The following is a 41,071-nucleotide window of genomic DNA, read 5'->3' on the forward strand; positions in this document are numbered from 1 at the left end:
CTCGGGCGCTGGTGCCACCACTTAAGGCTGCCTTGATCCTGTTACCAAGGTTTTCGACGCCTTCCTGGAAAGGCTCGACAAAAACGTAAGCTGCTGCAATGATTGCGATAACGATGACACCGATAATCAGCATGTACTCTGTCGCTCCTTGACCGCTTTCCTCTGCCCATAGTCGACGCAATACGTTCATCTTCTTACCTCCATAAATTTGGTTTTAAAAAAAATATGCCTATAAGCCACCACAAAATAAAAACCTAAAAAGATATTCAGAGGCACTCACTCTGAATATTCGGCTTGAGCGACTCTTGATATCCAGCAGTGTTTACGGAGCACCTCCAGAAGTATTGTGCGGCTTTCCGCCTCTATGCCACACCCAGCTAGCAAAATCTTTGATTTGCCTACCTGTAAATCTTACTGCATCAAGAGCCTTTTGACCGCCCCAAGTTATCCATTTGTAGCCATCTTTTATGCTCCCCCAAAATTTGACTATCCATTTTGCAATTTTGCCCTTTAGACCAAAATAATTTAACAATTGAACAGAAATTTTATCCGACCAGGAAAATATATAGGCAGCTACTTTTTTTCCTAATTTTTCTTTTCCCAATTTTGCAAATAATTTTCCAAAAATTTTGGTTACAATAAACTCAGCAACACCTTTGACGGAAAATTTCTTAAGAACTCCAATGATCTGGATAAACTTGTTGACCAGGTAGGTCTTTTTTAAATACGCAGCTATGGACGCAAACAATGCCACCAATTTTGACGAGATAATAGCTAGCGCCGCGAGCAACTTCGCCCCCCCCAGAAGACCGAAAAGAATAGCTCCAGCAACAACAGCCATAGCAATTATCCCCAATGTCCACCACGAGATAAAATCCCCTAGCTGCTCTTTTGTCCACTCCCAGAAACGTTTTATCCCCTCATCCCAAACAAAGCGCAGGGCGTCTCCAATTTTCCGGCCGCTCCAGTAAACACCGTCACGTACTTTGCCCGCTCCCCACTTCACGGTATCCAAGCCCCATTCGCCTATTCGCTGAATCCCACTGGAAACGCGCTCCCAGGTTGAGCTGAACCAAGAGGGTTGCGCAGATGGCTGCTCTGGCCTCACGGGGTCGGATTCCATCCGTTCCCCGGAGTCGAGTCTGGCCCCAGGCTCAATCGGGGCTCCAGGCTCCACCATCGCTCCGGGAACAACCTTCTGCCCTGGAGGGACGCGTCCTCCTGGAGCAACTCGTTCACCGGGAGCAACCCGTTGCCCCGGAGCCACTCGCTCACCAGGATCAACTCTGGCTCCAGGGGGTGCCTGGGCAACGACAAGATGATCAATACCGTAAGAGATTATCGGATCAAAATGAATTGTCGAAGAAGAAAACGCAGGCCCGGCAATAGAGAGAGCCAAGAAACACGCGGTCAAGACGGAAAAGTATAAACGGCCGACCATGGCCCCCCCTTTTTTGGTTTCTCTTCGTCAATTAAAAATTATTTTCTTCAATCTGTCAGCGGGTTAATCACGATGATGTTTAATCCTCGAAAGGAGAATTATGTCAAGCCATCTTTTGTCATCTTTAGAGTATTCAACGTTTGCTTTGGATATTTATATTCGGCACAATTGAGCAAAATCAAAGTGCTACGTGACCATCCTAGCTATCAAGAGATTACCAAGCGTCCAAAAAGCCATCGCCGCGTTCAATTATTGAACATCGACAAATGGAACCAACTTTCACGATTAATAAGAAAAACATTCTATAATAGACCGTTAGGGCCAAATCAACTCATCTTGTTGTCAAGGATGGCTTGTCAAAACAATATTTTTATGTCAACTTTTTGTCGTCTTTTGTTTTAACAGTTGATTCCAAAATATCGAATGTCCGTTTTTTTTTTTGAGGGATAACCAATTTGCCTTCCACCTCGGAACCCACGGTGAATAGCTCTCATCTCAGGATGCTTCGGCTACAAAGCTATCCGCCTCTGGCGCATGCGGGCTTCATTCTTTGGCTAATGACTTTTCCATTAGGTTTGTTGGTCGAAGAATCCAGCCCATTCTCCGTACTTTACTTTCTTTTACCACACTCTTTGACGCTACTTCTTCTAGCTCGATGTGTTCACAAGGCTTGGTTTCCGAAATTCGCGGATTTGAGCATTTTCCTAACCATCAGCCTTACATTGCTCTTCCCTTACTTTCGAGAATGGACCCAACCTCTACTTATTGTGACTGGATTTTGTGGAGCCGCGTTACTGATTCGCCTGGGCCTTCTCCACTCTCGAGCGGAGAATCCTATATTTTCCGCTGCCTTGGGCCAATCCATGGGGATAGCGGCGCTCTTTCTGATTCCTATACTGCAATTACCTCTGCCCGCGAAATTCATTCTTGTCGCCCTTCCGCTCATCCTGTTTTTGAATAATCGGCGTGAATTATTGTCTATGCCTGCAAAAGCTACAGGTACCGACACCTTACTCTTCCGCGCACTTCCCATCATCTTTCTCTTCTTCATGACCAGCGGCCTAACGCATGGGCTCCTCCTGCCGTTTTATATTCATGCCAGCCTGCTTCCTGGATCGGAGCTGGCTTTTTATGTCATCGGTCTGTTGATCGGTTATCGTTTGACGTTGGCTCGGATTCACTTGCCGCTCACATTGGCGATAGTTCTGACCGTTTTCGCATTCGGCATCTGGCAGTCGCCTGATCGCTTGGCCGTGGACATCAGCATGTATGCCATGAACATGTCCAAAGGATTCGCGGATATTTACCTGCTTGCCCTGATGTTGGGACAGCGTAATGTGGCTCAATCGTTTGCCTTGGGTACCGGTATCATGCTTTTGGGGGTGAGCGCGGGAATTTTTCTCGCGCACGCCTTGGAGGATGAAGCATGGGCATTCGTATTGGTAGGGAATGTTCTGGTATGCGCAACGCTTTTGGCCTTCTTCCTTCAGGGCTCACGACGCAACGTACTTGCTCCGACGGCTCACCGATCAAATGAAATCCGTAACGGCCTTCTCGAAGATAAAATCGACCTGGAGGAATCATCAACGAAAACTCATGACTCCTCCAGTGCGCAATCAACTCCTCTTCCCACTTCCGGCCCTCTGGCGAGTGAAGCCGAAATCCCCTCAATTCCCACCACCTCCCTCCCGCCGCTCCCTTTTTTGAACACCCTGTCTCGCCAGGAACGCTGTGTTTTGGAATTGGTTCTTTCCGGAGCAAATTACAAGCAAGCAGCTAAACGATTGGAAATCACGGAATCCTCCGTCAAGACATATATGACGAGAATCTATTCCAAAGCCAATGTTCGCAACAAAGCGGAACTGCTCCGCAAATACCTTTGACCACCTCCCCGTATAACCGCTGGAATCCATGAAAGCCGAATTCCGGCAACGCTTAAGGCATCGCCTGAGCCTTGCCCAATCCTCCATGAAAGCGTAAAGTGCCACAAACCATTACGTTATAAGCGGGCCTTTCCTCTTTTGCTTTTCAGTTCGGAGTTTGGCCTTAACCAGTTAGAGGGAGTTCATTTATGGGGCGTCATCACTTATCGAGAGGCATCAAAAAAATTTCCTGCCTCCGGTCGTCGTCTTGTCCTTCCTCCCCTTCCTTCTCCTCACGCTCGCTTGTTCCCACCCGACTCTGTTTTTTACCTGAAAACAAATTCAACTCCGGGCAAGCCACGGTGGAATACCTTTTAGCCATCGGAGTCGTCGCCGTGGCCATGGCCGCGGTCTTGTCCAGCGGAGTGCTCTTTGAGGCTTTGGCCGATCTCTTCAGTCAACTCTCGGGGAAGATCGCGCTACCATCCCCCTAAGTAAGTTGTTCAACGCATCTCCCACGAACGCTTTTCAAACGAGTACACGTTTCATGAGCAACCTCTCCTATACCGGCATGACCCACCAGGGCCAAGTGCGCGGTGACAATCAGGATTCCATTTATCTCCCGCAGGGCGGGTGCTCGCTCCCCTGTCTTTTTCTCGTCGCGGACGGAATGGGAGGTGCAAATGGCGGAAAAACAGCCAGCGAACTGGCCGTAAGCATCGTCTCGGAGGAGTTTCACCAAAACCAGAGGAAACATGGACCGGAGCTTGCATTGCGCAATGCCGTCAAAAAAGCCAACAGCACCATTTACTACAAAGCCCAAGCCGAACAAGACCTTCGCGGGATGGGAACGACCCTGATCGGGCTGGCCGTTCTTTCGGACAATCGAGCATTGATCATCAATGTGGGCGACAGTAGGTGTTATTTACTTCGGGAAGGCGAGCTACACCAGCTCAGCGAGGACCATTCCGTGGTGCAGGAGATGGTCCGCGAAGGCAAGCTGACAGATGAACAGGCAAGAAGCAATGGGATGCGCAACATGCTTTCCAGGGCGGTTGGAGCGGCCGCGGAGGTCAAGGAGGATCTATTCGCCGTGACGGCTCTGGAGATCAATGATACCTTCCTGCTTTGCTCCGACGGGCTGCACGGCCCGGTTCCCGAAGAACGCATTCGAGAAACCCTTCAACAATCCTTGGATATTTCCGGCAAGGCCCAACAGCTGCTGCGACTGGCCAACGACAATGGTGGACCGGACAACATCTCGGTGATCCTGGTGCGGGTCAACCAAAGTGAATATCTTCCCGAACCGGATGAAGTCACGTTTCGCAAGAACGTGCCCATGACAAAAAAACAGACTGGGGCAACATCTTCACTCTCCGGCTTTCTAGGAAGGTTTTTCAACAAATAGGCAAGCACCTCGCTCCCTTTTCCGCGCTTCGGTCCCGTTCGTCCATCAAGATGGACATCCTCAACACCAGAGGAGGCGTTCATGATCACTTTGCAAAAATACAATAATTATTATCTGACCAGGAAAATCGCCACCGGCGGAATGGCCGAAATTTTTCGAGCCTGGAAGCTGGGAGAGGCCGGCTTTGAGAAACAGGTGGTGGTCAAGCGCATGCTGACGCACCTGACCTCGAACGAGGACTTTCTCGCCATGTTTCTCAGCGAGGCCAAGCTGGTCAGCCGCCTGAACCACGCCAACATCACCCAGGTCTACGACCTGGGTAAGAATCAAGATACGCCGGATGGCACGCCGACCTACTTCATCGCCATGGAGTTCGTCTTCGGTCGAAACCTGGCCCAGGTCAGCAAGCGCTGTCGAGAAAGAAACCAGTCGCTCTCCTGGGACTGCATCGCCTCGATTTGTCTCGGAGCGGCCCAAGCCCTGGAGTATGCCCACGAATTGTGCGACGAGCACGGCGCTCCTCTACGCATCGTGCATCGGGATATCAGCCCGCAAAACATATTGATCTCCTACAGCGGAGAGGTGAAGCTCCTGGATTTCGGCATTGCCAAGGCCCTGGTGGAACGCCAGCAAACCCAGACCGGGATGCTTAAAGGGAAGCTCTCCTACATGTCCCCTGAGCAGGCCCTGGGAGAGCCCGTGGACCAGCGCAGCGACATTTACTCCCTGGGCATCGTGCTTTGGGAGTTGCTGACCGGTCACCGTTTGTTCACCGGGGACAGCGAAGTGGGCATTCTGCAGAAAGTCATCAAGCCCGAAGTGGCGGACCCATTGACGTTCAATCCGGATATTCCGCCTGCCTTGGCTGAAATCTGTATGTATTGCCTGCGTTCCGACCCAGAACAACGCTGCTCCAATGCCCTGGAAATGGCCAAGGCGCTCAACGCCTACCTGCATGCATCCTCCGAAGCCGCGCACCTGGCAGTTCGCTCGACAATGCATGAGCTGTTTTCCCGGGAAATGCTTTCGGAAAAAGAGCAGATTCAAGAAGAACTCCTGGCCGTCCGCCATGCTCTCGCCAAGCCGGAAGGCGACGAGTCGGACGCCACGGTGATCATTCATTCCGACGGCACTCTGGGCATCGGCACGGAAGACGAAGCCACCATACTAACTGACAGCTCCGATCCCGCATTCTCCCCTCAAAAGGCCTCGATGACCCTCAGCGGAAAAGTCATGCGCCTGGCCAACTCCATGCGCTCCGCGACCAGAAGCGCGGCGGGACTGACCTTGGCCGCCGCAACCTTACTGATTGTGCTGATCGGCGTGGTGGCCCTTTGGCCGGAACGGACGGATCACGGGGTGCAACACGCGACGGAGGGACAGGCTGCTCCGGCAACTCCCATTCCCGCACCGCCCACAGCCACCTCCGGCGAGGTTGCGTCACTTTCGACTTCCGGCCTACCAGAACCATCGCTCACGCCAGCACGCCATGCCTCGCCAGAAGCAGGCCCAACTCCAGAGAGTGCAGCCACGTCGACAAGCCCGAGTATTTCTCCGGCTTCCTCGCATACCACGCCACCAGAAGCTGAACACACCACACGGACTCAAGCGCCCCCTGAAGCCACAACGACGGGAAAAACCAGCGCAGAGAGTGTCGCCCTTCCGGCTCCCCCGGAACCGTCGCAAACGGAGCAACCGAGGCAATCGAAACCCAAAAACACATCTCCCCCCAGGGACCCTTCTGCCTACAATCATTTGGCGGATCCCAGTCTGCAAACTGCTCCGCGTCAATTTGACCAAGAGCGTTTCGATCGATTGCAGGCGGAGTTTCAACAAGGCCAGTTCGCGGCTTTGGATGAAAGGCAGACTTCAGGGGCGCTCCCTGGCAAGCGGATAACGCGTAGCGATGCTCCTCCTCGGGCTAAATCGGGTCAAGCGGATGTGGTTATCCGGATATGGCGGCAATTCGGCGCGAGTCTGGAAGTGAGCCTCCTGCTCAATGATCAGCCGGCTTCGGACGCAAAGACCTTTACCATTGGCCGAAACCCGGTGGACATCCCGATTCGCCTGCAATCCGGCACGAATGTCGTTCGCTTGACCCATGCTGGATCAAGCATCATTGACGGGATTCAGGTTCAGGTCGGCGACGGCAAAGCGTTAAGTCTTTCAGTGGGAAGCAGGGACCAGGATCACGTGATCGTGGAGTACTGAGAGGCGGGCTTTGATGGCCCGTTGGAATGATGGAGAATACTGAAGGGGTATTGGAAATTGAATTCTGATCTGATGAGACATTCGGAGGCGGGGAAAGCCGGTGGTTGGCCGATGGTTGCTCGGGTTGGGATCAGTCCAGCACGGCCCGCAAATCAACACGGTTTGCCGTGACATTCGTGGGCTCCAGGCGAAAACCCGGAAATCGCCGATAAGCCAGCTCTTCAGCGACGTCCGTGGAGCTTCCGGCATACTTAAGCCCCAACTCTGCGGTCCCCATGGTGTAGCTCCGCTGATCCAGGCCATGCACTCCGGCCAGTTCCGTTTCAAAAAAGTGCCGGACCGCGGTCAAGTGCCGATAAGACACCAAGTTGGTGATCACCACGGTCAGCGTTTTCGCGGTTTGGCCGTTTCCCTGACCGGCTACGGCGGCGAGAATATCCTGAACAAGGGCCTCCGTGGCCTGTCCGGCCGCGCCGCGCACCGCCCGGACGCCTCCCTGGGCTTCGTCGATGTGCGCGGCTGCCGTCTGAGCGCTTCGGGACGAAATGATCCGCCCGTCATCAGAGTGCAACGCTCGCAACTGCACCATGCCCTGCACGGACTGCATCCGGCTGCCTTGAATTCCTCCCCCGCCCTGCTTGGAAAATGCCTTACCCGTGATCACCACCTGAGCGCCGTACTGCAATCCGGCACTGGCCGCCGCGTAATTGTCCCCTTCCAGGATGCGTAAAGCTTGGTCCCGGGCAATATTAGCCTTCACGGTTCGTGGGTCCACGACGGTAAACCCGGCATTGACCAGCTTTTCCACAATAATCGATTCAGTCTGCCCCAGGTCCTCAAAGGCCGTGGTCTGGAATAGCCCCGCGATTTTCTCCTCCACCATGACCATGACCTTCACGGGCCCCGCACCTCCAAACGACTGTTCATTGCCGACCGCAAGGGCGACCAGGATTATGAACAGCAGAATCCAAAGGCATCGAAAAGGTTGTGTTCTCATAATCTATTCAGTGAGTTCAAGACAAGACTAATTGAATCGCGCTTCGCGCTTCACCAGATACTCTTTTTCCCACATGATGATATTCGTCCGCGCGTCCGTCATGCGGAACTGAAACTGAAAATACCGCATGCCCTGCTCCGCCCCTCGGGCCGCCACTTCCGTGGTGGAGTAGATCAGGCCGGTCAGAAAGTAATCCACGTCCGCCACTCGCTGCGAGACATTTCCGGATTCCGTCATGGTGGTTTCTTGTTGGCTTTGGTCCGTGACCCGAATCGGCTGGCCGACCTGCGTCGGCGCAGTGGTTCGGGTCCGGGTTGTGGTGGAGGAAATCTGAACCCGACCGGACTGCCGCATCCGCTCCTCAACAGTGTAAAGGTGGCTGACATCATCCCGGAACAAAATCCGGCCCATGGAATTTTCCATCAGCCTGACGCGCATGGTTTGTTGAAAAATTTCTGGATCAATGGCCAAATCGGTTTTATTCTCAATCGGACGAATGGCCACCACGGGAATATTCCCGCGAGTATAGAGAAATTCCTGGAGCACGAGATCCCTGGCCATGGTATCCGCGGTCGCCCGGAGATCCTCCACCTGGATTTGATCCAGGATGGCTCCGGGAAGGCTCTCCGTGGGCGCTCTCCGGGATGTTGCAGTAGAAGGCGGGGTGGACACCGCGCATCCCGTGACGAAACAAAGCACCACGACGGCAGTCATGGAAAAAAACACCTTTCTAATCATCTCCGTCTCCGATTTCATTGCGGCATGTTTCCAAGTAGCAAGCCGGCCAAAGCGTTGGCGGTCGCCACACTGATCTGGTCCACGGTCAATTCCTGGGATGTAACGATCCGGCTCGAAAGCACCTCCAACAATCTCGCTTCCACCCGCTGCTTGTTGCCGACTTGATGGACACTGCCCATGACAATGTAGTCCACCGTGTCCATAAGTCCTGTTTCATACCCCATGGGCGTTTCCGTCAATCCGGACTGCGACAGTTCGAGCTCACTGATCAAGGCGTCGAGCTCCTCGCGTTCAACCACCGTCACCCGCCCCGTATTGACCAAGGCGGAGGCGACCATGTCGCTCACGGCCCGTCCAAGGTCCGGGCGGTTCGGGCTGGTTGAAAAAATCCGAACAGCCATGACCACTTGGTTCATAGCGTCCAATTCTTGGTCTTCCCAGAACCCATCCGGATATTGCTGATCCAAGGCCTTGACCGTATCGCTGGAAACCTGCCCGGAATAAGGAATTTCAGCATAGTGGACGTCTCGTTGCGGGACCTCCTGGACTTTGGCGCACCCCAGCACTCCGAAAATGCAAAAAGTCGTTAATAGACACCGGACATACAACCTCATGGTCGCCTCCTCAAGGCCATCAGGATATTTACGCCCGTGATGGGCCTCGTCAATTGGGAACCACGGCGGGGAACCAGGGCATTTCAAATACGGTTCCGAACGTGCCCCGAATGTTGCCATCCCGAGTGCGTAAATTGCGCAAAAGCATGGTGTGCTTCACCGGCCTGGGGTTGATGCTCGAGCCTTGGACCATGGTCACCTGCCAGGCGGGGAAATGCGTGGTAATCCACTCCGTCTGGTCCACCACCATGTTGTTTTCGTCCAAAAAATCCACCCTGACATCGGCCCAAATGTCGTCGTTAGGAAACCGATTCTGGAAATTGGCCCGGACCACAATATGGCCTCCGGGTGTACGTTGCTGGGTGGAATTGACGTACAACAACGCATTACGCACGTTCCGGTCCAGAATAACGATACGCTGGGAATGCTGCATCGGTTCACTGCCGGGCTTGTGAGCAAGTGGCGCGTACGGTCCTTTACAGCCCGCAAGCAGGACAAAGCCAACAGCGATGAAAGCAAAAACAAATTGGCGCATGGAATCTCTCCGACTCAACGACAACGAGGTTAGTTCGTCGTTTCCAAGGAAAACTTCGGGGAAACGCTGAAATAGCTCTCGGCCAATTCCGGCAACATCCGACGAATCTGGACAAAAGCCGGATTATCCTCGGGGATGCCGTCCCGAATGCAGTAGTAGTATCCCTGAGCTATCGGTCGGATCGCCATTTGCGGTTCACGACGGTCCATGAAGAACTGAGCTTGATTCAAAAAGCGATGTTCACGGGCTTCAAAAGAGGCCTGAACCACCTCGGCCACCTGGGCCACGATCTCCCGGCGCATCTGCTCCTTGACTTCGGTTTCCGAAGGCAGCCGCATCGGCTTGTACTCGATGCCCGCCTCCTTGAGTTCATCCTGAAACTCCGTTTCAAACCCGAGGTTGGCGTCAAAATCCTTGACAAAGGATATCGCACCCTTGTCCGTATCAAAAATCCGAACACTGACCTTGGCAAATCCTCGGGTTTCCGCCGTGCCTCTTGTGTAACTCATCATCTGCATACGGTCCCGGGAAATCATCATCGGTGGAACATGCGGCCATGTCTGTGTGTTTGTCCCGTAAGTATTCACCATCTGCTGGTATTCCGGATTCGGACCCATCTCTTCGCCCACCTTGACGTTTGCCGTGGCGTTACGCTTGTCGATGTTGGTGTCCACGCGGAACAGGGAAACCCCGCCCGTTACCATTAAATCCACGCCCAACAATTGTCCTGCCGTAAAATTGTCTGAACGTTGCTCTTGCAGCACGAAATCTATTCTATCCCGCTCCAGGATGTTGATTCCATAAGGAAGGACGGAATACAGGTAGCTGATCAGGGAGTCGGAAAATTGCCTCCCCGCGTCCGGATCATTGGATGGAGGATCAAACGTGGACACGGCAATATAGCTCTGAATACTCCTGCTGACCTGGTCCTGGGTTTCCTGCAACCGTCGAAAAATCCGAATATCGTTCTCGTCCAATTTGCTGGCCAACAGAGCCAGGATATAGGCGTGATGATAGTCGCCGTTATCCAGAATGACCACCGAGGAGCGCTGGTAATAGTATTGAGCCCCGGCGGAACGGACTCGCTGCAATTCCGCGGCGAATTCATCGAGATTCAAGGAGTTGAGCATCAAAAATGCGCCGTACCATCTGTTCTCCAGTTCCATTTGGGTCAGGCGGCGGCGCACTTGTTCGACGATGCTGGTGCGAAGCGGATAATTCGCGAAAGCCAAGGCAATGGGCGAGGTTTGACGCATCTCCTCGAACGAGGCCATGGCCTGATCGATCTGGTTGTTGTTCACGGCGTTGATCACGACGTTGTTGAGTTCCTGGAGTCTGACGATCCTTCCGGCAATGTCTCGCAGTTCCTCATCCCCGGCATCAATGGCGACGGCCTTTTGGGTCGTCTCGAACGCCCTGGGAAATTCAAAGGCCGCGACCTGTTGGAGAGCGAGATCACGTAATTCAACCTTCTCGGCTTCCAGAGCGTCAATATTTCTCCGATACTGAGAAATTTTTCCTTCAAGCTCTCGTTGATCGTTGTCCCAAGAGCGAGCTTGCTCCAGTTCGGCGATAGCCTGTTTCACCGCACCCAACTTGTCCGGTTGAGCCGCTCGCACCAGGGAATCGGCTTTGGCCAAGCTCATCCTGACGAGATGATCCCGCGTCTCCTTGATCTTGGCTTCCAGATCCCTTCGAGCGGCTCCGTCACGCACTTCCGTCAGTGCCAACTCATAATAACGCAATGCTTGAACATAATCCTGTCCAGCATAGTACTCATCGCCTTTTTGCAAGTGAGGGGACGTAACACAACCCACCGCGAAAATTACAAGCAGGGAAACCAAGATCAAAGGCAGCCGCTTCATTGTAAGCCTCCGTAATTTCGTAAGTTCCTCATGCAATTTCGAAACATGATCGTTTCGAGAGACGCCGTGACAGGATTCCATTTATTCGCACTTTTTCTGATTAAATCTTTTGAATGAGAACTAGCATCGCACAAATGACAAGGTCAAGAAAAATAGAAAGCTGGAAATCCTCGAAAATGCATGGTTCTGCGGTGGGTTGATATTATGAGATCGTGTAGAAGGGAGACTCGCGTCCCCCGTCCTCTCTCTTGCACCTCCAAGTGAGTACGCCCTGCCGGGCGCACCAAAAAAAAAGCTTACGATTTTCATCGTAAGCCTTTGATTTTCTTGGTGGGCAATGCAGGATTCGAACCTGCGGCCTTTGGCTCCGGAGGCCAACGCTCTATCCAACTGAGCTAATTGCCCGAAAGAGGGAATACTTACCTTTACGGTTGGACGATTGTCAAGGAAATCGAATTTGGCCGCGATTGGTTTTTTTCTGGGGATCGCCTACACTCCGCCCCATGGACTTGCCCTGTTTTCTGGAGGAACTTGCCCGGCGCGATGCGTTGATGGTCGTCGATGCGCCAGTGGCCCCTCACTTGGAGATAGCCGCCCTCTCCGCTTTGGCCGTGCGTGAGCAGGGGTCGGCTCTGCTTTTCAGGAATGCCCGCGACTCGAAGCATCCCATCCTGACCAACGCCCTGGCCTCTGAAGACCGCATAGCCCTGGCCCTGAACCACGCCTCCCTACGAGAATTCGGGAACACGGCTTTCAATCTTTTGCGGCAAAATCCAGATCCCGCTCCTGCCTCCTCCGACAGTTCTGATCTCGACGAAGCCATGGAGATCGTCGATGAACCGCCCTGCCAAGAGCATTCCCTTGCCGGATCTGAAGCCTGCTTTGAGCACCTGCCGCGCATCACGCTCTGGCCCGGTGACGCCGGACCCTGTCTGACCGCCGGGGTGGTCGTGACAAGGCACCCCCGGACCGGAAGACGCAACGCGGGAATCTATCGTCTTCAAATATTGGACAATACCAGGGCGACTCTGGGCTGGCATCCGGGCAGCGACGCAGCGGAGCATTTTCACGCGGCCCAAGAGATGAACCGGCCGCTGGAAGTCGCCGTGGCCCTGGGCGTGCCACCCTCCGTGCTCCTGGCCGCCGGGCTGTCCTTGCCCCGGGAGCTGGACGAATTGGAATTCGCGGCCCGCGTAACGAACACCCGGCTGCCCCTGGCCCGTTGCCGCACGGTGGACCTGTTGGTTCCGGCCACAAGCCAGCTTATTCTGGAGGGAAACGCGCTGCCCGGAGAACGGACCTTGGAAGGCCCTTTCGGCAACCATACCGGACTGCTGAGCACCCCGCGCCCTTGTCCGATCTTTCGGCTGCGCGCCATCACCCAAGCCTCGGCCCCGGTCCTGCCCTGCGTCGTCGCCGGTCCTCCGCCTTCGGAAAGCACCTGGATGGCCAAGGCCCAGGAAGCGATGCTCCGGGCCCGGCTCCGGGCCGCGCATCCGGAAATCAGGGACATCGCCCTGCCCATGGAAGGCATCTACCAGAATTTCCTGTTCGTCGTCCTGAACTCGAATCAGCATGATGCACCACATGATGCGTTGGAGTTGCTGCGCTGCTTGTGCGAGGAACGCGAACTGCGCCGGTTTCGCTTTCTGGTGGCCGTGGACGAAGCCGTGGACCAGGCCGACGCCTCTCAAATCCTTTGGCGATTGGGCAACTGCCTGGACCCGGATCGGGACATGGTTCGCATCCAGGGTCCACTGGCTCCGTGGCATCCGTCCACAACGCCGGGGCGGGGCGGAAAACTGCTCCTGGACGCTCGGGCCAAGCCCCCGGCCCGTCCCATGCCCGGCCATCCTGACCCGCACTTCACCGAAACCGTCCGGCGACTCTGGCAAACCCTGCAAAAAAGGTAGCCCCTTATGCCCCCATCCTCTCGAAACCGCATCGTCCTGGCCGTCACCGGAGCCAGCGGCATGCCCTATGCCCGGACCCTGGCCGGTATGCTGCGCGACCGCCGCGAACTGCACCTGATCGTATCCAAAGCCGGCTGGCTGGTTTGGAACCAGGAAATGGGCACGCCCCGCGAGGAACTCTTGAACACGGCGTTTCGCGCCTATTCCCAGGACGATCTGGCCGCTCCGCCGGCCAGCGGGTCCTGGCAACACCAGGGCATGGTGGTCTGCCCCTGCTCCATGGCCAGCCTGGCGGCCATTGCCCGGGGGTTGGGCAACAATCTGATCCACCGATCCGCGGACGTCACGCTCAAGGAGCGGCGTCGGCTGATTCTGGTCACCCGGGAAACGCCGCTGAACAGCATTCACCTGGAAAACATGCTCGCCGCGACCAGGGCCGGAGCCGTGGTGCTGCCGGCCAGTCCGGGATTCTATCACCGCCCCCAGACCATCCAGGATCTGACGGAACAACTCTGCGGTCGGATACTGGACGCGCTGGACGTGGATCACGACGCGACGCGACGCTGGGGAGAGGACGCCCCCGGTCTGGAGCCGTCACCAACCGAGACACGCCAATGAGGAGGAACGACATGGAACATCGATTGATCTGGCATGGACACGCGGCTTTTCAAATCGTCACGCCCAGCTTGAGCGTGCTGATCGACCCTTGGTTCGAGGGCAACCCGTCCTCGGGAACCTCCCACGAAGCCTTGGACAAGGTGGACCTGGTGCTGATCACCCACGACCACGGGGACCATGTCGGTCAGGCCGTGGAAATCTGCCGGCGGACCGGAGCGCATCTGCTGGGCGTCGTGGAAACCGTAGCCCGACTGAAGGGCCTCGGCCTGCCCGACGACCAGGTGGTCAACGGCATCGGCATGAACATCGGCGGCACGGTCCGCTTCCACACCCTCCAGGCAACCATGGTCCAGGCCCAGCACTCCTCGGAAACCGGCCTGGCCGTGGGCTACATCCTGACCCTGGAAGACGGGACCTGCGTCTACCACGCCGGGGACACGGGCATTTTCTCGACCATGGAACTCTACGGGCGGCTGTTCAACATCGACCTGGCCCTGCTGCCCATCGGCGGAGTGTTCACCATGGATCCCCGACAGGCGGCCATGGCCTGCGCCATGCTCCAATGCGAGGAAGTCGTGCCCATGCACTGGGGGTCGTTTCCGGTCCTGGAGCAGAACTGCGACAACTTCGCCGAACAGTTGGGCATTCACGCCCCTAAAGTCCGGCTCAACGCCATGAAGCCCGGCCAGACCCTGATCATGGGCAAGCAGAATCTGGATTTCGCGGCCCGGATCGCTGAAGAGTGACGCGACGTTCGGCGGGTCAACCATCCTCCGTTTCCACCCTCAACCCTTCATAAACCTTCCTGGCCTTGTCCGGCCCCAGGCCGGGCAGGGCCGTCAGCTCTTCCAGAGAGGCCCGGGCCATGGCCGCGATGTCCGGGTAGTGGTCCCAGAGCAACCGGGCGGTCTTTGGTCCCACCCCGGGGATGGCTTCCAGGCGGGTGTCCAGGGCCTTGCGCTTCCGGGCCTGGCGTTGCCGGGAGATCACGAACCGGTGCGCCGCATCCCGGATCTGCTGCAAAAAGAGCAGTTCCTTGCTTCCAGGTCGCAGCGGGAGCGGATTCTTGCGTCCCGGACGGAACACCTTGTCCTCAAGTTCGCCGCCCCGGCGACCGGCCTTGGCCATGGAAGCCAGGTTCCAGGCTTGGTCCAGCCCCGCCGCGGAACAGACCCTCCCCACCGCGGCGAGCTGCCCCAGGCCTCCGTCGATGAGCAGCAGGTCCGGCCACGGCGGCCCGGCCTCGATCCGCCGCTCGGCCCAACGGGCCAGGGCCAGGTAGTCGTCATGGGTTCCTTCCAGCTCGGGCATGGCGTGGATGCGGTAGGCGTCCGTGCGCGGTCGCCCGTCCTCGAAGACCACCATGCCCACCCGAACGCCCTGCCCGCTCAGATGGGAAACGTCCACGGCCTCGATGCGCCGAACCGGGCCCGCCAGGCGCAGGGCGTCGGCCAGAAGCGCGGCCAAGTCCGGCTCCCGACGCTTCATGGCTTCCAGCGCATTGGCCTCGGCCATTTCCACCAGCCGCCGCTGGGCCTCGCCCCGGGCCGCGGTCAACCGCACCAGCGCACCGCGACGTTCGGTCAGCACCTGGACAATGGAGTCGTTCCCCACGGTTTCCGCCAACCGCGCTGGCAGGATGATCCGCTCCGGAATGAACCGCTCCGGACCGTAGAACTGGACCAGAAAGCTTTCCAGCAACGCGCCGCCGCCCTCCTCGTCCTCCAGGCCGTAGTCCGCTTCCCCTTCCGGTCCGGCCACGGCCTCGTGGCGACCGGCTTTCGAGTCTTCATCCAGCCCGGACGACGCCCCTGCATCGCCGACGGATTCTTCCACCGCGGGCCAGAAAAAACTCTTGCTGTCCAGAAGGCACCCCTGGCGAATGAACAGAATGCTCAGCCCCACGCCCCGCGCATCGCGAACCAGGCCGATCACGTCCCGGTCCAACTCGTCGGAAAGGACGACCGCCTGGCGCTCCAGAGTCTGCTGAACGCCTTTGAGCAGGTCGCGGAGCTCCGCGGCCTTTTCGTACTCCAATCGTTCGGAGTGCTCCTGCATGCGCTTCTTGAGAATTACTCCCAGTTCCTTGGATCGACCGCCCAGAAACATCCGCACCCGGCGGACCATGTCCGCGTAGTTCTCCCTGGATACATCCAGAACGCAGGGTCCGAGACACTGGCCCATGTGATGGTAGAGGCAGGGCCGAACCCGGTTGCGGAACATCGTGTCCTTGCAGCGGCGCAGCTTGAACAGGCGATGCACGGCCTTCAACGTCTGGCGGGCGGCCTGGGAGGAAATGAACGGGCCGTAGTACAGGGCCCCGTCCTTGAGCACCCTGCGCGTCAGGGTCAGGCGCGGATACTCGGTCTGGGCGTCCAGCTTGAACAGCACGTACTGCTTGTCGTCGCGCAGGCAGATGTTGTACCGTGGACGATGCTTTTTGATCAGGCTGGACTCCAGAAGCAGGGCTTCCTTTTCCGTGGTAGTGCGCAGCGTGTCCACCGCCGCCGATTTGGCGACCATGGCCCGGGTTTTGAGCGGAAGTTGCGCCGCGGGCCGAAAGTACGACGCCAACCGGCGACGCAGGTTCTTGGCCTTGCCGACATATAAAATCCGCCCTTTGGCGTCTTTGAACAGGTAAACCCCTGGACCTTCGGGGTGGTCCCGTGAGATGGAAAGCGACCGCGGTTCCTCGCGATGGGGATTCAAAGCAATTGGTTCAGCCATGGCGTGTGAATGAATAATTGGGCGGGTTGTTCGGAGAGGACGCGAAGCGGATCAGTCTAGCGCCTCCGGCGTCCGGGCTCAACCGGTCGCCGTTGTCGGAACAGGACATATTTGTTCTCTGTAGAATTACAATAATTCCATAGTGGTAGATTGTAGGGTGTTCAAGTGTCCCCCAGGGGAGGGGCAACACCCATCGAAATCGCTATCGAAATCGAAATCGGAAAGTTGCTAAAAATCGATTTCGATCACGATTTCGATTTCGATATCGATCCAGAGATCCCGCAGTTCGAGAACAAAATGCCGTGGCTGTCGGAAACCAGGTAAATCATGGTGAGGAGCGATCATGCGAGATACAGAAAAACAATGGCCGGAAATCGCGGCAGAGCAGCTTCGGACCATGCGCCGGGCCGGGCCGCTGGTTCACAACATCACCAACTACGTGGTCATGGGCGTGACGGCCAACGTGCTGCTGGCCCAGGGTGCCTACCCGGTGATGGCCCATGCTCCGGAGGAGGTGGAGGAGATGACGTCCCTGGCCAACGCTTTGGCCCTGAACATCGGCACCTTGAGCGGCCCCTGGGTGGAGGCCATGATCCTGGCCGGGAAGAAGGCCAATGAGTTGAACAAGCCGGTGGTCCTGGACCCGGTGGGGGCCGGGGCGACCCGCTTTCGGACCGAAACCGTATGCCGGATTCTGGATGCCGTGACCATTTCCGTGCTGCGCGGCAACCCGTCCGAAATCCTGGCCGTTTCCGGGGCCCAGGGAGGCGCTCGGGGCGTGGACGCCGTGCATGGCGTGGAGGAGATCGCCGAAACGGCCCGGGACCTGGCCGCCAAACTGAACTGCGTGGTGGCTGTTTCCGGGGAACGCGATCTGGTCACGGATGGGCAATGCACCATCCGCCTGTCCGGAGGCTCTCCCCTGATGACCAAGATCACCGGCATGGGCTGCGCCCTGAGTTCCACCGTGGCCGCGTTCGTCGGCGCGGGAGGCGAGACCCTGGCCGGAACCGTGGGCGCCATGGCCCTCTACAATGTGGCCGGAGAGCTGGCGGCCCAAAAATCCACCGGACCGGGCAGCTTTGAACCGGCTTTCCTGGACATTCTGGCCCTGGTCGGGGATGATCAAATGCTCCGGGCGGAGATCGACCAGGAGTGAATGGTGAATGAAGGGCAATCCAATGAAGACGGACCAACTATCTCACCGGGCTAAATGCCGGACATCCTGCCAAGCGCATCACCAAGACGCTTTACGGCCGACTTCTTTCCAGGTCGATCCAGTCGAAGCCGCTCGGACCATTGGCCGACGATTCCGGGAAGCCTCGGCGCGCAACGCGCACCTGGAACGCCGAGCCCGCGAGGATGCCCGACGTCTCGTTCAGATGATCATTCAAGAGTTCCAGCCCAAGCGGATTTATCAATGGGGCTCCCTGACCAGACAGGGCGCATTCCGTGAGTTTTCAGACATAGACTTGGCGGTGGAAGGCGTGACGGAACCGGAGATTTTTTTCAAAATGTTGGGCAGGTGCATGGAACTAACCGATTTTCCCGTCGACCTGGTCCAATTGGAGTGCATAGAGCCGCTCCACGCCGATGAAATTCGCACCCATGGCCGCCTGCTCTGGGAGACTCCGTCATGCCCGTCATAAAAGATATGGAAGCGCTTCGGACGCTTCTTGGGTACATCGGAAAAACCATGAATCTACTGCATGGGCAGGAGCAAGCCTATCTTGCTTTTCTGGAACAGGATGCGCCAAGGCTTGTTCAGCAACGCTCCTTGGCCATGCTCCACGCCAGCTTCCTGGCGGACTACTATACCTGCGCCGAAACCTGCTTCTGGCGCATTGCCCAATTTTTCGAGAACAGCCTGGACGGCCAGCGCTGGCACAAGGATCTCCTGGACCGGATGCGGATTGCGATTCCCGGCATGCGAGAGGCCGTGATTCAAGACGAGGTCCATGATGCTCTCCAGGAATTGATGCGATTTCGCCATTTTCGGCGTTATTACTTTGAGATGAACTATGACATGGCTAAAATCGAGTATCTACGTGAGAAGCTGCACTTTCTGCATCGGGAACTTCCGTTGGACCTGTTGCGATTCCAGACCTTTCTCCAGAACCTGCTGCATCAAATGACAAGCGAGGAGGAGCCGCCATGGCCCGAAAAAAACAATCAGACGCCGTGACATCGGAAAGCGTGCTCCAGGCTTTTCGCAAAGCCCGTACTCCCCTGGCTTACGCCGAACTGTCCCAGCTTCTGGGAGTAGGAAAGCGGCAAAGTAACGATCTGACCGAGACGTTGAACCAGTTGGTCCGGGAAGGCCGGATCATCCGGATGCGCGACGCCTACGGCCTGGCCGAGAACATGCGGATCATCACCGGAGAGCTGGAAGTCCAGCGCTCCGGGGTGGGGTACGTGCTGCAGGAGGGCGGCCGCGGAAAGGACGTCTTCGTGAGCACCCGGGATCTGGGCGACGCCCGCCACGGAGACAAGGTGGCCGTGGCCCTGATGCCCAAACACCGCGGCCGTAATCCGGAAGGCCGCGTGGTCCGAGTGCTGGAACGCAAGACCGAGATCTACGCCGTGCGCATCCTGGACGCGAGAGGACAGGGCCAATGGCTGGCCCAGGCCACGGACCCCAAGCTGGGCATTCACCTGCTCCTGACCTCTTCCGACCCGGACCTGCAACCGCGCAAGAACGACATCGTCCTGGCCCGGATCGGCGAGCGACTGGAGGAACATCTCTGGTCCGGGGCCATCAAGTCCGTACTCGGATCGGAGATCAACCTGGACGTTCAGGAGCAGATAGTCAAATTCAACCATCACGTGCCCGCCGGGTTTCCGGAGGCCGCCCTGGAACAGGCCGAGGCCCTCCCCGAGAAGCCGGCGGAGGAGGACTTCAATAACCGCAAGGATCTGCGCGAACTCCCCCTGGTGACCATTGACGGCGAGACGGCCAAGGACTTCGACGACGCGGTCTGCGTCGAAAAGATCGCCCAGGGCTTCACCCTGTGGGTGGCCATCGCGGACGTGGCCCATTACGTCGCGCCCTTCACCCCCCTGGACGAGGAGGCTCGGGAACGGGGCAACTCCTACTATTTTCCCAAATCCGTGGAACCCATGTTTCCGGAGCGGCTGTCCAACGGCCTGTGCAGCCTGAACCCCGACGAGCCCCGCCTGGCCATGGTCGCGGAAATGGACTTTTCCCCGGACGGCAAGATCCTGCGTTCCGACTTTTACGCCGCGGTGATCCAGAGCCATGCCCGCCTGACCTACGAGCAGGTCCACCGGGCCCTGGAGGAAAACGACCATTCCGTGCGCCGGGATCTGAGCCCGCTGCTGCCCATGCTGGACCGGGCCGCGACCCTGGCCCGGGCCTTGAAGCGGCGGCGACATGGCCGGGGCAGCCTGGATTTCGATCTACCGGACCCGACGGTGCTCCTGGACGTCCAGGGCGAGGCCTCGGATATTCAATCCCGACCCAGACATTTTTCCCACCAGATCATCGAGGAGTTCATGATCGCGGCCAACGAGGCCGTGGCCGAATTCCTGACCAAGCGCGAGCGGCCCATGCTCTACCGGGTGCACGACCAGCCGGACCCGGACAAGCTGCGCGCCTTGTTCAAGGTTCTGGAACGGACCGAGTTGGGCGTGAGCCTGCCCAAGAAAGGTGAACCCGCCGATCCCAAAACTCTACAGGCCATTCTGGCCGCGGCCCAGGGCACGGACATGGAATTCCTGGTCAACCGGCTGCTCCTGCGCAGCCAGATGCAGGCCAAATACAGCCCGGACAACCTCGGCCACTTCGGCCTGGCCTCCGCCTGCTACGCCCATTTCACCTCCCCCATCCGGCGCTACGCGGATCTGGAACTGCACCGGGCCCTGAAAGCCGCCCTGACCGGGCTTGGCCCGAAAATCTCCAATAAACAACTCAAGACCCTGGGCGATCAGCTGAGCATCCGGGAGCGCCGGGCCATGGCCGCGGAGCGGGAGATCCTGAAGCGGGTCACGGTGATGTTCTTGCTGGACCGGGTGGGCGAGGAATTGTCCGGAGTGATCTCCTCCCTGACCGACTTCGGCTTTTTCGTGGAGCTGTCCGACCTGCTGGCCGACGGCATGGTCCGGCTGTCCTCGCTGACCGACGACTATTACGCCTTTTTTCCGGAACGCCACGAACTGGTGGGGCGGCGGACCGGGCGGACTTTCCGGATGGGGCAGCGGGTTTCCGTGATCCTGGAGGACGTCAGCCTCTCCCGCCTGGAGATCAATCTGACCCTGACGCCGGAGAAGACGCCGGAGAAAACGTCGGAAAAGACGTCGCAGAAAACCGCCCCCAAGCGGGCCGCCAAAGGCTCCAGCCGAAAAGGTGTCCGAAAGGAAGCCCAGAAGGAAGACCAAACGAAAACCCCGAAAGAAGCCCCGAAAGATTCTCCAAAAGGCAGGCGGAAGACCGGCCGAAAATCCGATCCATCCAATCGTGGTTGACCAGTCCACCTTCTCCCGCCCCCTGCTGGACTGGTTTTCGGGCCACGCCCGGGACCTGCCCTGGCGAAGGACGTATGATCCCTACCAGGTCTGGATTTCCGAGGTCATGCTCCAGCAGACCCAGATGGATCGGGTGGTGGGCTATTTTCAGCGCTGGATGGCCGGGTTCCCGGATGTCCGCGTTCTGGCCGGGGCTCAGGAGGACAAGGTCCTGACGGCCTGGGAGGGGCTTGGGTACTATACCCGGGCCCGAAATCTGCTCCGGGCGGCCCGGCACGTAATGGACAACCTCTCCGGAATCCTGCCCCGGGACCATGCCGACTGGCTGGCCCTGCCCGGAGTGGGGCCGTACACCGCGGCCGCGGTCTGCGCCATTGCCTTCAACCAGCCCCATGCCGTGGTGGACGCCAACGTGAGCCGGGTCCTGGCCCGGGTATTCGACCTGGACGTCCCGGTCCGGCAACGGGCCACGGCCACGTTCATCGCCGAGCAGACCCTGGCCCTGACGCCGCCGGGACAAGCCCGACACTTCAGCCAGGCCCTTATGGAACTGGGCGCCCTGATCTGCCTTCCCCGCCGCCCCCGCTGCTCTTCCTGCCCCCTGCACGACGTTTGCGAGGCCCGCCGCCTGGACATCGTCCTGGAACGCCCAGTCCCGGCCAAAGCCGTAACCTATATCCCCATCGACGTAGCCACCGGCGTGCTCATGGCCCAGGGGCTGATCTACATCCAGAAGCGACCGGCCACCGGAGTCTGGGCAGGGTTGTGGGAGTTCCCCGGCGGGACCATCGAAGGCGCGGAAACCCCGGAGCAGACTCTGATCCGCGAATACATGGAAGAAACCGGCTTCGTGGTGAACGACCCGCGCAAGCTCGCCGTGATCCGCCACGGCTACACCAAATACCGCGTGGCCCTGCACTGCTACCGCTGCCGTCTGGAAGACGACCACCCCAAGCCCCCGCCCATCCTCACCGCGGCCCAGGAATACCGCTGGGTCCGCCCTGATGAACTCAACCTCTTCGCCTTCCCCGCCGGCCACCGCAAACTCATCGACCAGACCTTCTCATGACACCCTGGCCATCCTGGAGAGGGAATGAAAAACGCATCCAAAAACACTTGCCAAGGTCTGAAGTTTTGGATAGAAGCTCAATCTTTCGACGCCGAGGTAGCTCAGTCGGTAGAGCAGGGGACTGAAAATCCCCGTGTCGGCAGTTCAATTCTGTCCCTCGGCACCAAAAAAATCAAAGGGTTACAGCAAATGCTGTAACCCTTTTTTTGTTGCTCCCGAGTTTCTTTCCCACTCTTTTCCCACCTTTTCTGGTTGCAGGAATGGCAAGAGCCATTTCCACCCTCTTTCCCACCATCGAGGGACACTGCTACGTCTATCCCTGCTTTTCTCCCATCCTTGCTGAGTTGGGCGTGAAAAATCGACAGGAACCACAATCCATATGTATATCGCCGGTCTTGGCCTGCGGATGGCTGAGGGTATCAGTGATCTCCCATATCGATGCGTTGCGTTCTGGGCTGAACATGAGTTAGCCCTCGCGATGCGAGGCGGGCGATATTTTGAGAAGGTGGTCGCTAAGCCTGGCCTTGGGAATGGGACAACACCGGATACCTGACGAAAACGGATGGAAATATTATGATAGAATCGTTCCTCTCCTTTGAGTTTACGACAGCGGCCCGTATCTTTTTCCGGGAAGGCGCGTGCCGGGAGTTGCCGTCTTTGGCCGCGGCCATGGGCTCTCGGGCATTGGTTGTAACTGGGAGTAATCCTCAAAGAGCAATGGAATATTGCCATCCCCGCCAGGACATTGACTGGCATTTCTACCCGATTCAAGGCGGTGAACCTACGGTCGATGCTGTACTGTCCGGGGTAGAAGCAGGCCGATCGCATGATTGCGATCTTGTCATCGGCTTTGGAGGGGGCGGAGCCGTTGATGCGGGAAAGGCCATTGCCGCACTGCTGGCAAACCAAGGTGATATTTTTGACTATCTCGAAGTGATCGGCAAGGCTCAACCGCTGTTGCGGCCCCCACTCCCGAATATCGCCGTCCCGACAACAGCCGGAACAGGGGCTGAAGTGACCAGAAACGCGGTGATCAAGTCCTCAACGCATCAGGTTAAGGTCAGCCTGCGCAGTCCTTTGATGCTTCCGAAACTTGCTCTTGTTGATCCCGCCTTGACGATTTCCATGCCTCCGGAAGTGACCGCATCCACGGGCCTGGACGCTCTGACGCAGTTGATCGAAGCCTATACCACCCGCAATGCCAATCCCATTACCGACGCGCTGTGCGAAACCGGCATCAGAGCAGCGGCAAGTTCGCTGCTTCGGGCATGGTCAAACGGAACGGATCGCGAAGCCCGCGAAAAGATGTCATTGGCCAGCCTGTTGTCCGGCTTGGTCATCGCGAATGCCGGTTTAGGCGCTGTGCATGGCTTCGCTGCCCCCATCGGCGGCCTGTTTGAGGCTCCCCATGGAATTGTCTGTGCGGCGCTGCTGCCAGCCGTATTTGAGGCGAACATCAAAGCCACCGGAGATGGCCCAGCATCCAGACGCTTTGCGCACATCGGGGCATTATTGACGGGAACGCCGAACGCTGACGCGTGGCAAGCATTGCAATGGATTCGCCAAACCTGCGAAACGCTTCAAGTGCCTACCTTGGGCAAGCTGGGAATATCTTCCAGGAACATTCCCCTGATCGTTGAGAAGGCCCGCAAGGCAAGCAGTATGAAGGGCAACCCCGTCGCTTTGGATGATAAGACATTGGCGGAGATTTTGAGAAGGTCCATTTGACCGGTATCTCAATTATCTCACGGCCTGTTTTGTTTGGTGAGTTCCGGATTTAACCTATAATGAGGAGAATAACATGAAGAAAATTGCCCTGTTCGTTTTCAACGGAGATCCGATGTGTTTCATCCATGTCCTGTTGAATGCCTTGGATATGCAGGCCAAGGGGTATGCGCCGAAGGTGGTCATCGAGGGAGCCGCGGTTAAGCTGATTCCCGAGTTGGTAAAAACTGACAATCCCTTGAACGGTTTGTGGCAAAAGAACCTGGCTGCCGGTCTCAGTGAAGGGGTTTGCAAAGCCTGCTCCACCAAGCTGGGAACCCTGGAAGCTGCCAAAGAGCAAGGCCTGGCTCTCCTGGATGACATGTCCGGTCATCCCAGCATGGCCGGTTACCGAGATCAGGGCTTTGAAATCATCACCTTTTGAGCGATACTGACCTCACCGGCCCCGGTAAAAAGCCAGGCTTCGAGCATGGGGCCGGAAACCTTCCAGCAATGCCTGCTGATCTTCCCGGCTCATGGGGACAAACGAATGCGCAGCCAGGGCCAATTCTTCCACTTCAGCCGGAGTTGAGCAACCGACGATAACCACGTCCACGGGCTGGGACAGGGCGTAGCGTAGATATATTGGGGCTGTCAGGTTCTGTTCCGGAACCAGGTAGTGACCGCCGCCCAGCACTTTCATGGCAATCACGGCCATGCCTTTGCTTTTGGCTGCTGGAAGCGTCTTGGTCAGAAACCCGCCCAATATGCCTTCCACCGGGTTCACCGGAAGCAGAACGCTATCCAGTGGCCATTCCTCAACGCACTTGGTCAACACTTCCGGATCGTGATGCCCGGTTACGCCGATATGCCGCACCAGCCCTGATTCCTTGGCTTCGATAAATGCTTGCAGCGCACCGCCTGGGCCACTGATCTCCGCGAAATCCCCCATGGTCCGGACATCATGAATCTGCCACAAGTCCAGATGGTCCGTACCCAGCTTGGACAGAGTCTCGCGCAAGTCCCGCATGGCACCGTCATAATCGCGGCTGGCTGACTTGGAGGTCTGGAAGATGGAGTTTCTATCGAAGTACCCGCTTTTCCAGACAGATCCAAGATAGTTTTCGCTACCGGAATACGCCGGTGCCGTGTCGTAGTAGCCGATTCCAAGATCCAAGGCTTTTTCAATGACACTGCGGGCCTCTTCTTCGCGACCATGGGTTCTGAGCACCCCTTCACCGCCCAGGCCGACCCGAGTCACCGAAACGCCGATTGAACCAAAAGGAACCTGGGGGATGGTTATTGTCTCGGAAATCGTCATGACCTTGCCTCCTTGCTGGTTGTTATTCCATTGCCTTACGCTGGACAGCCTTCTCCAAACTTCCCTCAACTATCCGTTCCTTTGACCACGCAGAGGAAAGCCTGACATAGGCCGGAGTACAGACCTCAATATCCATATCGTATTTCTCGATCACCCCAAGCTGGCCCGTCAACGTCGAACCGGTGAAGACTGACAGGATGATCTTGGGGAACGTGGCCAGTTGCCGACACTTCTCGTACAGTTCCCGGCGCTGGGTGTCATCGAAGCTGTCGTAGAGTTCCAGGCGATGCGATCCAAAGATGCTCTCCACCAACCTTTCCGCGTCCGCTTCGTCCTTCAATATCTGCATTGCTTCATGGGGCATGAGATTGAGCATCTCCGCATATTTTTCCTTTGACACCCCTGCCTTCTTCCATGGCTTGATCGTGTCGTACTTCTTGCGAGTGATGCCGAGGATGGCCCAGAGCTTTTTACGGGATAGCTGGTCTTTGAGCGTAACCATCATGAAAGCATGGACTATAATGGTGTTGGGGAGGGCAAAGCCCGTCGCGCGTGATTCAAGAATGAATACAAACTGCAAGTCAACGGGAAAAGCTTACAGATCGAGTTCGTGCCTGCCGTAGTTTTGTTGCCAGCTATTATTTGGTTAGGTCATAATTGAGGCTACTTGTTGACTTATCGTGACTGTCCCATAAGGATTTCTATCTGTGTGTTTCTCCCAATATTGATGACGATATTGGCATATTGTATTGTGGAAAATCCTTCCAATCTAGCTACCAGAGAGTAGACCCCCGCAGGGAGATCCAAGAATCTGAAATGGCCTTGGTCATTCGTAATCTGAACCTGAGGAGCGCCTTGGCCCTGAAGTGTTATCATTACACCCGGAAGTGGCAATGGATCTTCCTCGAAAAGCACCGTGCCATAAAGATTCCCAGCTTGAAGCTGCGCAAAAGGGGTCACAGGCAGAAATGCCATGACCAATAAGACGATCGAGACGAGTGTGATGCGATAACATATCATTTTCCGGCTCCTAATATTGAAAGAAAGCCCAGTTTCGGGGGTGGGATTGAAGTTACTAAATAACTCGAAGGTCCAAATCACCGAATAAGCAAATCACCCATCACTGTCCGGCACGCACGGCACGAACGTAGTAGCTATGCGATTTAGAGCTGCCGTACACGACGCCGTTGCCGAAATCGACGAGCCACGCGACGTACATAAGGCCGGCGTTGGTAGTAGACGACCAGTAAAAAAGAGGCGACACTACTTCCATCATAGATTTACAGTGAGAATGGTAAAGATTAACTAATACATCCTTACTCGGCAGCCTCCAGCCCAGATGTCCACCCAAAGAAAGACTGTTTGCGTAACTCATGGCCGCAAACCAGTTCATTGGACCAGCCGTTGCCTTCTGCCACATCAGACCAGTACCATTGTCCGTCACGGTTCCATCCCCGTTGTCCACGCACGGCTGGGCAAGGGCCGCCCCTGACACGACCAGCCCGGTCAGGCAGAGCGTAACCGCCAGAATTGCAATCGCGAAAAGCTTCTTCATGTTCGTTTCTCCTGTAGAGGTTGAACCGTTATGGTCTTGCATCTCATACAGCACGTCCCATGCCATGAAATAAATTTAACAATTCAAGCATGTTAAAAAATGTGTTTTCCAGTAAAGCCTCTAGTGTTTGCGCCCATTCAGTTGGCACTGCCAACACTTCTGGCAAACAGGAAAGCCCTCATCTCTGTTCAGGTTTCGATGCCCAGCTGCTGGTTCCCCGTCAATGCGGCTCTACGATAGAAATCGAATCCTTGCCGTAACATCTTGTTATTCCTGATTCCAAAATAACCAGGTCAAAAACGATACCCCGGATTGTACCCCACAATGCCGAAATGTACCCGCGTTGCGAGGTAGGCCTCATGGCTTAGCGTACACAAATTTCCGTTTGGTGGGGTGACCCCAAGGAAACAACGAACGACGAACAGGCCAAAACTCTGGCCCTGAAATACCAACTTGTCAGCAGGCACACCAGCTACCTGGTCGTCTTTGCCCATGCGGATAAGAACCAGCAGCTTCCGGCCCTGCGCACGGTTCCGCAAACCCTGGCGGCGGGCTGGGGGGGGATGGGCAGCGTCAGGGATGCTGATGTGTGTTACAGTCTGCCGTCGCCCTGCTATCTTCGCAAATCGCCGCAAAGCCGCAGGGCGCTCTTCACACTGCGCGAAGACAGTCTCTGGGAACCGCGCTCACATGGCGGTGCAATGGATGAAGAGGTGTATATTGCGTCGTCGTTTTGGAGAGACCTGGCTGTCGAGATCGAGGAATTCGGCGCAATGGGTTCCCTGCACCTCTTGACCCTGGATTACCTGTTCCGTCTAGGGCTGGATGAGGAGTACGCGGATGCGCTGCGGGAACTGGTCACAGGCGATGTCAACGAGTCCATGATCGTCAGCGTGTTTCTCTCCGCACTGAAAACCCATGCTGAGGGCGCGTCGCTGTCTCGAAGCGCCAAGCGCTACATCTCCTGGCACGATAAACAGCACAAACCAGGGCGGAAGCTGCGCAAGCAGGTTGTGGACATTTGCTCGGGGATTTCATTCTGAACAGGAGGGGGGACAGTCCCAATGAGTGATTATCCTGAGGAGACTTTGGATACAGCCCGTGAGTGAGGAATGATATCAGAAAAAGCTCATCAGGTAAGAACAGCCAGGCTAATTGGGCGATGGGTCACTGGATTGCGACATGGCCCAAGGTCTGGGCTTCCAGGGTCTGGATCAACCGGTCCACCTGTCGCCCCACCGTACTCTGGCGGGACATCTCCCGCTCCATCTGGGTAATACCCTTGATCACGCTGGAATGCTTGCGGTTGAAGGCTTCACCGATGTTTTTCAGGGACAGCTCGGTGTGCTTGCGGGCCAGATAGAAGATCGAATTCCGGGCCAAGACATACTCTTTTTTGCGGCTTTTGGTCCGCAGGCTGTCGTGGGAAAGGTTGAAGGAGCGGCAAATGAAGGCGGTGATCGTTTCCAGGTCCGGCTTGGGCGAGGTAGGGGCGTAATTCTTCAACACTTCCATGGCCAGATCCCGGTTGATGTGCTGGTTCATCAGCCGGGCTTTGATCACCAGGTTTTGGAGGCAATTTTCCAGCAAGCGGATATCACTGTGAATGGTGTTGGCAAACAACTCGTTCACGTCATGCGGAATCGGAACCTGGAACACACGGGCCTTGTTTTCCAGGATACGCATCCGGGTGTTGAAATCCGGCTTGTCGATGACGGCCATGAACCCGTCGCAGAACTGCGATGCCAGCAGACTGTCCAGCTTGGGCATTTCCTTGGGCAGAAAGGAGCTGGTGAACACGACTTTTTTCCCATGGGACCGCAGGGACTTGACCGTGGCCAGCAATTCTTCCTGGGTTTTTTCCTTGCCCTGAAGAAAGTGGATGTCTTCCAGGAGCAGAATGTCCACTCCATCCCGCAAACCGGCCTTGAAGCTCTCCATCTCGCGCTGCTTCAAGGCCATGACCATCCTGCAGGCAAAGTCCTCGGCGGTGAGATAGGCCAACCGGACCCGCCCCTGTTTCGATCCGCCATTGGTCGACAGTTCCTGGCCGATGGCTTGGAGCAGATGGGTCTTGCCCAGGCCTGGCGCGGAACAAACATAGAACTGATCCGTGACAAGCTGCTGGCGGCAAATGCTCCGGGCTGCGCTAAAAGCCAGTTCATTGCTCGGCCCGACCACGAAATCCTTGAATGAATAGCGCCACGATCCGGCACCGTTCAAACCGCCCTCGGGCCGACTCCCGGCCATGTGATTCACGGGCGCGGTCATGGGCAAGGGCGCGGCAGCGGGCAGCGGCAAGGCTCGCTGGTATGCGCGTTGCGGCACACGGCGTTCAATCCGACCGTTTTCGCCAATGGATGTGCCGGTAATCGCCGCCGTACTCCCCAAGGCTTGCCCGGAGTCTTCCCGGACTCCAGCTTTCACCGGTAGCAGAGCGCCGCTCTCCGCTGCACGTCCCGCAGGTCCATTACCCCCGCCCTGAACAGCGCACACGATACGCACCGGAACGTCCCGATCCGAGACTTGGCGCACGGCCTGCTCAATGGCCCCCTGGTACCGATTGGCAATCCACGAGACCGCGAACCCGTTGTCGGCGCAAAGCGTCAAACCATCGGAACCCAGGTGGGCTTGAAGCGGCGTCAGCAAGGTCCGAACATGTATCGGATTTATTGATTTTTCCAGAATATCAAGGGATTTCTGCCAAATGATGCACATGGGGGCGATTCATACACTGCATCCTTTTTTTGAGGCAACCTTCATATCCGGGCTTTTTCGTACCAATCGATCCTGTTTTGGGCGAGGATCAATTCTTTGAAATATATGTATTTTTGAATAATATTTATCTAACATGTTAGATAATCGACGATATTCCAGGCACAGTTACAATCCTGACCCAGTCCGGCTTTTGAAACGTCAAGAGGCAATCGGTAAAAATTAGAAACTGGATAATAATGCAAAAGAAAGCATTTTTTTCATATTTTCGCTCAATTCCTGACAGCTTGTTATGACCCATCCTATGAAGTTTGGTGCCCTGGATGCGACTGGCAGGTTCGTTGAGCAACAGGGAAGCCGTTTCCGCTCAGAGAACAGTCTTGTGCAAAGGAGGCTCCATTGCCCATTCAAAGGCTGAGCGCATGAACTCCATCTCCACCCTGGAAACCCCGAGGCGTCCTGCCTCTTCTTCCCAGGTTTGCACGGCCTCGACGGCTACCTAAAGACCTTCTTGGTTCTGGCATTTTCAGAACACATGGGCTACCGGCAAGTCGGACCCATGTGCCCGGTTTGAGGAACCTGCTCGGGTTCCGAGGCGAAACAAGTGGCCCAGTGGTGGCCTTGGGCGTTGACGATATCCGCGAAGTACTCCAGTTTACCCCAAGTCCTCAGGCAAAGATGGCCGCCGTATACGCACGGCGCTCTATCGCCACGACAACTTGACGGTCTGCCTGCTAAAAGTCGCGGATACGGTCCTACAGGCAAGGCCCATTGCCGGAACCGGACGCGTGCGAGCATCACGCTGCCACCCCTGTAAACGAGTAAACATTACGACCATGAAAACGACGCATGCCACTCTCAGGGATTGCTTGGCGCTCAAATGCCTCGACTACTGCGGTGGCGACTGGGAGGGAGTTCTGAATTGCACGTCGAAGGATTGCCCGCTTCTGAGCACACGGCCCACTGAGAAGTGCGACAAGCTGAAGGCCAAGTTCTGGAGCGAATCCAAGGGTCGCTTGAAGGTTTTGCCCATGATCCGTAAGCGCGAAACATCCGAAGAGCAAAAGGCTGCTGCGGAACGACTGGCCAGGGTAAATGTATCCAAGGGGTGAACCTGGCAAAAACCGAATGGAAGATCCCGGCCATTACCTCGGCAGCCTTCGCGGTCCTGGTGCTGTTGGCGAGTACTCCACGGAACACTGGGAGTGGTGCTCAGGGCAAGCCGGTATTTAAAGGTGAGGGCTTTCTTTCGGCTTGATTTTTTTGCAAGCCTTTGAAGCATGGCCAAGGTTATCAGCCTGCCACGCAAGAAAGCCTTTTAATTTAATCCGGCGGCAATTTAGTTTGTCTCAGCCCAGTGCCCATGCGCTTGGTCGAGCATGATGCAGCCCGAGGCCCAGCACTCGGCGTGGGCTGGTCGTCCTGTCCCTGCTATCTGGCCCAAGCTGGCCTTGTCCTCAAGTTGCTACTGGTGGCAGGGTGGCGAATCCAACGCACACTTGATTCAGGAGGATGAAGCCATGCAGACCACAACGCCCACTTCCATGCCCATGATCCGCACCACGACCATGGCGACCAAGCCCAGGCCCCGGCGAAGGTCCCTGTTCACGGACAAAGAACTGGATCGATACCGAAAGCCAGGGACAGTTCAGCGTAGGTTATTCGATTGATCAACATCCCCTCCGGCATGTCGCCATGAAGACCCACGCCAAGCAGGTTACCCATGTTTGGCGTGGGTCTTCATTGTGACTCATGAATCTTATATCCTTCGACAATTATCAATAATTACCTTGAAGTAATGCCTCGCTACTTGATGCCTCTCATTATTCCAAGCAAAAATCTGATGCTCGCCTGCCGGACTTTTGCAAACTTACTGCAAAACCCTATACCCTCTTCCGGCCATGCACCGCCGAATAATATCCATCTGGCTCCGCGCCCCTTCCGCTGCCCCGCTCATGCCACCGGACGTCCCGCCGACAGCAGCCCCCATTCCGGCGAAATCACCGGCACGGCCAAAATATGATCCGACAACGAGACCAAGCAGAGCCCCGGCTCCGGCACCAATGGCACCGCCGACAACGCTTGAGGTCGCGGGAGACACCTGTTTTGCGTAGTTCTGGCAATCACGAAGATCCTGCTCATACTGAACGGAGTTGACCCCCTGCATGTCCACGATGGGGCGGTAGCTGGCACAGCCGGTTGTGAGCACGACAAGAATCGAGACGAGTACGATGGCCTTGCGCATGGTTTCCTCCTGATTGGTTTCAACAGCCTGAGTGGAGCGTGTCGCCGAGATGACGATTCAAGATGCATCCATCGAATCAATGCCAATGATTTCGGTGGATTAAAATTCTCCGTGGCAATTTGAAGACCTTACCCGGAGGGTATTCCAGAATCAGGAATGGAAGCAAAATTTTTATGATCAAGAACAACAGACTGTTAACTGCACATCTTTTTCGTTGATTCGTGCTACTATGTGGAGTATTTACTAACCCTGCATAAGTGTGGTTGTGGGAGCAAGTTTACCGGAGGATAAAAGTGAATCATTTTCAAGGATCGATCGTGCCTGGAAAAGGCTCTCGGCACGAAGCCACTGGCCCTGCTGGTGCATCTGCCCATGACCGGACTGATGGTGGAGATTGGGAGGAGAGGAAGGTGAGGCGCTTTTTCGGGAAGCGAAAGGAATTCGATCGATTGAATCAGTTGGGCAGGGTTCGGAGAAGATGAGCCACCTATTCGCATATGGCACCCTGATGTGCGAGGACATTATGCAATCGGTATCAGGATGCCGTCTGCCCTGGATGTCCGGCATTTTACGAGGATATTCCCGGAAAGCCGTCACGCATCAGGTCTATCCGGCGCTCGTGCCCGATGCCGAGTCTTGCGTTGAAGGCATCGTCTATTTCAATGTTCCGCCTGACGCGTGGCATCGCCTTGATCTGTTCGAAGGCGACATGTATTTCCGCGAGGTGGTTGAAGTCACTCTGGGAAATGGTGAAAAGGCATCAGCGCAAACGTATGTCGCAAAACCGCACTACCGGGTCCACCTTGAAGATGCTGCCTGGGACCATGAGGCATTCCTGTCCAGCGGGAAAATGACCTTTGAGAGAGAATATATCGGTTTTCGGTCGCTGCCGTGATTGGCTGTTTTGAACATACTCCACACAGATTATGAAACTATGACCAAACCTGATCAGACATGGGTTTCCGCTTGGGAAATCGGGGAACACCCCGAAAGAGAACGGAAGATATCCGCGGAACTGGTGGACTGTTTCCTCGCCTTTTGGGACGCCCAGGAACTCGACGGCAAGGCCAAAACTACAAGAAATCGTTATTCCGATGCCTTGCATGCCCTGGGAGGTTACCTGGTGGAGGAAGCCATATCCGAAGACGGACTCCCCATGACAACCAACGAACTGCTCGCTGAACATATTGATTTTGCTGGAGGGCCACTCATCCATCATGACGAGGAAGCGTGGCAGGACGAAATCGACATGGCCTGCCGTAGGCTCTACAAGCACCTGAAATCCCAGGGGAGAATAGTATGATCGGAGCCATCGCCGGAGACATCATCGGTTCGGTGTACGAGTGGAACAACATCAAGACCAAGGCATTCCATCTCTTTGCACATAACGCCCACTTCACCGACGACACCGTGCTGACCGTTGCCCTGGCGGACAGCATCCTGACCGGAACTCCCTATGCCGAAAACTTGAGACGCTTCTACCACTGGTACCCCAGGGCCGGATACGGCGGCAGTTTTCACAGATGGGCCAGTGACCCAGATGCCGGTCCCTACAACAGTTGGGGCAACGGCGCGGCCATGCGCATCAGTCCGGTGGGATACGCCTACGACGACCTGGAAACGGTCCTGGAAAAGGCCAGGGAGGTCACCGAGGTCACCCACAATCATCCCGAGGGCATCAAGGGCGGGCAGGCGACGGCAGCGGCCATCTTCCTGGCCAGATCGTGGAAGTCGAAGGACAATATCAAGGAATTCATCGAGCAGCGGTTCCAGTACGACCTGAGCCGACACGTTGACGAAATCCGCCCTGACTATGCATTCGAAGTCTCATCCCAAGGTACGGTGCCCCAGGCCATCCGTGCATTCTACGATTCAACGGACTTCGAGGACGCTATCCGAATCGCCGTTTCTCTTGGCGGCGACTGCGACACCCTGACCTGCATCACCGGAGGGATTGCCCAGGCGTTTTATGGTGGTGTGCCGGAGCAGATTCAGGGCAAGGTGTATGAGATACTGGATGACAGGCTGGGGGAGATTACGCGGCGGTTCATGGAGCGATATGGAAACCTTGACCAAGCCATGAATGCATGGATGGACGCAAGTCCTGATCTCCCTCCAGTGGATGGCGATACATTGCCGCCAGCCTGATTGTCCTGTTTGGATTTCATGTTTCTTATAATCCGCAGAAAGGCCACATATGACTAAAATCTCGATTATTGTACTGATCGTTCTGCTCTTTTTCCCCCTTGTGTCCGCATCAGGCCAGTTGCAGACAAACCAGGTTGCGGATCGCGGATGGTTTGCCAACCCGACACCGGGCAATATCTGGTTCTTCGGCGAGCGTGGAGAATGGACCATATCGACCCAGGGCGGTTACCAACTGGATCAGGAGTGGGATTGGCCGGAGTTTGCTCCCAACCAATGGGTGACGACAAATGTTGGGAATTACGGATATGGTTGTTTGGACATGGAATTTGACGCAAACCTTCAGGGCGAAGTTACGGCTATCACAAGCCTTACCCCTTTGTATTTGGAGGATTGCCTGTCATCACCAGCGCTTCGGGGTATCGCGGAAAAGCTGGAGTGAACCGATGATTTCAGATGGCACCGCCCAACGCATCTTCATTTTTTTGTGAAAACCATAGAGTTCTATCATGATTACGATCCTAGCCCTTGGCGACAGCCTGACCACTGGATACGGCCTTGCACCGGAATCGTCCTTTGCATCCCGACTGGAACAAATTCTGAATCGCGAAGGAAGGGAGGTCCGGGTGATCGACGGCGGCGTGTCCGGCGACACGGCATATGACGGCCTGCGCCGCATTGATCGCCTTCTTGCCCATAACCCCGACCTCGTCATTGTCGAGTTCGGGACCAACGATTGGTATTTGAGGTTGCCGGTCGAGGAGATCAAGGCCAATCTGGCGCGGATCATCGACAAATGCCAGGATGCCGGTGCGCTGGTGCTTTTGACCGGCGTTCGCTCGCTGTCCGGCCAGGGCGAGGAGTACGACGCACGGTTCCACGGTCTCTATCAGGAGCTGGTCAGGGAAAAGAACGTGCCCCTGATGCCCGATTTTCTCCCCGGCATCCCCGGCAACCTGGAACTGACCCTGCCTGACGGCCTGCACCCCAACGAGGCCGGTGTGGATGCCATCGTGGCGGCTATTCTGCCGGTATTGCGGCCCATGCTTGACGATCTGGTGCGTGGCTGATTGACTTTTGGCTCGTTTTTCACCCGCCACAAGTATCACGCCCCCCGGATCAACCCCGCAATCTGCCGCGTATCGACGGTGCTGGCTCGTTGCTGGATTTCACCGGCGTAGTTGGACTGCATGGCTTTGCCCTGTTCAAGCAGTGAGGAGAAAATCTGCTTGAGCTGGTCCATGCTGATGGAGCGACCGCTGGCGTAGTATTCCTTGGCCACTTGGCCCAGGGCGTAGGTTGTGGCAAAGGAGAACGCCGAACCTGTCGCGGCGCTGCCCAGACCGCCCAGCAACCCGCCGCCGACCTTTTTCAAGATGCCGCCCAGCAGCTTGCGGCCCATCTGTTCCACATACTGGCCGGTCAAGCCGATGCCCAGGGTTGCGGCAAAATCCTTGATATGCCCCCGGTCCAGTTCAAAGCCGTAGGCCTTGCCCACCTTGTACACCATCTTCATTTGCAGCGGGAGAATCGCCATGGAGGACAGGGACTGGGGCAGGAGTTCCAATGCACCGTTGAGAATGGCGGTGTTGAGGATCATCTTGTCCAGTTCGGCGGTGTTGGCCCGCGGCTTGTCGGCCACGGCGGGAAGCGGTTCAGTTTCCGTCTCAAAGGAATACTCCGCGATTTCCGCTGCCTCCGAGGCAAAAGCCGTTGCTGCCTGGGCATCCAGCCCCAAGGCCGAGCGCAAACGTTCAAGAAAGGCAACTTCCGCCTCGGTGTTCACTCCGTCCGCATCGCAGACGCACACAGCCATTTCATAAGCCAACTGCCGAGCCTCCGGGGTGGAGAGGTCCGCGACGGCATCGTCCAGGGTACGCCGTTTCAGAAGCACGTCCTGGTAGAGCGAGGAGATGTTGATCCGGGTTTCCTCGCCAAGGCCTTCGGCAATACGCTTGATCTGCTCCCGCTCCCGTTCGTCTTTCTTTCCGTCGGCAAAGGCGGCCATCAGGCAGATGGTCAGAATCGCTTGCTGTTCGTGCTCGGTCATTGGGGTTCTCCTTGCGGTAAAACTAACACATCAACACCGATCCGCATACCTTCGATGCAAATCATCCACAATCCCCCGAAACTCATCCCGCAATTCCACGGGTTCCAGCACTTCCACCTGATTCCCAAACCCCAGCAGCCACCAGCGCAACTGGTCCGTATCCGCGACCGTGGCCCGGACCTCGACCCATTGCGGGTCAGCAAGCGGCGTCATGACCTGGTCCGTGCTCAGTGGCGTTTCGGTCAAGGCGCTGGCCGGGGCGCTCCGGAACAGAAAGCAGAGGCGGATATCCGGACGGCCACGGGAAAGGTCAAAGCCCTGGGAATGAATATACCCGTCCAGGTCAAACCCGTCAGGAGCAACGCAGGGGTCCGGCATGGCCTCAGCCTGGGACATCCGGTGCAGCAGAAGCTGACGAATGTCCTGGTACCCGCTGAAGGTGCAGACAACGTTTTCAATACCGTGGGCAACCTTCGGCTTGATTCTCGCAGCCTATCGATGGTCATAAATGATCTTTCCTTGCGCTGCGATCATTCGTGTCAAATCAGCAGTTGAGATGATGGTGAATCTAGAATTTTTTGGGCAACCCGGCCTGTTTAAGCACGGCATTGGCGGTATGTCTGGATTTAATGGCATTGTCCACAACGAATCGTTGCGATGAAAGAGGGCTATACCAAATTTCATGATCGCCTTTACCTTGTCGTTCAAAAAAGCAGCCGGCTTCCTGGAGGTGCTTTTTGAGGTCTGGCGTGAAATCTGCCATTAGGCATGCGCTCTTTGAGGCATAACAAAGCGCCTGCTGAAAAGTTCAAAAGGTGCGTCATCCCATGCTTCCATGGCATTGGCTTCCAGCAACTCAGGAACCATGACCGCCAACTTGGCTACAAGCCCTTCAAGCGTTTCTTCCTCTGTCGCCAGCCCCGGGACATCGTCACTGCTGGCCACCCATACCGCTGCCTCATCATCCCATTCAGCCCTGATAAAATAGGGTTTGCGGTCCATTTTAACCTCCAGTCACAAAGATACAGATAATTTTGAGCATAACAAACACCCCCAGCCTCCCATCTGTTGTCGCTGATGAACCATTCCGTCATGGTGCATCGGTATTGTTCCGCGATCACAATTCATCCCCCGGGTCCGGCGGTACATCGGGAACTCTCGACATGATGTCCTCAAAGTCCTTGCGCGAGCCCCTGGCCGTACGTTCCTTGAGATAGGTCTCCGTGGTCAGCGCGGAGACCTTCTCCGCCACCGCCGTCAAGATTAGCTGATTGATCGACACGCTCTCCTCTTTGGCGACCCTTCGCGCCATCTCGTGCAACGAGTCCGGCAGTCTCAAGCTGAGTGTACCCATTGTTCAGGATTGGGCAGTTCTCGCAATTGCCTACCTTTTTCATCAGGCATCCGAAATGTCATGTCGGCCTCGTCCCTTCCTGCTTGCATCCTCATCGTGATCATTTCATCGACCGATTCTCAATCATCGGCATACTTCGCCGGTTCTTCCCGCACCACAAGCACGTCTTCCACAGACTTTCCATCCAGAACCCGCAAGGACCAGTCTTCCAGTTGGTCCGGCTGGGCGGAGAGGATTCGTTGCTCGGCCCAGCTGGGCAGCATTCCGAATCGTTTGGCAAGAAGCTTCTGGAGCATCCGAGCTTGGCCCTGCTTTTGGCCCTGGGACAAGCCCTGGGCACGGCCCTTTTCAATTCCAATTCGTTCAATACTCGAGACGTAGGGCATCTTGTGTTCCTCCTCAATCTGAAGAATATCGTCTCCAAGTTTCTTTTCCAGTTCCGGAGGCAGGTGCATCAGCCAGTCAATAACCATGAACAAGTCCAGAATGCGTTGGCGTTCCCAGCCGCGTTGGAACAGAATCCGGATCAGCCTGAGCTTGGCCGTGTAACGGCTGGCGGGATTTTGGCGGGTTTGTTTGGTCAACAAGTGCGCAGCGGTGACCAGGGCAAAGGCGTTGTCCGATTCCAAAATCTGGTCCAGATCGTCCCGCATGTCCAGCAGTTTGACCACGGGAAAGGTCAATTGCATCCGGCAACCGAGCAGCTCGTAGCCAAAGCCTTCCGGACGCCAATCGGGCTGTTCGTCGGCCAGCACCGCCAGACTGGCCAGGGGTTGGCCATAGCGGTCAAAGAGCCGGTAGTGATAGACGAACATGCGCCGGGTGAATTCGTCCTCCGGATCGCCCTGAACCTCAATGTGAATGCAAACCCAGCTTTCGCCCCCGGCAAGCAGCCGGACCCGGACCAGCTTGTCCACGTAGCGCCGCCCGGTATCCGCGTCCCGGACCACCTGCTGGAGTTCCTTGTCCAGAAACTCGTAACCGGCCTGCCAGTCGATCCGGGCATGAATCCGAGGGAAATAGAAGGCAATGAACTCGGGAAAATAGCGTTCCAGGGCGATCTTCCAGGGGCTGTCGTAGTCGTCGTTTGGCATGGCGTGGCCTTATATACCAGTTGTCGCCGAAGGGATGACATGGACGCAGTGTGTCAGGATACATATCCCTTTCAGCTCCGATCCGCATACCTTCGATGCAAATCATCAACAATCCTCCGAAACTCATCCCGCAATTCCACGGGTTCCAACACTTCCACCTGATTCCCAAACCCCAGCAGCCACCAGCGCAACTGGTCCGTATCCGCGACCGTGGCCCGGACCTCGACCCATTGCGGGTCAGCAAGCGGCGTCATGACCTGGTCCGCGCTCAGTGGCGTTTCGGTCAAGGCGCTGGCCGGGGCGCTCCGGAACAGAAAGCAGAGGCGGATATCCGGACGGCCACGGGAAAGGTCAAAGCCCTGGGTATGAATATACCCGTCCAGGTCAAACCCGTCAGGAGCAACGCAGGGGTCCGGTATGGCCTCAGCCTGGGACATCCGGTGCAGCAGAAGCTGACGAATGTCCTGGTACCCGCTGAAGGTGCAGACGAGGTATAGCAGGCCGTTGCGCAACACCAGTCCGAGCGGATTGACGACATACTCCTTGAATGCCGTCTTGCCCCTGGATTTGTAAAGTATTCTGACCGCCCGGCCATGGAACAGCCCCTGGTGTATCCCTTCAAGGACAGTCCCCGCCACGTCCGGCATGAGCAAACGCTGACCACGCGGCAAAACCCGCACCTTGTCCGACCACGAACCGCATTTGGCCCCGGTCTCCGTCAGAACCCTGTCCGCGCATCGGAAATAGGGCATCAAAGTCTCCATGGCGGACACGGGCAAGAGCGGCTCCAGGAACATGCCCGCCAGCTTGAAAACCAGGGCGCTATGCGCGTCAATACCCGGAATATCCAACACCTCGGCTCCGGCCAGCCATTGCCAGCGGTAGGGCTTGGAAGACGTGTCGCAGTACAGGGGGAAAATCGAGGACAATGCTTCCAGATCGCGCTGCACCGTGCGGATGTCCACGGTGTAGTCGAGTGTATCCAGGGCGGAGCGGAGATCAGGCGTTGAAATGAAGGATGGGGCGCGGGGAATGCGCCGGAGCATGGCGAGGTGGCGGAGGGTAGTGGGCATGGGGAATCGTCAACGCTAGCATTGTTCATCATTTCGGATGGGTACAGGCCGCAGAACGATGCGCACAACCAGATGGCAATGGAGCGCAGCGGAAATTCCAGTCCGAGTCATAGTGACAACCTCTCTGACAGCTCGGATGGCCTCTTCGTTCTCTGCCGAGCTACAACTCCATGATAACCACAGTATTGGGGGTTGCTATCGATATTTTGGCTGAAACAAGAAAGGTTACCAAAGATCACAAGATGTAACTGAAAAAATACAACTCAGAGAGTTGAGTCAGACAAAAGCTCCCCAAGTCTCCCACACCAACATTTCATGACCTGTTCGAAAACTCGTTCACGGATCGATTCCTTTTTCATCTCCTGGAATCGATGCATAACGTAGGATTGAGCATTCGCAATAAAATAAAAACACCCTTCTTCCTGTTCATCTCGCGGCTCAAGAATAAACTTATGATCTAATCCAAGAGTGTCTGTATTTTTGAACTCTAGAGGCAAAGCAAGAACCATATCTCCAAGTCTGTTAAAGCATGATTGCATACAATTTTGTAAAGACTGATGTCCGCAATTCCATAGCATGTGATCGTTGGTAAATTCAATTCTACGAGCAGTAATCCAGTTGACCAACAATTTTTCGTGGTCGAGCGAAAGCCAATAATCAGTTATCTTAGTATCCAGTTCGTTATTACTGTCTAGGATATATTTACGATAAAGGCGGACGTTAATTTTTTTGAAAAATTCTAAATCTGCTTGATAAATGTCTTCAAGAAGCACTTGTCCAATCTTTTCCCAATACTCGCGGTCAATAAGTTCACTGCATCTTTGAAGTGAAAGGACGTTTTCGTATTCTTGTTCAGAAAAAGATAAGTCCTCGCAGAGACTATCAGAATCTTTAAGCATTGCATTGAAGCATGTTTCACAGACAGCATCGACCTCGTAGACATACCCTTTCTCTCCAAAACGGAGTTGCAATGCATTTATGTTTTGGCAGTCTTCATCTGTGAAGGATATTGTATTATAAGAATCCTTATATTCAACAGTTTTTTGAATTTCGCATTGTTTGCAGATGTACTTCTTCCCGCGTATAGGCAGATCAGGCATTGTTTGTCATCCTCCAACCTTATTCGATCGATTCAAAATATACAATTCAGAAAGATAAGTCATTAATTTTATCAATGACCCGGCTTTTCTGCGTCCACTTTGTATCAGCTTCCTGAAGTTCATGCCTTTTGAAGAACTCATCTTTGAATTCTTTTTTGCGATGAAGTTATTGTCTTTCATTCATCCGGTTATGCATTAATGCAGATCAAAAACTGACTCAACTTTCGGGGTT

At 56.1% G+C, this 41,071-nt stretch carries 43 protein-coding genes and 2 tRNA genes (1 of these 45 running past the window's edge); 21 read left to right on the top strand and 24 right to left on the bottom strand.

The window, feature by feature from the left end:
- The 3 genes from GY33_RS0116865 to GY33_RS21140 all read right to left on the bottom strand — a co-directional run.
- Nucleotides 1-190 carry the 5' portion of a hypothetical protein gene (locus GY33_RS0116865; RefSeq protein WP_031388453.1) on the bottom strand. Its footprint begins 14 nt before the window's first position, so the window shows 190 of its 204 coding nt (coding positions 1-190); its start codon is at nucleotides 188-190; its stop codon lies off the left edge, out of view.
- Nucleotides 191-322: 132 nt separating this feature from the next.
- Nucleotides 323-1,015 carry a hypothetical protein gene (locus tag GY33_RS0116870; protein WP_152555234.1) on the bottom strand — a complete coding sequence of 231 codons (693 nt, stop codon included), beginning with the start codon at nucleotides 1,013-1,015 and terminating at the stop codon, nucleotides 323-325.
- 89 nt (nucleotides 1,016-1,104) lie between these two features.
- Nucleotides 1,105-1,284, bottom strand: coding sequence for a hypothetical protein (locus tag GY33_RS21140; protein ID WP_152555235.1), 180 nt, complete (start codon nucleotides 1,282-1,284; stop codon nucleotides 1,105-1,107).
- A gap of 636 nt (nucleotides 1,285-1,920) precedes the next feature.
- Here GY33_RS21140 and GY33_RS0116875 point away from each other — a divergent pair.
- The 4 genes from GY33_RS0116875 to GY33_RS20080 all read left to right on the top strand — a co-directional run bounded on the left by GY33_RS0116875 (nucleotide 1,921) and on the right by GY33_RS20080 (nucleotide 6,922).
- On the top strand, nucleotides 1,921-3,324 hold the full coding sequence (locus tag GY33_RS0116875; RefSeq protein WP_152555236.1) for a helix-turn-helix domain-containing protein: 1,404 nt from the start codon (nucleotides 1,921-1,923) through the stop codon (nucleotides 3,322-3,324).
- Between the two features lie 341 nt (nucleotides 3,325-3,665).
- The gene (locus GY33_RS21800) at nucleotides 3,666-3,797 is read left to right on the top strand and encodes a hypothetical protein (protein ID WP_268746654.1); all 132 of its coding nucleotides are present in this window, start codon (nucleotides 3,666-3,668) and stop codon (nucleotides 3,795-3,797) included.
- A gap of 53 nt (nucleotides 3,798-3,850) precedes the next feature.
- Complete coding sequence (locus GY33_RS0116890) at nucleotides 3,851-4,711, top strand: Stp1/IreP family PP2C-type Ser/Thr phosphatase (protein ID WP_051822775.1); 861 nt, start codon at nucleotides 3,851-3,853, stop codon at nucleotides 4,709-4,711.
- 81 nt (nucleotides 4,712-4,792) lie between these two features.
- Nucleotides 4,793-6,922 carry a serine/threonine-protein kinase gene (locus tag GY33_RS20080; RefSeq protein ID WP_051822776.1) on the top strand — a complete coding sequence of 710 codons (2,130 nt, stop codon included), beginning with the start codon at nucleotides 4,793-4,795 and terminating at the stop codon, nucleotides 6,920-6,922.
- Nucleotides 6,923-7,052: 130 nt separating this feature from the next.
- Here the strand turns inward: GY33_RS20080 and GY33_RS0116900 are convergent, their stop codons facing one another.
- The 6 genes from GY33_RS0116900 to GY33_RS0116925 form a co-directional block, all read right to left on the bottom strand.
- A complete protein-coding gene (locus tag GY33_RS0116900) occupies nucleotides 7,053-7,820 on the bottom strand; it encodes a hypothetical protein (protein ID WP_152555237.1) in 768 nt (255 codons plus the stop codon).
- A 126-nt stretch (nucleotides 7,821-7,946) separates the two neighbouring features.
- Entirely contained in the window at nucleotides 7,947-8,657 is a 711-nt protein-coding gene (locus GY33_RS0116905; RefSeq protein WP_161788499.1) for a hypothetical protein, read from the bottom strand.
- A gap of 14 nt (nucleotides 8,658-8,671) precedes the next feature.
- The gene (locus tag GY33_RS0116910; protein WP_031388461.1) at nucleotides 8,672-9,271 is read right to left on the bottom strand and encodes a CsgG/HfaB family protein; all 600 of its coding nucleotides are present in this window, start codon (nucleotides 9,269-9,271) and stop codon (nucleotides 8,672-8,674) included.
- 49 nt (nucleotides 9,272-9,320) lie between these two features.
- Entirely contained in the window at nucleotides 9,321-9,806 is a 486-nt protein-coding gene (locus GY33_RS0116915) for a hypothetical protein (RefSeq protein ID WP_031388462.1), read from the bottom strand.
- Between the two features lie 29 nt (nucleotides 9,807-9,835).
- The gene (locus tag GY33_RS0116920; protein WP_031388463.1) at nucleotides 9,836-11,671 is read right to left on the bottom strand and encodes a hypothetical protein; all 1,836 of its coding nucleotides are present in this window, start codon (nucleotides 11,669-11,671) and stop codon (nucleotides 9,836-9,838) included.
- 328 nt (nucleotides 11,672-11,999) lie between these two features.
- Nucleotides 12,000-12,076: transfer RNA gene (locus GY33_RS0116925), tRNA-Arg, on the bottom strand.
- A 98-nt stretch (nucleotides 12,077-12,174) separates the two neighbouring features.
- Between GY33_RS0116925 and GY33_RS0116930 the strand changes: the two genes are divergently transcribed.
- From GY33_RS0116930 to GY33_RS0116940, 3 genes are read left to right on the top strand one after another with little or no spacing between them, the layout of a single operon-like run.
- Nucleotides 12,175-13,584, top strand: a complete 1,410-nt coding sequence (locus tag GY33_RS0116930; RefSeq protein WP_152555238.1) for a UbiD family decarboxylase — start codon at nucleotides 12,175-12,177, stop codon at nucleotides 13,582-13,584.
- Nucleotides 13,585-13,590: 6 nt separating this feature from the next.
- A complete protein-coding gene (locus GY33_RS0116935) occupies nucleotides 13,591-14,202 on the top strand; it encodes a UbiX family flavin prenyltransferase (RefSeq protein WP_051822777.1) in 612 nt (203 codons plus the stop codon).
- Nucleotides 14,203-14,213: 11 nt separating this feature from the next.
- Nucleotides 14,214-14,948 carry a metal-dependent hydrolase gene (locus tag GY33_RS0116940; RefSeq protein WP_031388466.1) on the top strand — a complete coding sequence of 245 codons (735 nt, stop codon included), beginning with the start codon at nucleotides 14,214-14,216 and terminating at the stop codon, nucleotides 14,946-14,948.
- 16 nt (nucleotides 14,949-14,964) lie between these two features.
- Here the strand turns inward: GY33_RS0116940 and uvrC are convergent, their stop codons facing one another.
- Entirely contained in the window at nucleotides 14,965-16,929 is a 1,965-nt protein-coding gene (uvrC, locus tag GY33_RS0116945) for an excinuclease ABC subunit UvrC (protein ID WP_084185302.1), read from the bottom strand.
- 343 nt (nucleotides 16,930-17,272) lie between these two features.
- Here uvrC and thiM point away from each other — a divergent pair, with 343 nt between their 5' ends.
- The 8 genes from thiM (at nucleotide 17,273) to GY33_RS0116995 (ending at nucleotide 24,632) form a co-directional block, all read left to right on the top strand.
- Nucleotides 17,273-18,088 (top strand): hydroxyethylthiazole kinase, encoded by an 816-nt coding sequence (gene thiM, locus GY33_RS0116955; RefSeq protein ID WP_031388468.1) that lies wholly within the window; start codon nucleotides 17,273-17,275, stop codon nucleotides 18,086-18,088.
- A 7-nt stretch (nucleotides 18,089-18,095) separates the two neighbouring features.
- Nucleotides 18,096-18,578 (top strand): nucleotidyltransferase family protein, encoded by a 483-nt coding sequence (locus GY33_RS20085; protein ID WP_051822778.1) that lies wholly within the window; start codon nucleotides 18,096-18,098, stop codon nucleotides 18,576-18,578.
- A gap of 47 nt (nucleotides 18,579-18,625) precedes the next feature.
- Complete coding sequence (locus tag GY33_RS20090; RefSeq protein WP_152555239.1) at nucleotides 18,626-19,114, top strand: ribonuclease toxin HepT-like protein; 489 nt, start codon at nucleotides 18,626-18,628, stop codon at nucleotides 19,112-19,114.
- The gene (gene rnr / locus GY33_RS0116970) at nucleotides 19,084-21,414 is read left to right on the top strand and encodes a ribonuclease R (protein WP_051822780.1); all 2,331 of its coding nucleotides are present in this window, start codon (nucleotides 19,084-19,086) and stop codon (nucleotides 21,412-21,414) included. Before GY33_RS20090 ends, rnr begins: the two co-directional genes overlap by 31 nt.
- Complete coding sequence (mutY, locus tag GY33_RS0116975) at nucleotides 21,407-22,483, top strand: A/G-specific adenine glycosylase (protein ID WP_031388472.1); 1,077 nt, start codon at nucleotides 21,407-21,409, stop codon at nucleotides 22,481-22,483. Before rnr ends, mutY begins: the two co-directional genes overlap by 8 nt.
- A 90-nt stretch (nucleotides 22,484-22,573) precedes the next feature.
- Nucleotides 22,574-22,649 (top strand) — tRNA-Phe (locus GY33_RS0116980).
- Nucleotides 22,650-23,056: 407 nt separating this feature from the next.
- Nucleotides 23,057-24,211: an iron-containing alcohol dehydrogenase gene (locus GY33_RS0116990; RefSeq protein ID WP_031388473.1), complete on the top strand. Its 1,155-nt coding sequence runs from the start codon at nucleotides 23,057-23,059 to the stop codon at nucleotides 24,209-24,211.
- Between the two features lie 73 nt (nucleotides 24,212-24,284).
- Nucleotides 24,285-24,632 (top strand): hypothetical protein, encoded by a 348-nt coding sequence (locus GY33_RS0116995; RefSeq protein ID WP_031388474.1) that lies wholly within the window; start codon nucleotides 24,285-24,287, stop codon nucleotides 24,630-24,632.
- A gap of 12 nt (nucleotides 24,633-24,644) precedes the next feature.
- Here GY33_RS0116995 and GY33_RS0117000 read toward each other — a convergent pair whose 3' ends face one another.
- From GY33_RS0117000 to GY33_RS0117015, 4 genes are all read right to left on the bottom strand, one after another.
- Nucleotides 24,645-25,508 (bottom strand): aldo/keto reductase, encoded by an 864-nt coding sequence (locus GY33_RS0117000; RefSeq protein WP_031388475.1) that lies wholly within the window; start codon nucleotides 25,506-25,508, stop codon nucleotides 24,645-24,647.
- A gap of 22 nt (nucleotides 25,509-25,530) precedes the next feature.
- Nucleotides 25,531-26,013, bottom strand: coding sequence for a hypothetical protein (locus GY33_RS20095; RefSeq protein ID WP_152555240.1), 483 nt, complete (start codon nucleotides 26,011-26,013; stop codon nucleotides 25,531-25,533).
- A gap of 170 nt (nucleotides 26,014-26,183) precedes the next feature.
- On the bottom strand, nucleotides 26,184-26,528 hold the full coding sequence (locus GY33_RS22020; protein WP_031388477.1) for a carboxypeptidase-like regulatory domain-containing protein: 345 nt from the start codon (nucleotides 26,526-26,528) through the stop codon (nucleotides 26,184-26,186).
- Nucleotides 26,529-26,628: 100 nt separating this feature from the next.
- Nucleotides 26,629-27,063 (bottom strand): Lcl C-terminal domain-containing protein, encoded by a 435-nt coding sequence (locus GY33_RS0117015; protein WP_031388478.1) that lies wholly within the window; start codon nucleotides 27,061-27,063, stop codon nucleotides 26,629-26,631.
- Nucleotides 27,064-27,764: 701 nt separating this feature from the next.
- Between GY33_RS0117015 and GY33_RS0117020 the strand changes: the two genes are divergently transcribed.
- On the top strand, nucleotides 27,765-28,106 hold the full coding sequence (locus GY33_RS0117020) for a hypothetical protein (protein ID WP_031388479.1): 342 nt from the start codon (nucleotides 27,765-27,767) through the stop codon (nucleotides 28,104-28,106).
- A gap of 124 nt (nucleotides 28,107-28,230) precedes the next feature.
- On the opposite strand, the gene GY33_RS0117025 is transcribed toward GY33_RS0117020, so the two are convergent.
- Both GY33_RS0117025 and GY33_RS0117040 read right to left on the bottom strand, forming a co-directional pair.
- Nucleotides 28,231-29,781, bottom strand: a complete 1,551-nt coding sequence (locus GY33_RS0117025; protein WP_031388480.1) for a DnaA ATPase domain-containing protein — start codon at nucleotides 29,779-29,781, stop codon at nucleotides 28,231-28,233.
- A 1,867-nt stretch (nucleotides 29,782-31,648) separates the two neighbouring features.
- The gene (locus GY33_RS0117040) at nucleotides 31,649-32,023 is read right to left on the bottom strand and encodes a glycine zipper family protein (RefSeq protein WP_031388482.1); all 375 of its coding nucleotides are present in this window, start codon (nucleotides 32,021-32,023) and stop codon (nucleotides 31,649-31,651) included.
- A gap of 478 nt (nucleotides 32,024-32,501) precedes the next feature.
- On the opposite strand from GY33_RS0117040, the gene GY33_RS0117045 reads away from it, so the two are divergent.
- From GY33_RS0117045 to GY33_RS0117065, 5 genes are all read left to right on the top strand, one after another.
- A complete protein-coding gene (locus GY33_RS0117045) occupies nucleotides 32,502-32,918 on the top strand; it encodes a gamma-glutamylcyclotransferase family protein (RefSeq protein ID WP_031388483.1) in 417 nt (138 codons plus the stop codon).
- A 39-nt stretch (nucleotides 32,919-32,957) separates the two neighbouring features.
- Nucleotides 32,958-33,326: a hypothetical protein gene (locus GY33_RS0117050; RefSeq protein WP_031388484.1), complete on the top strand. Its 369-nt coding sequence runs from the start codon at nucleotides 32,958-32,960 to the stop codon at nucleotides 33,324-33,326.
- The gene (locus GY33_RS0117055) at nucleotides 33,323-34,171 is read left to right on the top strand and encodes an ADP-ribosylglycohydrolase family protein (protein WP_084185308.1); all 849 of its coding nucleotides are present in this window, start codon (nucleotides 33,323-33,325) and stop codon (nucleotides 34,169-34,171) included. The genes GY33_RS0117050 and GY33_RS0117055 overlap by 4 nt, the downstream gene beginning before the upstream one ends.
- Before the next feature lie 49 nt (nucleotides 34,172-34,220).
- The gene (locus GY33_RS0117060) at nucleotides 34,221-34,610 is read left to right on the top strand and encodes a DUF4087 domain-containing protein (protein ID WP_031388486.1); all 390 of its coding nucleotides are present in this window, start codon (nucleotides 34,221-34,223) and stop codon (nucleotides 34,608-34,610) included.
- A 67-nt stretch (nucleotides 34,611-34,677) separates the two neighbouring features.
- Nucleotides 34,678-35,238, top strand: coding sequence for an arylesterase (locus tag GY33_RS0117065; RefSeq protein WP_035272559.1), 561 nt, complete (start codon nucleotides 34,678-34,680; stop codon nucleotides 35,236-35,238).
- Nucleotides 35,239-35,273: 35 nt separating this feature from the next.
- On the opposite strand, the gene GY33_RS0117070 is transcribed toward GY33_RS0117065, so the two are convergent.
- The 8 genes from GY33_RS0117070 to GY33_RS0117105 all read right to left on the bottom strand — a co-directional run bounded on the left by GY33_RS0117070 (nucleotide 35,274) and on the right by GY33_RS0117105 (nucleotide 40,839).
- Complete coding sequence (locus GY33_RS0117070) at nucleotides 35,274-36,218, bottom strand: YcjF family protein (RefSeq protein WP_031388488.1); 945 nt, start codon at nucleotides 36,216-36,218, stop codon at nucleotides 35,274-35,276.
- 30 nt (nucleotides 36,219-36,248) lie between these two features.
- Entirely contained in the window at nucleotides 36,249-36,614 is a 366-nt protein-coding gene (locus GY33_RS0117075) for a WYL domain-containing protein (RefSeq protein WP_051822783.1), read from the bottom strand.
- Between the two features lie 172 nt (nucleotides 36,615-36,786).
- Nucleotides 36,787-36,981, bottom strand: a complete 195-nt coding sequence (locus tag GY33_RS20725; RefSeq protein WP_084185312.1) for a type II toxin-antitoxin system HicA family toxin — start codon at nucleotides 36,979-36,981, stop codon at nucleotides 36,787-36,789.
- Nucleotides 36,981-37,220 carry a DUF1902 domain-containing protein gene (locus tag GY33_RS0117085; RefSeq protein ID WP_031388490.1) on the bottom strand — a complete coding sequence of 80 codons (240 nt, stop codon included), beginning with the start codon at nucleotides 37,218-37,220 and terminating at the stop codon, nucleotides 36,981-36,983. Before GY33_RS0117085 ends, GY33_RS20725 begins: the two co-directional genes overlap by 1 nt.
- A gap of 115 nt (nucleotides 37,221-37,335) precedes the next feature.
- Nucleotides 37,336-37,572 (bottom strand): toxin-antitoxin system HicB family antitoxin, encoded by a 237-nt coding sequence (locus GY33_RS0117090; protein ID WP_031388491.1) that lies wholly within the window; start codon nucleotides 37,570-37,572, stop codon nucleotides 37,336-37,338.
- 119 nt (nucleotides 37,573-37,691) lie between these two features.
- Nucleotides 37,692-38,666 carry a DUF4351 domain-containing protein gene (locus GY33_RS0117095; protein WP_031388492.1) on the bottom strand — a complete coding sequence of 325 codons (975 nt, stop codon included), beginning with the start codon at nucleotides 38,664-38,666 and terminating at the stop codon, nucleotides 37,692-37,694.
- A gap of 71 nt (nucleotides 38,667-38,737) precedes the next feature.
- Nucleotides 38,738-39,739: a helix-turn-helix transcriptional regulator gene (locus tag GY33_RS0117100; protein WP_031388493.1), complete on the bottom strand. Its 1,002-nt coding sequence runs from the start codon at nucleotides 39,737-39,739 to the stop codon at nucleotides 38,738-38,740.
- Between the two features lie 263 nt (nucleotides 39,740-40,002).
- Entirely contained in the window at nucleotides 40,003-40,839 is an 837-nt protein-coding gene (locus GY33_RS0117105; RefSeq protein ID WP_031388494.1) for a hypothetical protein, read from the bottom strand.
- Nucleotides 40,840-41,071 lie beyond the last annotated feature (232 nt).

Origin of the sequence: Desulfonatronum thiodismutans, assembly GCF_000717475.1 — a bacterium.
GTDB classification, from domain to species: Bacteria; Desulfobacterota; Desulfovibrionia; order Desulfovibrionales; family Desulfonatronaceae; genus Desulfonatronum; species Desulfonatronum thiodismutans.

Excerpts from the sequence above, each read along its gene's own strand:
- GY33_RS0117060 (WP_031388486.1), top strand. The coding sequence starts at position 34,221 with ATGACTAAAATCTCGATTATTGTACTGATCGTTCTGCTCTTTTTCCCC.
- GY33_RS0116940 (WP_031388466.1), top strand. The coding sequence starts at position 14,214 with ATGGAACATCGATTGATCTGGCATGGACACGCGGCTTTTCAAATCGTC.
- GY33_RS20725 (WP_084185312.1), bottom strand. The coding sequence starts at position 36,981 with ATGGCAGATTTCACGCCAGACCTCAAAAAGCACCTCCAGGAAGCCGGC.
- GY33_RS0117000 (WP_031388475.1), bottom strand. The coding sequence starts at position 25,508 with ATGACGATTTCCGAGACAATAACCATCCCCCAGGTTCCTTTTGGTTCA.
- GY33_RS0116935 (WP_051822777.1), top strand. The coding sequence starts at position 13,591 with ATGCCCCCATCCTCTCGAAACCGCATCGTCCTGGCCGTCACCGGAGCC.
- GY33_RS0117065 (WP_035272559.1), top strand. The coding sequence starts at position 34,678 with ATGATTACGATCCTAGCCCTTGGCGACAGCCTGACCACTGGATACGGC.
- GY33_RS0117045 (WP_031388483.1), top strand. The coding sequence starts at position 32,502 with ATGAGCCACCTATTCGCATATGGCACCCTGATGTGCGAGGACATTATG.
- GY33_RS20080 (WP_051822776.1), top strand. The coding sequence starts at position 4,793 with ATGATCACTTTGCAAAAATACAATAATTATTATCTGACCAGGAAAATC.
- GY33_RS0116920 (WP_031388463.1), bottom strand. The coding sequence starts at position 11,671 with ATGAAGCGGCTGCCTTTGATCTTGGTTTCCCTGCTTGTAATTTTCGCG.
- GY33_RS0117040 (WP_031388482.1), bottom strand. The coding sequence starts at position 32,023 with ATGCGCAAGGCCATCGTACTCGTCTCGATTCTTGTCGTGCTCACAACC.
- GY33_RS0116930 (WP_152555238.1), top strand. The coding sequence starts at position 12,175 with ATGGACTTGCCCTGTTTTCTGGAGGAACTTGCCCGGCGCGATGCGTTG.
- GY33_RS0117100 (WP_031388493.1), bottom strand. The coding sequence starts at position 39,739 with ATGCCCACTACCCTCCGCCACCTCGCCATGCTCCGGCGCATTCCCCGC.
- GY33_RS0117020 (WP_031388479.1), top strand. The coding sequence starts at position 27,765 with ATGGATGAAGAGGTGTATATTGCGTCGTCGTTTTGGAGAGACCTGGCT.
- GY33_RS0116910 (WP_031388461.1), bottom strand. The coding sequence starts at position 9,271 with ATGAGGTTGTATGTCCGGTGTCTATTAACGACTTTTTGCATTTTCGGA.
- GY33_RS0117105 (WP_031388494.1), bottom strand. The coding sequence starts at position 40,839 with ATGCCTGATCTGCCTATACGCGGGAAGAAGTACATCTGCAAACAATGC.
- GY33_RS0117025 (WP_031388480.1), bottom strand. The coding sequence starts at position 29,781 with ATGTGCATCATTTGGCAGAAATCCCTTGATATTCTGGAAAAATCAATA.
- GY33_RS22020 (WP_031388477.1), bottom strand. The coding sequence starts at position 26,528 with ATGATATGTTATCGCATCACACTCGTCTCGATCGTCTTATTGGTCATG.
- GY33_RS0117095 (WP_031388492.1), bottom strand. The coding sequence starts at position 38,666 with ATGCCAAACGACGACTACGACAGCCCCTGGAAGATCGCCCTGGAACGC.
- GY33_RS0116915 (WP_031388462.1), bottom strand. The coding sequence starts at position 9,806 with ATGCGCCAATTTGTTTTTGCTTTCATCGCTGTTGGCTTTGTCCTGCTT.
- thiM (WP_031388468.1), top strand. The coding sequence starts at position 17,273 with ATGCGAGATACAGAAAAACAATGGCCGGAAATCGCGGCAGAGCAGCTT.
- GY33_RS0117050 (WP_031388484.1), top strand. The coding sequence starts at position 32,958 with ATGACCAAACCTGATCAGACATGGGTTTCCGCTTGGGAAATCGGGGAA.
- GY33_RS20095 (WP_152555240.1), bottom strand. The coding sequence starts at position 26,013 with ATGATGGTTACGCTCAAAGACCAGCTATCCCGTAAAAAGCTCTGGGCC.
- GY33_RS0116890 (WP_051822775.1), top strand. The coding sequence starts at position 3,851 with ATGAGCAACCTCTCCTATACCGGCATGACCCACCAGGGCCAAGTGCGC.
- GY33_RS0117070 (WP_031388488.1), bottom strand. The coding sequence starts at position 36,218 with ATGACCGAGCACGAACAGCAAGCGATTCTGACCATCTGCCTGATGGCC.
- uvrC (WP_084185302.1), bottom strand. The coding sequence starts at position 16,929 with ATGGCTGAACCAATTGCTTTGAATCCCCATCGCGAGGAACCGCGGTCG.
- GY33_RS0116905 (WP_161788499.1), bottom strand. The coding sequence starts at position 8,657 with ATGATTAGAAAGGTGTTTTTTTCCATGACTGCCGTCGTGGTGCTTTGT.
- GY33_RS0117075 (WP_051822783.1), bottom strand. The coding sequence starts at position 36,614 with ATGTCCCAGGCTGAGGCCATGCCGGACCCCTGCGTTGCTCCTGACGGG.
- GY33_RS20090 (WP_152555239.1), top strand. The coding sequence starts at position 18,626 with ATGAATCTACTGCATGGGCAGGAGCAAGCCTATCTTGCTTTTCTGGAA.
- GY33_RS0116990 (WP_031388473.1), top strand. The coding sequence starts at position 23,057 with ATGATAGAATCGTTCCTCTCCTTTGAGTTTACGACAGCGGCCCGTATC.
- GY33_RS0117055 (WP_084185308.1), top strand. The coding sequence starts at position 33,323 with ATGATCGGAGCCATCGCCGGAGACATCATCGGTTCGGTGTACGAGTGG.
- rnr (WP_051822780.1), top strand. The coding sequence starts at position 19,084 with ATGGCCCGAAAAAAACAATCAGACGCCGTGACATCGGAAAGCGTGCTC.
- GY33_RS0116995 (WP_031388474.1), top strand. The coding sequence starts at position 24,285 with ATGAAGAAAATTGCCCTGTTCGTTTTCAACGGAGATCCGATGTGTTTC.
- GY33_RS0117090 (WP_031388491.1), bottom strand. The coding sequence starts at position 37,572 with ATGGGTACACTCAGCTTGAGACTGCCGGACTCGTTGCACGAGATGGCG.
- GY33_RS20085 (WP_051822778.1), top strand. The coding sequence starts at position 18,096 with ATGAAGGGCAATCCAATGAAGACGGACCAACTATCTCACCGGGCTAAA.
- GY33_RS0117085 (WP_031388490.1), bottom strand. The coding sequence starts at position 37,220 with ATGGACCGCAAACCCTATTTTATCAGGGCTGAATGGGATGATGAGGCA.
- GY33_RS0117015 (WP_031388478.1), bottom strand. The coding sequence starts at position 27,063 with ATGAAGAAGCTTTTCGCGATTGCAATTCTGGCGGTTACGCTCTGCCTG.